The organism is Metaplanococcus flavidus (assembly GCF_042675885.1).
In the GTDB taxonomy this organism is placed as follows: Bacteria; Bacillota; Bacilli; order Bacillales_A; family Planococcaceae; genus Planococcus; species Planococcus flavidus.
Window position 1 is genome coordinate 115343 of record NZ_JBHTKI010000014.1, and the last position, 57671, is coordinate 173013.

Genomic DNA, 57671 nt, shown 5'->3' on the forward strand with positions numbered 1-57671 from the left:
ATCAGTTTTAAATCGGTAAATCAATCAAGTTCCTTCTATATAATATAAAAGTGCTAAAAATCTACTGTATTTCAGGGGTGAAATTACATATTTTCTGAAATTCAGATCCAATTCAATAGGGTGTCCGATCAGTTTCAAATATAAATGGTCTAGAGCAAGAGGCCCATATTGTGGCACGCGCTTTCCACATGTGAGACAATGTGATATATTGTTAAAATAATAATGGGTATGCTAAAGGAAGATTTAGATAATGAAAATTGGTATCGTAGGAAACTATGGAAATAATAATAATGGCGATGAAGCGATTTTAGCTGGAATTATAAAGCAGCTTCTGGAATTCTATAATATTCCAAAAGAGAATATTGTTGTCTTCTCTAACAATCCACCCCAGACCTCCAATCGGTTCGGCGTTGATTCATCTCCTCTATACTACAAAAGGTCATCAGCGACACTGACGTTTATCGAGACCATCAAAATGAACTCTCCATTGATACGGGAACTCGACTTCCTCATAATCGGCGGCGGAGGTATTTTAATGGACTTTTATAATAGGGAAGCCCAGCTCTATGGCTCTTATGGAATTATGGCCAAATGGGCGAAGATACCATACATAATTTACAGTTGCGGGGCTGGTCCGTTGAACTCGACTATCGGCAAATGGTTCATCAGACAATTGGCAGGCAATGCCAGAAGCGTATCTGTACGGGATCCGATTTCCCGCAAATTATTGAAGTCGATTGGTGTGAAACGCAGTATTGAAGTGGTCGGCGATCCGTCCTTCGCTCTGCTGCCGGTAAAAACCAAAGAGCCGACTTCATCTATAAAGAAAGTCGGCGTCACTGTGGTTCCATATTACAATTTGGCTTATTGGCCGGAAGCGGATGACATCAAATATGATAATTATGTGCAAAGCATGGCCACCAACCTTGATGCTTTAGTAGAAGATCATGGGGTGGAACTGACTTTCTTCTCGACAAAATATCCGCATGATGTGGACGTAACCGTGGATGTTTACAAACGCATGGAGCACAAGACGAAAGTAACGATAAACCGCGACAACCTTACACCTCAGGAATTGATTGAAATAAGTGCGGAGCAGGACCTGGTGATCGGCACACGTCTGCATTCCGTTTATCTGGCAGTGAATGCACAAACACCTGTCGTGGCAATCGCTTATCATCACAAAGTCCGGGATTTCATGAACATGGTGGAGCTCAGCGATAATTGTGTGAGAATTGAAGATCTGATCAAAGACGACGCAATCCTGTCGCAGAAGATTAATGCGATTAAACCGGTTTGGCGGGAAACCAACGTCCGCTCTGTAGAATTGGCCACCCAAATGAAAGAAAAAACGAAATTGGGCTTTGAACAATTCATTCCGAATTTAAAGGAGAAACTATGAAACAGATTCTTGTTGCGAGTAACATGTTTCCCTCTGCACAGCACCCCACTTATGGGATTTTCGTAAAGAACCAGGTGGAATTGCTCCGGAAAAATGGAGTGGATGTGGCGGTTATCGCCAATTCCAATCCGAATAAAGGCAAGTTGAACCTGCTGCGGAAATATGGCAGCTGGTTCCTGAAATACATTCAGCACACAGCAGTGAACCGCAAAGGTATTTCGGCGGTTCATGCCCACTATATTTTTCCCACAGGAATTCTGGCGTTGCTGTCGAAAAAAATCTGGAACATCCCCTACGCTGTAACGGCTCATGGCGGTGATTTGGATCAGATGCCGAACAAGAGCCCTTTAATCCGCAAACTGACTGCTTTGATTCTCAAAAATGCAGATGAGGTCATCGTGGTCGGTGAAGGGTTGAAGGAAAACGTGCAGGCGTTGCAGGAAGTGCCTGAAAACAGGCTTCATGTCATCAGCATGGGTGTTGATACCGATACTTTTAAGCCGTTGGCAAAAGAGGGTTTGGCAGTGACGATTTCTGCAACTGAAAATCCGGCTGTTTTATATGTAGGGAATATCATACGTGCGAAAGGGCTGCTTGAACTGGTGGAAGCCTTCAAGCTCGTCCAGGATCAATTTCCAACGGCTTCACTCAATCTGATCGGTTCCCGCAAAGATGCAAACTTCACGGAACAATTGAAAAATAAAATCAGTGATTTGCAATTGGAATCGGTCCACTTCATCGACCCCCAGCCTCAGGAACAGATTAATCAGTGGATGAACGCTTCCGACATATTGGTGCTGCCTTCTCATATCGAAGGTTTCGGGCTTGTTGCGTTGGAAGGCATGGCTGCCGGTATCCCTGTCGTTGGATCGGAAGTGGGGGGACTGAAATATCTTCTCGCTGAAAAACGCGGAGTGTTATTTGAAAAAGGCAATCACGACATGCTGGCGGACAGCATCAAAGCCGTTCTGGTTAATAAGGAAGAATTAATAGATGAAGAAAAAATCCGGAATACTGTAGAAGAGCATTCGTTCAACACAATCGTTGCCAAACTTCTGCGGATCTATAAAGGGATGGGTTCTTCAAATGACTAAGATAAATATTTTAAAAGCGATTGGGACTGTAACGGTTATCAACATTTTGGCCAGGTTACTCGGTTTTATGCGCGAATTGGCGATAGGATACCAATTCGGCACGAGTGACGTGGCTGATTTGATAATTACCGTTTATACAGTACCCAATTTTTTGTATATTGTCGTAGGCGGAGCAGTTACTACCGCATTCATCTCCATCTATATGTCCGTCACAGAAGACAAGGAGCTGTTTCTCGGAAATTCATTGAAATTCATCGGCACTGTGGCTTTCATCCTGACGACGGGTGCCTTTGCTGTCCTTTGGATTTTCCGCGGTTACCTTTTCAGTGGTTACATAGAAGAACACGGTACACTTTTGAACGGTTTGCTGCTGTGGATGATTCCGTCAACTTTCTTCCTCATCATTTCCACCTGGATGAACGGTTTGCTCAACAGCAGACAGAAATTCGGCATCTCCACATTCTCTTCATTAATCTATAACTTTATCTTTTTGGCCGCTGCCGTGGGGCTGAGTTTCGTAATCGGGCCAGTTGCCTATGGCATTGGTGCTTTTGCCGCTTCTGTTGTGATGATCTGGTACCTCAGCCGCTATGTGAAACTGAAAGAGATCCTGTCACCACTGAAAGGGCTGAAAATGACGCCGGAAATAAAACGGATGGCCTGGCTGGCTTTGCCGATTATTCTCGGGGGAGCAACCATTCAGTTCTATTTTTTGATCCACCGCTATTTTTCACTGCAACTGACAGACGGCTATGTTGCAGCAGTTAACTATGCTTCGAAATTGACTCAATTTCCTCAGGCGCTGCTGATGACCATTGTGACTACCGTTCTTTACCCGATGATTGCAAAAGGGGTAAAGAGGGGCGATCAGCTTTTTGTTTCTTCTGTTTACTTTCAGGGATTGCGCATGCTTGGTTTACTGCTCGTACCAGCAGCGATATTTTTATGGTTTTTTGGCACCGAATTGGTCGAAGTCATTTATGAGCATGGAAATTTTACAGCTCAGGCGACAGAAATGACAGCACCACTGTTGAAGATTTTCGGATTATCATTGTTCTTCATCTCAGCGAATATGTTCATTACACGTTTCTTTTATGCGAATGAAATATCCTTGACCCCCGTAATCATCAGTATTTCTTCCGTATTCGGTGTCAATGTACTCATCATCCTGGCATTCATCGGCCAATATGGAGCGTCGGCAATCGCCTGGGCAACGGTGATCAGCAGCATCTTCCAATTTTTACTTCTGCTGTTTTTCTCCATAAGGCTGCTGGGTTTGACTTCAGCGGAGAAGGCATGGCTCCTGAAAGATCTTGTTTTATTTGCCGGCATTCTTGCGGCAACGCTATTGTTCAGCATTTTTAATTCCTTGGAATCAGCTCTTCTGACGGTCTCGGGAGGCATTTTAATCCTGATCGTGACGTTTTTGTTAGGAATCCGCTTACTAAAAATTCGAATTAGGGAAATTCTTAACAAATAATTTACGCAGAATCGTCAGAATATATGATAAAATGAAAACGAATGGCTGTTATCCCGGTTTATACATATGTAATTTGACTCAAAGACTTTTACCCATTGGATTGTGTGGATAAGCGAGGGAGCTGCAGTTGCTCAAAAAAATTTAAGGATGGTGTCTAATGAAAGGGAAAATGTTCAAATCAGCTGTTGTTGCTGCGTTGGCAGTCAGTGCGGTCGGTATCCAGTCTCCATTAGCTGCAAATGCAGCAGAAGGGGATTTCAACCTGACAATCATGCACACGAATGACACGCATGCAAATCTGGACAATATCGCTAAGCGAGTGACTTTAGTGAACCAAATCCGTTCGGAAAACCCGAACAACCTTTTGCTTGATGCGGGTGATGTTTTTTCAGGAACACTTTACTTTAATGCTTTTGAAGGAGCTGCAGATCTCGAATTCATGAATTATATGCAATATGATGCCATGACGTTCGGCAACCATGAATTTGATCTGGGAGCCAATGAAGATGGACATACAGCTTTGGCTGAATTTGTCGGCGGAGCGGATTTCCCGTTCGTGGCGGCGAATGTGGACTTTTCAAACGATGCATTGTTTGATGGGTTGCAGAATGATACTTATGAGGAAGATTTCAATGATGGTGAAATTTACAACGGCATTATTAAAGAAATTGATGGCGAAAGAGTCGGGATTTTTGGTTTGACTACTGAGGAGACTGCAGTTATCTCGAGTCCTGGCAGCGTTACATTCTTGGATTATATTGCTGCCGCAAATGAAGCGGTTGCTTCTTTCGAAGCAGCGGGCGTAAACAAAATCGTCGCATTGACACATATCGGCTACGATGATTCGGCTGAATATGATAACGATTTGCTTCTTGCTGAAGGCGTGGAAGGCATTGACATCATCGTCGGTGGCCATACGCATGTCACATTGGACGAACCATACGTTTACACGGGCAACACAGACCCGACGATAATCGTTCAGGCAAACGAATACAATAAATTCCTTGGTCAATTGGACGTGACTTTCGATGAAAATGGCGTTGTCACTGCCAATTCCGGCCAATTGCACGAAGTAAGTGCAGCAGAAGCAAACACGGAAGCGGCTGCATTGCTTAAACCTTATGCAGATGAAATCGCAGTATTGAAAAACACATCAACTGGTGCAGAAGCATTGGTGCCGTTAAATGGCACAAGAGGACTTGGAGGTATTCGAACTTCCGAAACCAATCTGGGCAATCTGATTGCTGACGGTATGCTTGCAACAGCTCAGCAAATCGATTCTGAAACAGTAATTGCAGTTACAAATGGCGGTGGCATTCGAGCTTCCATCGATGCAGGTGATATTACGATGGGGGAAGTATTGACAGTGATGCCATACGGCAACGCGTTGGCAATCATGAACCTGACTGGCGCAGAGCTCCTTGAAGCCCTTGAGCATGCTGTAAGAAACTATCCTGCTGAAAATGGAGGCTTCCTTCATGTAGCGGGTATGTCTTTCAATTTTGATCCAGCAAAAGCTGCAGGTTCAAGAGTGGGAGAAGTTAATGTGGAAACAGCAGACGGTCCTGTAGCATTAGATCCTGCAGCAAACTATAAAGTAGCGACAAACACATTTACCGCTAAAGGCGGGGATGATTTCGATTCATTCGGAGCGGCGTACAAAGATGGCCGCGTAAGTGAGCCTGGCAATATCGATTACGAAATGTTCGTGGATTATATCACTTCCCTTGATGAAGTAAATCCTCAAACCGAGAATCGTATTAACCCGACCTCTTCACCATTTACAGATATTTACAGTGTCTGGTCAAAAGAATACGTTGATGATCTATATTTCCGTGGCATCATCAAAGGAACGACTGACACAACATTCTCCCCACACCGCCATTTAACCCGTACGCAGGCAGCCTCCATTATTGTCCGTGCGTTGGACTTGGATACGGAGAATGCTGAAGAATCACCATTCACGGATATCTCAAGAATTGCTGAAGCAACTCAAAAAGAAATTGACGCGGCTTATGAAGCAGGTCTTGTGAATGGCATCGAGAACGAATTTATGCCATATAAAAATGTAACGCGTGCTCAATTCGCGCTCATGCTGAACCGTGCATTGGAATATGTTGGTTATGATTACGAAATGGCTGAATTGGCGCCTTTCAATGATATTCAAGAATTTGCTCCAGAAACGAAAGAAGCCATCACTATGCTTTATGATTATGAAATTGCAATAGGTATTGGAGACAATTTCCTTCCGAAAAACTCAACAACTCGCGGCCAGGCTGCAAAAATGCTTTCGGTTTTCATTGAGAATTTCGAAGAGTAGAGGTTGAGAATTTAAATGAAACCGCCGGAAAACTCATTCCTTAATGAGCTTTTCCGGCGGTTTTTACTATTATATAAGTTGAACTAATAATTTTTAATAATCGATATTCCGCAAAACAACTTCGCTTGCCAAAACCCGTGCTCCTGTCTCTGCATCGCTTCGCTAGCTTCGAGACATGAAAAACCGTTGCATCGCTGCGCTAGCTTCGTCGCAAAGACTCGGCCGAACTCCCTTCGGCCAACTCTTGGCTCGCGCTGAGCTAACTCGGTCTCGTTTCACTTCGCCCGAGTGGATCTCAGCACTTCGCTTGGACCCCTGGGCGTCTTCGCTGTTTTGCTCCATATCTAAGTAATTCTTTCAGCTCCGGGAGCCAAGAAGCGCTTTAGCGCCTCCTTGGCAACAAGTTTGAGCAGGAGCATAATTAGCACTGTCCATAGCTTCGAAGCAATATACAATTGCCAATTCTTTAATTCAACTTATATAGCTATTTTTTTTGCAAATTACCGGTAGCCATTTATGAGTATAAGAAAAGCCCGCTCATCCGAAATGAGAGGGCTTTTCTTAATGCTTTATTTTATTACACATTCCGACTTGCTTTACTGCCTGTTTCATCTTCTTCAAACCCGTCGTCATTTTCTTCACGCTCTGCGAGAACTGCCAGGAGGGCAATTCCGATAACCAGATATATACTGACGCCAGGGGCAAATATAACATGCCCGGCTATGAAGGAAATACCAAGTATCAACACAATAGACAGCAGTATCGAATACATGAAGCTATTTTCTTTTCGCGCAATTATACGATTCCAGATAGCTTGTGCTATTGTGACCGCTGGCTTAAATAATACAACGATCGTCAGCAATAAACCTATTATGCCAAAGGAAAAGAAGTAATCGAAGAAATCCATCTCCGTAATCTTTGGCTCATCTTCATAATTAGCTGCATAGCCCAGTCCGAAGGCCATTCGTGCAGGTGCAGATTCCACGTATGCTTCGTAATGCTGAATGACAAACAGATCTCTGGATGACACAATACTTGTAATCACCGGGTGGCTGATTTCTTTTAATCTTTCAAACTCTTCCATTTGCTGCACTTGTTCAGTATCGTACATAGTTTCCCGATTTTCAAATCTAACTTCCCTTGCTTCAACATCTTCCCGGACGTTTTCAATATTTTGAACCGCAGGGGCTTGGCTGATGGTAACAAGCAATAAGACTAACGGGAGAAAAACGACAAAAAATGGAGCGTTCAATCTGAATCGGTTCTTAGTCAAAATATAAGCAGAAAAGATGAGAAGAACAACGATAATGGAACCAAGCGACACTTTGGTGCCTATCAAGTATGCCGCGCATACCGCAGCTAGCACAGTAACGATTCCCAACCAGCCTGTCTTCTTTTTATACATGCCCCAAATAGCTATTGGCACAAGAAAAGCGACTATTGCTCCAATTTCATTGGCAGCGTTGAACCAGCCAATTGTTCCTTCGTAGAATTCATTGTAACTTTCGAAAGAAATATTAAAGGCAGTAGGGATTATGATGAAAGCTGACACAGCCAATAGATTAATTGTCAGCAACTGAACGATCTTATCTCTGGTTAACCAATTGTTTTTTATAAGTATGTAAAAAACAAAGAATAATTGAATGGGATAAGCGGTCTTGGCGAGAAATTCGGCTTCCGCCATAAAACTGAAATTGTTTTTCCAGATAAAGTTCACAATGAAATTAAGTGCAAGAAAGACGTACACAGCAATATTCAACAGCAGCAACTTTTTTTCTTTATGTTGAATAAAGTAATTTATTGCGAAAAATAAGGCTATTGCCAGGAAAACCATCCGAACAACTACACCGATCGTAATTGGAAAATCGAAATTTTTTAATATGAAATTAGTAGCTACATCCAAAAATGGCTGCAGCAGAATAAAGTAAATCCAAATATTTCTTTTCAAAAACTCACCTCTATTTTTCTCACCTTATTTTATATCCTTTCTATACTTATTTCAATTGTTAATAATATTTTTCTGCAATAATCTCAGAAAATATTATTTAACGGATAAAATAATTTAAATTAACTTGCTTTCCAGAACAGGACTGCTTTTTTGGGGAGTTTTCCAAACAGGTAACTGGAGTAAGCCATAAAACGATGGAATCCCCATATAGTAAAATAGCAAATGACGATCACTAAAACGTAATGCAGTATAAACATTGCGTGCCAGGAAAGCCCAGAGTCCTGTAGCGGCAAATACATATTGATTCGGGTAATGATAAAGGGATGAACCAGATAGAATCCGAACGAATAATATGCAATTCTTTTTACTTTTTCTACATTCGAGTTCTTGAAATTCTTTACAAGCTGTTCGGATAGGAAGAAGAAGAAAATTCCGCCAACCATAAGGAAAGCCAGATTCAACAACTTTTGCATTTCGGGGGAGATGATATTTACGCCATGGAAAATACTTTCATAACGGATAAGGACATCTAAAATCCCTGTCAATAAAAACAGGAAACCGAATAAGGCGCTATTGAATTTTGTAGCCTGCTCAGCAACCTTTTCATAATGAAGACCAATCCAGGCACCCAACAAAAATGGACTTAAAATCGTAAGAAACAAAGGTCCACTTGTGAAGCCGTATTTTAAATTTAACAGATAATAGCCAAACTCTGCCAATACTCCAAAAATCCACAGATATTTTCTTAAAAGAGCAGACTTTTGAATAATGAGTAGAAAAATCGGGAACAGCAGATAGAATTGTACTATCAGCGAGATAAAATGAAGGTGATACATGCTTTTCCCTGTCAGTATATTGCTTATAATGGTAGGTATATCAAATTCGCGTGTATTAAAATAGAGTGCATCCACTTCATATATTAAAGACCAAAGTATGTAAGGTATTAAAATATAAACAACCCGACTCCTGAAATACTTGAGCAATTCTGACCCTGTCATGTCGCGTTTTCGGTAATTGTAAAAAAAGACAATCCCAACAAGCATGATGAAAAGGCCGGCTTCAATCCTGATAATCCTGTTTAAAAAATGGTAAGCTTCGTGTTATATCGTATCCACTGCAAACAATTGATTGAATGGAGAGGTAATATGGACAAGTACAACCATCATCATTGCAAATACTCTAATAAAATAGATGGATTTTATTTCTGCCTTCAAATAATCCCCCCTTTATCTGCAGGAAAACAGTAACTATGTATTTTTTATTTTAAATATCCAAAAAACATCTTATCATATTTTGCGAAAAAGAGGGTTTAAATCAAAAACAAAAGCTTTGAATTCCATTTCTATTTATCAATAAAATGATAATAACATCAAATTGTAATCTATTGAAATGTTTTTGAAACTATACATACACCCTATACGTCTATATAATAAGCAATGAATCAGAAAAGAGAGTTGATGAGATGAACAGCAGAATAAGTATGAAAAAGAAAGCTCCCAACAAGGCCTTTTTGATCCTTGTTTCGATATTATTTTTGGCAGTGCTTGGCATTACCCTGGCTGTATATTTCCCGGGAAATGATGAGGTTGCGGAATCCGCCACGGAATCTCTGGAACAAACATCTTTTGAAGGCAGAGGTTACGACAGTCCATTCAAAATAGATGCAGAGAAAACCCTGGTTCCTGAAGACAACCAGGAGTCGGAAGGCAGCGTTGACGATCTGAGAGATGAAGACGATCAGCCCGAAACCTTGCCGGATGAAGAAGTAACTGAAAGTGGCGAGGCTTCAGAAAGCGCTGCGGAAGAAGAGGAGAAAGAGCAGCCGGTAAACCTTGAAACCCTGATTGCTAATTCAATATCCTCGGTTTACACCATATATACAGATCTGGAACAAGGCTCCGGGTTTCTCTTCAATGAGCAAGGCGATATTGTCACAAATGCACACGTGGTAAAAGATGCCTCCTATGTAACTGTTATGGGCAGTGACGGAGAATTTTATGACGGACAAGTTGTCGGTGTTTCCAAAACAACGGATATCGCATTGATCCGGGTGATTGGCCTCGAAGGAAAGAAACCTTTGGCGATGGAAGAATCAGAGGCTACTGTAAACACGCCGGTTTTCACACTTGGAAGTCCGGGGAATGTAAACAACACATCCACTATCGGTGAAATTACGGCAGTCGGAAAAGATTTCACAGATGTTTATCAATACGATGGCCTCTATGAAATGACAGCGGAGATCAAGCAAGGTTCAAGCGGCGGCCCGTTGATTTCTGCCCAGACAGGTAAAATTATCGGCATCAATTCAATCGTTCTGACAGACGATCCGAAAATCGGCTATGCAATTCCATTGCATACAGTGATGCCGCAATTGGAAGAATGGGCGGCAAAAGATCTGCCCGTTGAAGAAGAAGCGGAAGTTGTAATGCCGAATATTGAAGATGCTTATCTCAGTGAAGAATTGCTGCGAAACTTCATGACTGATTTTTATGATCTGATCGCGCCTTCACTCGAATACCAGGAAGGGCATTATTACAGATACTTCCTGCTTGAAGGCAGCCAGGCTGAAACAGCTGCGGTGGAAATGGTCGAAGGGATGAAATCCGAGAACCGGACATTCCAATCTGTAGAGACTTCAATTTCTGATGTTGAAATCCATGATGACCGGGCAGAAGTCTTTATTTCTGCAAACTTCACATTTATTGACCCGGCAGATGATAAATTGGTATCCATCAGCCATAGCTATGTCTACGAAGTGGTAATTGACGAATTTGGGGATTACCAGATTCAATCGATGCGCAATCAAAACTAGAACAAGCGACGGGGGCATCATGCCAGCCGTCGTTTTTCTATGGATAGTTTCACTGGATGGAGCCAAGGGAATAAGTCAGTACAGGTTTCAGCCCATTACAAAAATTCATCTTTAAAGGAGCCCCTATGGCAAAACGACACGATTATATGGACTGGCTGAGGGTGATTTCAATCTTCGTCGTAGTCGGCGTCCATGTTGTATCCAAAATTATTAACACCGGCCATACCGATCAATGGGAATGGCAATTCGCCAACGCCGTCGATTCAGCAATACGTTGGTGTGTCCCGGTATTTTTCATGCTGAGCGGCGCATTGCTGCTGAACATGAAAAGGGAAGACCCGATTGGGGAATTCCTTAAGAGGCGGCTGACGAAAGTCATCATTCCGCTGGTTTTCTGGAGCGGTGTCTATATTGCGTATAATATTTTTGAGCAAGGTGATTCCTACACATTCGGTGAAATGCTCATCCTGATTTTCACTGACGACGTATATTACCATCTCTGGTTTATGTACGTCATAATCGGCCTATACATAATGGCGCCATTCCTGAAAATACTGGTTAACAATATGAATCAGAAAATCTTCTTATATTTTCTGGCCATCTGGTTCCTGTTCAATGGCCTCGTGCCTTTCACCCAGAAGCTATGGGGCTTTGAACCGGCACTCGATCCGGGTTTGTTCCAGCCTTATATCGGCTATTTTCTGCTCGGTGCTTACCTGGTAATCTATCCGCTGCCGAAAAAGGCTTTGTGGCCGCTGTTCGGATTATCCGTTGCCTCCTATCTGGCAACCGTTTATGGCACACATTACCTGACAGACCAGAAGGGGGAACTCGATGAATTTTACTACGAGCATTACCGCCCGACCCACATGGCCATCTCGGTGTTCCTGTTCACGCTGTTTCAGCAGCTGGAGCCGCGCATCAAACCGAATCCCCTCATTACGCAACTCAGCCTGGCGACGCTCGGCATCTATGTGATTCATCCGCTGGTGCAGTTTTATCTGAATAAATTTTTCAATATCAATGAAACGACTGTCAATGCATTAGTGGGTGTCCCTCTTGTGTGGGTACTGATTTTCGCCATTTCATTTTTCATCATCTGGTTTTTGAAAAAGGTGCCGGGAGCGAAACATATTTTGCCGTAGTCCAAAATTTACTATTTCCAGCAGTTCCCATATGTTCCCTGTGTCAGGCACATTTATGACTACTTACTATTTAGGATATAAATACCAAAACCGTATCTATTAACCTTTGGGGTTAGTGGATACGGTATTTTTTGTATTCAATTGCAGTGAATATACTGAATCGTCTCTGACACAGGGGCGTTATTTTAAACAGTAAAATATAAACATTTTATACATTCTATCCAATTTAATGCTATCATTAAAAAGTCGTACAATTCTGATTTGTATGAACAAAAAATCGCAAAGGGGAAATGGGAATTGTCAAAAACCAATTTTACAAAATACTTAAGCGCCATTTTTGCTTTAGTCCTGGCATTCTCTCTGTTGTCGCCGTTTTCGGTATCAGCTGAGCAGAATCTTTCTTTCAAAGACAGCCAGCAGACGCAAAGCGAAATGGAAGCCAAAGCAGCAATTGCTGACCAGCTGCGTGTAATCGACGGCAAGCCGCGTCTGCACGACACGCTGCAAAACCAGTCAGGCGAGGAAGAAGTGGATGTCATCATCCATTTATCCGAAAAGCCGGTGGGACTTGAGCGGGCAATTGTTAAATCAAAAGGCAAGGCATTCTCGAATGCTAATAAAACAAAAGTGAAAAAGAATGTCAACGCCCAGCAGGCAACTGCTAAAAAAGAAATGCGCGCATTAAAGCTATTAGTGAAAGAAGGATATTCGTATGACACGGTGCTGAACGGTTTTGCAGCGACAGTCAAAGCGAAAGATCTGGAGAAGCTTTTGAACATAAAAGGCGTTACCCTGGTTGAGCCGGATGCGGAAGTCCATGCAATGGAAGCTCCTCCCAGCTCAGACGAAGGAAATGTTGAAGCAGCGATGGATAACAGTATTTCCTTCCTTGGCATAGAACCGCTATGGGCAGAAGGATTTGAAGGGCAGGGCGTAAAAGTTGCCGTGCTTGATACGGGAATCGACGCGGACCACCCGGAATTTGAAGGGATCTATAAAGGCGGGAAGAACTTCGTCCTGGACTCATCTACATATGCGAAACCTCGCGCTGATGATGACGCTTCGGAAACACTGCCATCTGAACGGCCGGCAGGAACGCCGGAATTCAACGCAAACGGCAGTTCTTTCTATACGTCACACGGCACGCACGTAGCAGGAACGATTGCTGCGATCGGCGCCAATGAATTCGGCATCAAAGGAATCGCGCCGAAAGTCGACCTGTACGCTTACCGAGTACTCGGTGCTTACGGAAGCGGCTCGACATCCGGAATTGTCGCGGCAATTGAAGAATCGGTGATCCAGGAAATGGACATCATCAATTTATCACTTGGCGGAGGAGCCAATTCGGAAACGGATGCCGGTTCATTCGCGATCAATAACGCAATGCTGTCAGGCACAATCGGTGTCCTGGCAACTGGTAACTCTGGACCGAACCGCGGCACGATGGGCACACCGGCAACGGCACGCCTGGGAATTGCGGTAGGGAACACGACCAATCCTGAATCAATGCATGAGGGAGCAGTCAATATTTCAGCTGGAGACTATCAATTATCGAAAACAATCGATTTGATGGCGACAACTTTCGGCGAAAACCTTTCAGAGCAGCTCGCTGGAGAATATGAAGTCATTGCTGTGCCGGGAGTCGGAACACCGGCTGATTTTGAAGGGCTGGAATTGACAGGCAAAGTGGCATTGATCTCACGCGGCGAAATCGCGTTTGTCGATAAGATTGCCGCAGCGAAAGAAGCGGGAGCGGTGGCGACCATCATCCACAACTTTGCTGGAGGATCCAACGCACCGGAAGCTTCCGGAATATTCCTTGGGGATGCTTTTGAATTCCTTCCAACATTTGATATGTCACAGACAGACGGTGAAGCACTGCGTGCGGCACTGGCTGAAAATGCTGGGACCATTTCTTTTGACGGATTTAACAGCGAATTGACCAGCGGCGATGAAGTGAACGATTCCAGTTCACGCGGGCCGTCAACACCGAACTTTGATATCAAACCGGACGTAAGTGCGCCGGGTACGAATATCATGTCCACAATCCCGATGTACAAAACGGATTTCCCGGATGCCACATACGATGAGGCTTATACACGGAAAACCGGAACATCAATGGCAACACCGCATATTGCAGGAATCGCGGCATTAATTCTGCAGGCTAATCCGGATTGGAATGCATTTGATGTAAAAGTCGCATTGTCCAATACGGCTGAAATTCTGGACACTGAAAAATACGATGTCTTTGCGCAGGGTGCAGGACGCGTCAACGCTTATGCGGCAGTCCATCCGCAAGCTCTCGCATATGCTAAAGATGAAGCAATTGTGGACGAGGCTGGCACGGTAGCAGATAACATTAAAGGAACTGTCACTTTCGGTCCACAGGACATTTCAGAAAGCGACGTTTCAGTGAATAAAAAAGTGTTAGTCAAAGACGTTGCCGGCAATGGCGGCAACTATGACGTTACTGTCGAAGTGACGAAAGGATTTACCGGTGCGAATGTATCGGTCGACCAGGATTCATTTGATTTGAACGGCGAACAATTATTGAATGTTAACCTGACTGCAGAACAAAATGCAGAAACGAAACCGGGCGATGAAATTCTCGGTTATATTCACATCACAAATGGTGATTATGAAATTTCACTTCCGTTCGCGGCTGATTTTGGCGGAGCAGCAGCAACGATTGAAAACATGAGCATTACAGAAACGGACCTGTCATTCGATGGTGACGGAGTACAGGATTCTGCTCTATTGTCATTTACCTTGACGGGTGATGTGACTACAAACTATATCGAATTATGGGATTTCATGAACCCGACAGGAGGAACACGGGGTGACGGCTATATCGGCAATCTCCATGCAAGCGCGGCTCTTGGTGCAGGATCCTACACATTACCTGTAGCCGGAGAGTATCAGCCATGGGACGGATCTGCCGCAACAACAATTCCGGATGGCCTTTACACAATCGATTTCAGCGGACAAGCGCCTGCTGGTGTCATAAGTGATTATGTCGGTCCGGTTGTTGTCAAAAAAACAGCACCTGAAATTGCGGGCACTGTTGAAGACGGTCAGGCAACTGGCCAGGTTGCAGATAAATACATCGAGTACAATGTCGAATTGGCTCTCTATGGCTTGGACTATGACCTGAATGAAAAACTGGATGCAACGTACATCACAACTGAAAATGGTGAAACTTCCGAGCCGGTCCAATTCGACCTGGCACAGGATGGTTCATTCACATTCCCTGTAACAGATGCGACAACTTCAGTAACAGTCGTTGTAACTGATGCAGCAGGAAATGTCGGGGAAGCATTGATCTATGAAAGAGAAGAAGCTGAACCTGTCGTCACAATGTTAGCAGATCCAGCTGAACTTGAACTGGTAATCGGAGACAGTGAGAAAGTAACAGTTACGCAAACAACAACACCTGAATTCGGAGATCCTGTTACGGAAGACGTATCAGCGGACGCTACCTACACTGTAGCTGATGAATCTGTCGTTTCAGTTGAAGACGGACTGGTTACGGCGAACGGCGAAGGTTCAACAACCATCGCAATCACTTACGGTGATAACGAAACAACTGTAAATGTGTCGGTGACAGCTCCTGAACCTGAACCGGAAGACAACACAACATTGAGTGTCAACAAAGAAAAGTTGACGATCAATGGCAAAAAAGGCAAAGTGACCGTTTGGCAGGAAACTGTCCAACCGAATGGCAAAACGAAAAAATCAAATGTCACAAAAGATGCTGTGTACACAGTAGCTGATGACTCGATCCTTTCCGTTTCAAACGGCCTGGTAACTGCCAAGAAATCAGGTTCAACAACCATTACGATTTCTTATGAAGGTGACGAAGTTACAGTAGATGTAACTGTTCGTTAACAGATATCTCGCAACACAAAAAGGGCATCCATTAATTTGGATGCCCTTTTTCATGTGGTCGAGAAAGCGATATCTTTTACAATCATTTCGCTCCAGGCGGACGCTTTCTGTGGGGAGCGACCTCGTCTATTTCTTTATAAAAAGTAAGCTGAGATATGGAGCAAAACAGCGAAGACGCCCAGGGGTCCAAGCGAAGTGCTGAGATCCACTCGGGCGAAGTGAAACGAGACCGAGTTAGCTCAGTGCAAGCCCCCAGGCAAGCGAGCTGTTTTGCGGAATATCGGTTTAAACAAAAAAGGACACCCAATTGAATGGATGCCCCCGCCTTACTGTTGGTGCTTATCGTCTGAAGCTGTGGAATTTCGGGCCCCAGTAAGAATTGTCTAGGCTGACAACTTCCGCTTTCGATCCGCCTGAGTGGACGAACTGGTTATCGCCGATGTAGATTCCCACGTGCGAGATGCCTGCACGGTAAGTGTTGGCGAAGAATACAAGGTCGCCAACTTGTGGAGTTGAAACCGCTGAAGTTTCAGCAAACTGTGTCAACGTTGTGCGTGAAAGGCTTTTGCCGTTTTGCTGGAAAGCATATTGCGTGAATCCGCTGCAGTCAAAACCGGCTGTAGACGTGCCGCCGAAAACATAAGGCGTGCCGCGCAATGCCATTGCAGTAGAAACAACTCCTGAGTTAGATGCAGTAGCTGTTGCAGAAACTTTCGAAGTTGCCGGTGACAGCAATGTGCTCAAGATCCAGCCGGATGTGCCGTTGACATTGATTTTGTACCAAGTCTGGCTGCCGTATTTCTTCTGGTGAGTCGCTGTTACTTTCGTGCCTTTGTCAGCCACTAAAAGGCTCTTATTTACAATGCCCGCATCCGCGCGGACGTTAGAATTATATTGTAAGACAAATGTGCCGGATTTGGCACTTGCCTGGTTGCTTGATACTTGCTGAACCGACTCTGTTGCCGGTGAAGTTGTTGGTGTCGGAGCTTCTGCCCCTGCCGCTGAAATAGTCCCTGAAAACATCATCGTACTTGCGAATAAAGTGAAAACTAATTTTCTCATTATTTTTCCCCAATCATATGTTTGATATCCGTGTCCAGTCATAGTAAATTTTTGTTCTGATTTCACTATAAAGACTGAAGCTTTGTAATACAAGGTCAGACCTATTTCAATAAGGTTACAATTGTATATCAGAATAACTCGTAAAATTCAGTCTATTTAGTGCCGTTACCGAAAAACGGCTATATACCGGGATTTAACAGCAATCCTTATAAACCGGAAGTTAGATAAATTAAAAACGGGCAGTCCATCCGCATGATACCATTATTATAGAAAAACATAGTCATACAGCGAGTATACCTTCAGTTCTATGCACGAATTATATTATAAACATGAAAAGGGGGACCTGTGCCCAATAAAAAAGAGAACCCCGCAAAAGGGTTCTCTTCAAAACTATATGACTCTATTATTTCACTTCATCGCCCTCCACCACGACCTCAGCCTCAACACTGTCAAGCAGGCCGGCTACATGCTCATATATACGCCGGCAATTGTTCTGGTCCTGATATTTGATGATGCCAGTGATGTCCACATCAAAATTTGCAAAGTCCTGAACAATTCGGTCTTCGATAATGCTGACCAGTTCCTCCTCATGGCCTGCAATCCCGCCGATGAACGTTTCATCAATCGGCCGCAGGATGCCGCGCCGGAAAAAGCGGTCCACATCGAAATGATAATAAACAACCGGTTTTTCGAGCAGCGTAAAGTCGAAACTGACACTGCTGTAATCCGTCACCAGAAGCGCATGGCGGATCAGCAATTGCTGTACCGTCACCGAGCCGAGCTGGATAAATTTGATCCGTTCATGCATATCCCGCTGGCTGTGCTGAAAATAGTTCTGCGCCCGGTAATGTGGATAGAAATACAAATTGATTTCGTATTGATCCAGCAAGCCGAGCAATTTCTTGTTCTGGATCAGGTTCGTATACGCCAGGTAATACTCACTCGCCAAAAATTGCTCGTCGGTATTGATCCAGTCCCGCCACGTCGGCATCAGCAAAATATCCCGCGGCGGCTCCTTCTGCACGAGCCGGTCAAAACGCGCAAGCCCGGTGACAATCACTTCCGCGTCCGAATACCCCATCTCTTCCATGACCACTGTTTCTTTCTCCGGCTCGGAACTGACGACAAACTGATGGAACGGCAGCTCGTAATTGCGTTTATGGTACTCGACATTCTTCCGTCCAAGAACACCGTGCTGCAGGAAAATCCGCTTGGTATTCTCGTAGCCGAAGGAGCCGCGTGCCGGTTTATACGGCAGGATATTCTCGATGTCATGCGTACACAGCAGCACGCCCGCGCGGAAAGCGACATCGAAATGCTCCGGCGAACCGAACACCAGCACATTTTTCATTTCCTGAATCGGCTCGTAATCGAGGCTGTCTTCCTCGATGACATAATAAGCCTCAACATTCGTATTCTCAAGCAGCCACTGAAACAGCACAATGCCGTTATCCTGTGCCGTATTGCTGCGTTCGCCAACAAGCCACACATTCGGATCTTTCACATTTATATCTTCCGGTATCCGGATATCCGCCGGAATGGTGAAGGTCTCGATCTTCAAATTATCAAATGGGGTCGTCGTGATCATGAAGTGATGATCGTTTCCCTCATCATCCTGCAGCACCTTATAACTGTAATAATTATCTTTCTTATAAACGGCTTTCCGGTATTTGATCTTTTCCTTGCGGATCACGCGGCCGTCAGCCGTCTCTATGACCACAAATAAGTCGAAAATGGTTTTTTCTCTGCTCTTCAGGGCGATCAGATCCCAATCCGCCAGGCCGACGGTGAAGTTACCAGTGATCGGCACCGATCTGGATTCCAGCGACAGCCGGTCTTCAAGCAGCAGGTAGGCCGTCGAATCGATGAACTCGTCCGTCGAACCGATGACCCCTTCCAGCCGGAATCCGTCGATATCGCTGATCGCCTTGCGCAGTTTCGGGCGTGACAGCTTCAGCCCGAGCGATTTGTCTTTTCTCTTATAGAAACGCAATTTCACATATTGGGAATCGGCGATCACTTTAAACCGCACATCGGTCTGCCGCAGCTGGCCACCCAGCCGGAACTGAGACACTTTCGGTTCCTCACTTTGCTGGATGAGGAAGAAGCGCTTCGCGAATGGAGTCGTGAAAAAGTCTTCCAGGGGAATGTTGGTGTGCAAAGAGCCGTCGCGTTTGATAAGAGGATAAGTTCTGGTCCGTCCGCTTTTCGGATCGTCCATCAATAACGCGTACTCTGCCTCTGCCGCTTGAGCGTCAGGTGACAGAGAGAGGGCAAGATGGAAGGAGCCGTCGTTGAGGTTCTCGATTTTCACTCCATCCGGGCGAACGGCATTCGGCCGGACCCCCAGGTAAAAAGAATTCGCGCGTCTGATGGGGCGGATCTGGTGGCGGAGGGAAGAGAACCCTTCAGCTTCACTCAAATCCAACCGGAGCGGATGCAGCGTTCCATCCAGCAGGACGAACAAGCGCCAGATGCCGATACTGAGCTTGGAAAAATCCCGGACAATCAAGCGTCCCGATGTTTCGTCCGGTTCGCCGTGCAGAATGACGAACTGCCGATTCTTAAAGCCATAAATTTCAGTCGCATTACCGGCTACCGCCACAGGAATGTCCAGGTCCAGTTCGAGGCAGTCATAACCAAGCTTTTCAATTTCGCTGTAAACTTCCTGTCCCGAAAAGCGGAACTCGGAGAACCGGTGGCTGATCTGCAGGTTCCTTTTCACCCGCGTCGTCAAATAGCGCTCATTGACCAGCAGGCTTTCATTGAAATCACCTGCTTTATAAGAAGGGTGCTCCGTCAGCCAGGCCGCTTTATTATTGATGAAAACTTTCACTTTGGCGCCGGTTTCAATGGTTTCCAGAAGCACGAAGGGGATATAAATCCTGATATTATCGTTATCCATCAATTCAGTGGCAACCTCGACGATTTCTTCATCGTTCCAGAACTCTGCGTGAATCTCTTTGAAAAACAGGAAATTTGTCAGGGAGATTTCAAATACCAGGTGTTCATCCGTCAGGTAATGACGCTCGACCTGTGCTTTCTTGACCAAATAATTTCTCATTCGTTTCAATGTCCTCGAACCGATCATTGCCTCATCCCCCTCGTACGCAAATCATTCCTGTCATAAATTAAATAATTATTCAAAAATCTTATTATTAATGAGTATAATGCAACAAGTAGTCAATATTCAATCAAAAAATCAATTATTTATGATTATAATATGCTAAAAAGACTAGTAAAATAGGCTGCTGACGGTTATACTTATTTTGATAAATAGAATAAGGACTTAAAATATAGTCAAAAGGAACTAGAAACGGAGATGAGGAATGTGCACCCTTATCAGCAGTATATAGATAAATTGGAGATAGAACACAATCGAAGCGTGCAGGATATAATTTTCGATTATTATATCACGCAGGATGAAGGGCCATCGGTCACGGCAAGAGAGCTGGGAATTCCCCGAAAAGCAGTCCTGCATTTCATCCATGAGTACAATATGCGCCCGATCAAACATCAAAACATAAAAAAAAAGTAGCGAACTAGGGCAGTAGTCAGCCTGCCGGATCGCTATCGAACCACTTCGAAGCCGGGAAAGAGGGTTTTGGGGTGGTTTTTGGTATGGGGAGAGAAGAACTATCCGAGACAAGACATAAATGGATGCTTTTCGCAGGCGATAAGCGAAAAGAGAGGTAGGGCTTGGGTGTTTGGGATGTTAGGGTGAAGAAGAGGCAAATTCAAGTAAACGAATTACCACTGTACTCATAAACCTTCTACATATGAACTAGCCTATTCTCGCGCCCCTGTGTAATTCACAATTTGAGGAACAATTGTGGCTTTGCCGAGTATCCCCATAACCCCAAATACCCCCCAAAAAAAGAGGGATGCAGCATTAGCGCTGCACCCCTCAAAAATATCTTTTTCTGTTTTGGATTCTCTAAGATATGGAGCAAAACAGCGAAGACGCCCAGGGGACCAAGCGAAGTGCTGAGATCCACTCGGGCGAAGTGAAACGAGACCGAGTTAGCTCAGCGCAAGCCCCCAGGCAAGCGAAGCTGTTTTGCGGAATATCGATTCGATTGAAATTAACTACATATTCAAATGCCCCTTCAAAGTCGTCTGAATCGCATTCAACTCATTAGGATCCATCATATAATACCAGATACCATCAATCGTCTCCCCATAACCATCTTCCACAATAATCTGATCGACCTGCCCGACAGCACCACTGTAATTCTTCTGAACATCGCGCATCTCGCTGAACTCCATATTCGTCCGCACATTACTGCCCAGTGCATCAAAAATATCCCCGTAATTCACAAGGCTGTTAAGCGATGCGCCTTCACGCATAATTCCCTGGATAACCTGCTTCTGTCGATCCTGGCGGCCGAAATCTCCACGTGGATCTTCTTTCCGCATGCGCACATAATCAAGTGCTTCGTCGCCATCCAAATGGATTTCCCCGGCTTCAAAACCGTCAAAAGCCATCGGGCTGTTTACTGTCACGCCATCAACCGCATCCACAATATCCTTAAAACCTTCCATATTAACCTGTACAACATAATCAATCGGAATATCGAGCAGATTCTCCACCGTTGCCATCGACATCTCAATGCCGCCGAAAGCATACGCATGGTTAATCTTGTCCATCATGCCTTGTCCGATAATTTCCGTATACGTATCACGCGGAATCGACAGCATCTTTGTTGTCTCTTCCTCAGGGTTGACCGTCAGCACGACCATCGTATCGGAACGGCCTCGATCACCTTCGCGTTCGTCGACTCCGAGAAGCAGGACAGAAAAAGGATCTCTCTCTTCCAGTTTCACTTCTTCAATGCGCATATCCGAAATTGGACGGTCAAGCGGTTCGTACATTTCGTCCAATGTGCTCGTGAAGCTGGAATAGATACTGAACAGGTAAACGCCGACTCCGATTGCGATAAGTCCTAAAATCCCGACAATCCACGGCCATTTTTTCTTCTTGGCCTTTTGCTGGCTTCTTCTCATTTTGTTTCCTCCGTTAGCTGCCTGTGAAATAGGCGATTAGGGCATTTGCCCACGTTTCGGCACCCATGTTATTGGGGTTGCTTTCTTCTGTCAAATAAGTCTTGAGTGTCAAATCTTCGGTGGAGGGCCATTGTTCCCAATGGTTAATATACACATAATTCTGAACGGCTGCAAATTCTTCCAATGCGGTGACTTGTGTGCGGTAAAACTGTGCACCATAGATTGGTTGAGGCGGATGCAATACCAGCACGGCATCGTTTGTGGCCGTCAAAATTTCGCCGAACACGTTCTGGATATGCAGGTGCTCCGTTTCAATTTCAACCCGGCCGTTATTCTTCAGTGTAAAAGGCTCCATCAATACGACGTCATAGCCGTCAGAAAGTTGCAGACCGGTCATTATGAATTCTTCGGACGTCCCTTCAAAGCTCATGACTTCCGTTTCAACAAATCCGCCGTAGGCCATGTCGATGGCCTCAGTGAATAATTCGCTGTAGCCGGGATTTCCTGCTTCCATCGCTTCAGATCCCACCACCAGCAATTGAACCCTTTCGCCTTGTTCTTTCCTATTGAAAAACAGCTCCTGTACCTTGGGATCCATTTTGGCAGTCAGGCTGTCCAAATCGATTTCTGTCACTTCTTCGGAAATCGCAGATGCTTTCCACCGCTGTTTCTTCAGCAGGGGCGGCGACTGCCTGCTCGGCAGGTTTGCCCGCAGCGGCAAGTTTCTCTTTCCAGCTCACGTAGCTGAAAAAAGAATCGTATCGGATAATATAATCGATCTAATAAAGCCGAACTTTCTCAACACTATAAAAAATTTTTTCTTGTAAACAATTTATAAACATAAAGATAGCATAAACATGTCTATTAACCTAGGAGAATTTATACATATTAGAAGTCGTAATATTCACACTTTATGCTATACTAGCATAAAATGATTAAAAAAACTTTTAAGGGAGACGTCTTAATATGGAAGAAACTATCAGTTTACAGGATCTTTTCAAGACGATTCGCAAGCGCCTCGGACTTATTGTCCTGCTCACCATCCTTGCAATAACGATTGCAAGTGTCATCTCATTCCTTGTTCTGACGCCAGTCTACCAGACATCGACTGAAATCCTCGTCAACCAGAGCCCGACAGAATCGGGGCAATTGACGAACCAGAATATCCAGACGGACCTGCAATTGATTAATACATATTCCGGCATCATCAAAAGTCCGGTCATTTTGGGGCCTGTTGTGGAAGAGCTGAATTTAGATTTGTCCACAGAAGAGTTGTATAGCAAAATTACCGTCAGCAACGCCGATCAATCGCAGATTGTTAATATTGCGGTGCAGGATGAAAATCCGGCAGTTGCGGTGGACATTGCCAATACGACGGCGACGATTTTCGAAAGCAATATCCAGGAATTGATGAATGTCGATAACGTCACCATCCTGTCACCAGCTGTATTAAAAGAAAATCCGTCCCCGGTCGCGCCGAACCCGTTGCTGAATATGGCAATCGCTGGAGTGGTCGGCCTGATGCTGGGCGTCGGCATCGCATTCCTTCTGGAATATCTCGATACGACGATGAAAGACCAGCAGGATATTGAAGAACTTCTCGGTATTCCCCTTCTCGGTTTTGTTTCACCGATTATTGAAAAAGCGGAACTTGGACAGGAAAATGAAACTGAATCCAGAAGAAGGGCGGGGTAAAGAATGGCCAGAAAGAAAAAGGTTCTCCAGCAGACGGCGCGGAAACTCATCGCTTATACAACGCCCCGTTCATTTGTAGCTGAACAATTCCGTACGCTGCGTACCAACATCACATTTTCTTCGCCCGATGCGGATATCCGCACGATGGTCGTAACGTCAGCAGCCTCGTCAGAAGGAAAGTCAACTACGTCGGCCAACCTGGCAGTAGTATTTGCGCAGGAAGGCAAAAAAGTTCTGCTGGTAGATGGCGATATGCGGAAACCGACGACCCATTACACGTTCCATACAGGGAATACGACGGGCTTATCCAGTGTACTGACGAGACAGACGACCGCGGAAGAGGCGATTCGGCCAACAGCGGTTGAGAATCTTGACCTGTTGACTTGCGGACCGATTCCACCGAATCCGGCGGAATTGCTGAGCTCCAAATCGATGGATACACTGATCAGCCAATTGATGGACAACTATGATCTGGTGATTTTCGATGCTCCACCGATCCTGGCGGTAACGGACGGCCAGATTCTGGCGAATAAATGCGAAGGCGCAATCCTCGTCATCAACTCAGGTACCACTGAGAAAGAAATGGCGTTAAAAGCGAAAGAAGCAATTGAATCTTCGAACAGCCGCATCATTGGAGCTGTTCTGAATAATTTCGAACTTCCGAAAAACAGCAGCTATTATCAATACTACGGCGCAACGGAGTAAAAAGAGGAAACTCTTTTTACTTTTTCTTTTGTGCGGAACAGTAAATAATAGGGATTAATATTTTGAGTAAATAAACTGACTCTCTCTATATATAGAAGAAATTCATTTTCAAATTCCCTGTTTTACAGTTGGATAAGGAGGAACACCGAGTGATAGATACACACGCACATATACTTGCAGGTCTGGATGACGGCGCGCAGAACATGGAAGAATCGAGGAAATTGCTTGAAGAGGCGGTAAAAGAACAACTTACCGCCATCATAGCTACACCACACGCTTTTCATCCGAACTTCCAGACTGACATGGATGCCTTGAACGCACAGTTGGAAATGACAAGGAATTACATCAAGGAACAAAATATCCCGATCAAACTATACAGCGGGCAGGAATGCCGGCTGAGTGATAAGCTGCCGAATCGGCTGGATGAAGGGAAAGCGCTGACGTTGGCGGAGTCCCGCTATGTCCTGCTTGAATTGCCTTCATCGGGGGTGCCTGTGTACACGGTGCCGGTGATCCAGCAATTGATTACGCGCCATTATGTGCCGATCATTGCACATGTGGAACGCAACCAAGGCATCATTGAAAAACCGGAACGGCTGAACCGTCTGCTGTTGCACGGCGCATTGGCGCAAGTGACAGCGGGATCCGTATCGGGGCATTTCGGCAAAGCGATCCAAAAGACGGCGTTTGATCTGATGGAAGCGAATCTGATCCATGTGTATGGGTCGGATGTGCACAGCCTCGATAAACGACCGTTCCTGTTTAATGCGGGACTCGATCTGATGGAGAAGAAGAAGCTTCATGAGTTTGTCGATATTTTCCTTGAGAATAACGAGCGTATCCTATTGAATCAAAACCTGCATGTGCTGGAGCCTCAAACGGTGCAAAAAGGGAAATGGTGGAACATCTTTTCCTGATAGTGAATTTAAAGTGAAAATGTTTTACTCCTAAAAATCGCGTCCATGCGTCAAAGACGATCCGGTGTATTTACACGAAAATTGCATCCAAAAGAAGCTGGCTTCAGAAACCCCAAAACGATTTTCTGAAGCAGCTTCTCTATATTTATCCAGCAATGTAAGGAGTCATAATTGTTCCAGACACAGGAAAGAAATAGGAATTTTATAGAAGTCGGGAAAAGAGGCTAAGCATTTTCATTGAGCCATTCCTTTGCTTCCTCGATGGTAGTTACAGGCACTACGATAATATCCTTGTTTTTTTTCATGAAAAGGGCCAGTTCATTATAATTTTCCTGTGGCACCATAAAAATATCAGTGTCGTTTTTAACTGCGGCAATTCCTTTTATGTGAATATCACCTACGGGTCGAACTATACCTTCAGCATCCATTGCACCGGTTATCACAATCTTGAGATCGGATTTTACCCAGTGAGCGTCCGTATAGCTGCCGAATAAACATAAGGCTAATCCAAGCCCATCAGAATCACCAAGGCTTTCAGGGATTTTTGAAATTCTCAAAACCTCCTCCCCAGGATAATGGACATTGAAATAGTCGGGCAAATTCTGGTATTTATCACGTTTCGCTTTCAAGTACTGTGTTGTATTTTGGCTTGCCTCGATAACCATGGTATTGAAATTATCATATTCCACATAAGAATAGCTGCCTGGCCAGATTTTGTTTTTCCACAAAAATTTTATAAAATCAGCTCTCTTCTCAACTGGAAAACTGTAAACGGAAACTTTGTTCAAGTTCACTTCTTCACCGATTTCTTCGGCGTATGTAATAACGGGGCCTGGGAGGGTGACCACTGCATTTTCTGGAAGAGACGAGTAGATATATAAAGGCAGTGAAATGATGACAACTAGCAAAAAAGCCTGGCACAGGTGGTAAAGTTTATCTTCCTTAATTTTTTTAATCATATTCTCTCTCCTGTATAAAAATATAAGCCTATTATATCTTAAATAATGATAAAATAGATTCATAAAATGTTGAGGGGAGTGAACATTATGATGTTTATCTTATTATTGATAATTGGTTCATATGTAATGGGATTACTATCTTTTATCTTCGTTCGTTTGAAAAAGAACAGAGAAATAAAGAAGGTTTTCCTTGATCCGTATGATGAAATCACGAAACAATTTGTCCGTATAGAAAATCACGCTACAAACCAAACTTCATTTAAAGGGAAGTCAAAGAAAAACTCCGGTGGCTATATGAGTGATTCCAAAGGGACCGACCAGGATGATATGGATTTTGCGCTGCGTGATGGAGTTTACAGCGATAGCATGTCGTACGATTCCAATGACACCTATTAACAAAAATATAAATATTAAGTCATGTAAAGGAGAATAATATGCTGCTGATATTCTTTACTTTAATTGCTAAAGGCATTCTGAAACTGAGTACAGACGAAACATTTTTTTACTTCCTGTTGATTTCGTTTATTTTAATGGTTATTACTTCAAGTCTTGTTCACTTGGGGAAAAATAGCATTTCTAGAAATACAGCTGTCATCCTTTCTGTTTGGTTCCCGGGAATGGGGCAATTTTACTTGAAGCAAAGGTTGACTGGGCTTCTTTTTTATCTTTTATTTCTTGCAACATGCTATATGGGGACCCAAATAGACATAGCAGTATCAACAGCATTTCTGGTGCTGAGCATCTTTACGTTCGCTTCGGCGTTGCCAGCTTATTTGACAGTGTTGACTGAGGGCGGAAAATCTCACTTGGGCGCTCAAAGAGAGGCCGTTTTAAAATATAAAAAATTGGCGCCGTTTCTTGAAAAAGGTGTTATTCCTGCTCCGGATACGAATATGCTGATGCATGATGGGTTATTGATCACTGCGATATTAAGGGATTCCAATGCTCCGTTGATGATAAGCAGTGTGGTAATAGATGAATTGGACAACTTAAAAACCAATCGAGATGTAATAAGAAGAAAACGAGCGCAATTTGCTTTTGATCTGATTGAAATGTTCCAGGCAAGTGGTCGCGTTAAAATCGCTAAAATGCCAAACCATGTGACACGTGAAAAATTGAATTTTGCACATACCAATGACGATAAAATCGCTGCCTCATATATGAATGAATTTCAAAAAAATAAAGTGCCTGTTGTTTTTTTGACGAACGATAAAGGGGCTCGAATTATTGCGCGAAATGCGGGACTGCCTTTGCTGGAGATAGACCGGGAACAAACAAACGATCCAAATCTACTGAGCATCAAAGCTAAAGAGGGATTTTCGACTGGTTTAGCGGCAGAAAATTCAGCAGGAAGAAAATTTACCTCATATTTACCGAGAATCGAGGTTCCAGGACTGGGTGGCTTTCTTCGTATCGCTGTTTTAATGTTTCTTGCTTTCGGCATTTACGTGCTATTTGATAAATCGGAAAATGCCAGTGAAGCAAAAGGGGGAGAACTGGCTGCAGCAGAAGCAGCGACCAATACCGTTTGGGAAAAACCCGATTTTCCAATAGCTGAATTGGAAGTAACTGAAGTAACAATTGAAGAAGGTGTCGAGGAATTTTCAATCTCTTACGAAATCATTAACCACAGTGAAAATACATATGTCTTTGGATTTACCGAGAGTGATTCTGGATCGGAACGCGAGTCTTTCCCTGTAAAGCATGCAGACGGTATACAACTCACTTTTCATGATGGTTCTGTGAAAAATCACATCGGTGGACATACTTTACAACCTAAAGAAAAAGGCAAAGTCTTCTTTATGGCTAATGAATCGATAGATAACCTGAAATCTGTTTCGATGCTGATACATAAACAGGAAACAGGTGAAACAATTGAATGGACAAAGGGGGGCGAGGAGTAATTCACGCCCCGGGGAAAGAAAAAAATCTAAAAAATTCTGCCAATACACTACAATTACATACGAAAGAAGCTACAGTCCTATGAACACCAATTTCTAAGGATTAGCGGTTTGATTTTTATGTAGAAACAGGAATTGGCATGAATTGCGCCGTGCCCCGGGAAAGAGTTTTGAAGAGAGTACTCATGAAAGTTTAAGCCTGGAATTGAAAAAAGATGATGATTACTCGATCATGTACGTTCCATGTCCTGGGAGCGGTAAACATAAAAAAATCGCGCCCCCGCGTCAAAGAAGATTCAGTATATTCACGAAAATTGCATGCAAAAGAAGCTGTCTGCAGAAACCCCAACGGTTTTCGGAGACAGCTTCTCTATATTTATCCAGAAATGTAAATAGTCATAATTGGTTCCAACACAGTGGTTAACCACTGGCGTTGCATAGCTCCCATGGAACGGCACTATTGTAAAAACTATCCAAAAATAAGCAGGTTAATATAAAAAAGAAAGCCCCCGACGTAGAATGAGACTGACGACTAAATCAGTTTTAAATCCTACAGAAAGGAGCTTCCTTATGAAAAGTGTAGACGAAAAGAAAGTCTTTCGTCAATATTTAAAACTCCTGCCAATCAACGCATTAGCTTGCCCGCTGTTGAACTATGACGCGAAAAAGTTAACTGATTTTGCGCTGGTCAAACTCATGATCATGGCGAATATCAGCAAGTGGGAATCCCATCGGGTCATCGCCTTGAACGTGGGTCCTGAACCGTCACTCCAACAGGAATTGAACCTGAAGTCGATTAGTCATTCACAACTTAGTCGTCGATTGATCGATTTGAATACGGCTCACCTGGCCGAGCTGTTGGGACATTTAGCTCGCCATTACTGGATTCTGCAGCGACACGCAGAAGGCATCAATCCCCATGTGGGGATTCTTTGACTCATCGATGCGACTTACATCAAGTTACCGGATAGCGCATCGAACTGGACTGCTGTTTCGAAAGTGTCCAGCGGAATCAAGTTGCACATACGCCTGGTCGTTGTCTCGGCTAAGAGCGTCTTCCCGGAAAAGATGATTCCTTCTACTGGAAATATCGCAGACGTGGATGCGGTGAATCACATTATCGATGTCGATAGTGCCCTGTATATCATGGACCGCGGATACGGACACAAAACAAAGATGGGCGGATGGATGGAACAGAATATCGATTTTCTGGTACGTGTTCGCCATGATTGCAAAACAGAAACACTACGGGCTTACACACCGGATCTGCCAAATGTCGTAAAAGACGAGCTGGTGTCCATGCGGACACATGAGAAGAAATTACGCTACATCGAATTTGTCGATGAGAAGGGCAACCATTACCATTTGATCACGACTCGCCTTGATCTCAGTGAAAAGGAAATTCTCGATGCATACAAGAATCGCTGGTACATCGAACTGTTTTTCAAATGGATCAAGCAACACCTGAAAGTAAACCATCTGTTCAGCGAATCCCCAGCGGGCATCTGGAATCAGATGTTTTTGACATTGATCGCCTTTGCGCTCTCAGAAATTCTGCGGCTTATCCATTTGCCTAACACGACGGCGTGGAATTTTCTAAAGGCGATGCGGGCTTATATTTATCAGCCCTTCAGTGAATTGATTGCTTATATGAATCGTCCGCTGAAAAAAAGCAAAGGCCGGCAGAAAGTACCAATACCTGAGATGAAAGAACTCCGTTTCGGAGAGGATTATGCCATTGTCAGACCGATTTCAAAACAGCATTATATCAACAAGCAACGAAAAAGTTAAAAAAAGGAAATCTCTTTTTGGATAGCTCTTCTTCTCTTTTTGTCTTTACGTGGGTTAACTTTACTTTTCTTACTAATAATAGATTCTATGCAACGCTAGTGGGGACAATCTGGGAACTGCTGGAAAAAAGAGTGCGGGAGCAAACGGACTGCTGGATTGACAGGATGCTGAGCAGCGTTTGTTGTTCCTCCGCGCGCATCCTTGTGCTACATTGAACCTACAGACTTATGCGAAGGCGGTGGTTCTGTATGGTGGGCCGCAACGATCCTTGCCCTTGCGGCAGCGGCAAGAAATACAAGAAATGCCACGGCAACGAACAAACAGCGAATTTACAGGAAATGGTGGAGACAGAACTGGCGTTGATCCGCCGGCGATTCATCGATGAAGGCATGCGAAATCGGCATGTGGTGGAAATGATGCGCCGGGATAGAGAGTGGTTTTCGGCACTGGAAGGGATGTTTCCGCCCGATTTGATCATCGATTTGTCCTTCGAGAGTTATGCGTATGTCGAGAACCGCAAGTTGTGGACCGCATTTGTGAAGCAGGAGCTCAAAAAGAGCCATCGCCCGCAAGTAACAGAAGTGCTCGAGGCGTGGCTTCATCCATTTTGGATTCTGGCGAAAGTGGAGGACCAGGCCGCGGAGTTGCTGACGGTCAAAAATGAACGGAGCGGAGAAATCTACACGATTGAAGCGCCGGAAAAACAGGTGGAAGGGGAGTGGCTGTTCGGAATCGTCTTCCAAAATCCAAAGGCAAAAGAAAACCGCTTGCAGCTAACGAGCGGATTAATGTTTATTCCACCACGACACAAAGAGATAATGGAACGGATCTCTTCGAAGCTGGAGAATTTTGACGAGGATTCGCTCGGGCTTTACCAGTCGTTTGGGCGAGCACCTGAATAAGGTTGTGAAAAGACGGGAACTCGTACCGATAGAAATTTTTAGGGAGTAGTTAAAGTAGAAAAGCCGTATCCACTATAAAAAATAGCGGATGCGGCGCTGATGAATTTTTAGGGTACACTAATTGATTTAGGTTTTATTCTAAGTAGCGAGTGCAAAAGTCATGCGGATGTATACGTTGGATTTTCCTGATTTTTGATGGGAAACGGCGATGGTTAGCGGTCATTATATAATCACAATCCCTTTGGATTGCTGTAACCCATACATGAAAATCAGCCTGATTAAATTTGTTTAAAGGTTCTGCCATCTCTTGTGATGCAATAATTTCTCTTGCGGTGTCAAGGCTGCACTCACTTAGTTCTACTAAAACTTCTCCAATTGGAAGGTTTTCTCGCATAATCGTTTCAACGCTATATCTGCCAACCTTACTATTAACAGGTAAATCATTATAGTGTTGAAAGATAGGCAACAAGAATTCATGAAGAAACCCTTCGATTTCATCATGAGTATATTCGACACGGCTACTTCCTTGTCCGAGTCCCTTTGCAGCATTTCGTACAAATTCGAATAAGCACACCTTGGAAACCACAGGCACATAGAGGTGTGGAAAGCGGGCGGCCTTTAGAATTTTTCGATTGATCCCATCTTGACGCAACGCTCCACAAAGCACAGTAGTATCTATAAATACCTTTGGTGGATAAGAGGCATTATAACTTGAATTCATCTACAGGCCCCGCAGCTCGATTTTTAGCATCAATTTTTTCGAGAATCTGATTTGCGCGTTCATCTTGTTCGGCTGTCGTTATGAAGGCGGCTTTCGGAATTCTCCAGTGTCCCCCTTCAGTTTGTCGGGCTTCAGAAAACTTTCCTTTTTCACACATCCGCCTGATCGTCTGATCACTCAAGCCCAATTTTCTGGCAGCTTCAGTAGTAGAATAAAAAAGGCTTTCCGTGTCGGTATTTTTACGTGGCTTTGGTGAATGCCTCGCTGTCAAATGAGCAGCTCTTCTCGGGCTTCTTTTAGCTAGAACGGAAGAAATCATTTTCCTTTTAACGTGTTCAGGATTTTCCCCTGTTGCTTGGCTTAAGAGATCAATATAATCCAATAAAAACTCATATGCCTGTTCTCTTTTTCTATCGTTTAAGGCTCTTCTAATATTTCTGTCAAGCTGTTTCATTTTAAGTAAGGTCTCGTGGTCAGGCAAAGATAAGGGGATCGCTGATATTGTTGGAGTAAAGCTATCAATCTCTCTAAGTGAACGTTCAACGGCCAGTTTAAATACGATGGTTGCTTGTTCCTCATCAATGTTTGCCAAAGTCTCAATGCTTTCCCACAATTTCTCATGTTCGCGATCAATTACGTTTCCCATTATAATCGCCTCCTGTTTAAATTATATCCAAAAAACTCAACAAAATCAACAAACCAAACAATAAAATCGCGCCCCTGTGTCAAAAACGATTCAGTATATTCACGACAATTGCATGCAAAAGAAGCGATGCCCAGGAACCGCAAGGGTTGTGGGCATTGGCGGGTGTATAATAATCTGGATTTTCAAATAGTCACAAAAGTTTGCAACACAGTGGTCGACCCCCTCATAATGGACAAATGACATGTTATGATTGTTGATAAATAAGGGTTTGTGGGGGATTCCAGTGAATAATTATGCAAAAAAGCCAAGAAAAGCCTATAAACGGCTCTCACAGGACGAGAAGCTGGAGGCCGTGTTAGAGGTTCTTGAAAATGGTCGAAAGCGGAAAGAAGTAGCTGAAGAAAAGGATATTTCCTTGAATTCGATTGCCATTTGGATCAGAAATTACAAGATGTATGGAAAAGAAGGATTGAGCTTTGATAAAAGAGCCGCATTCGTTCCGCAGGAAGAAACGCAAAAAGAGTTGAAGCGGCTAAAGAAAATTGAAAAGCGATACAATGAACAGCTAGAGGAAATCGAAATCCTAAAAAAGTTCCAGGCCTTTCTCAGGGAGAACGAATGAGCAAACGGTATGAAGCCGTATCGTTATTGAGGAAGGACCACCCTGTCGAGCTTTTATGTAAGGCGATAGGTGTTTCGAAAAGTGGTTACTACAGCTATATAAACCGCCCCGCCAAGACGGTTTCCGAACGAGATCAGAAAGACATCAAAGCGATCCAGCAACTGTACGACAAAAGTAAAAAAACATATGGAGCCAAACATATTGCCGGTGAATTAAAAGCGAAAGGACATGTCATTAACCACAAGCGTGTAAGCAGATTGATGAGAGAAATGAACATTAAATCCGTCATCCGGGCCGTCAGGCCATCCACGATTCATAAGGAAACCAGTGGAGGGTACATACACCCCAACCTGTTGAACCGCGATTTTAATGCCGTTCTGCCGAACCGCAAGTGGGTGACCGATCTGTCTGAGTTGACGGTCAAAGATGTGAAATTTTTTATTTCCGCGATAGTAGATCTCCACAACCGGGAAGTCATCGGTTTCGCCATCAGTGTGCACCCGAACGCAGACCTGGTTGAAAAAACCGTTCGAATGGCGATGGACCGGAGAGGACTAACGGATTTGAAGCAAGTGGTTCTCCATTCGGACCGGGGAAGCGTGTATTCTTCTACGCGGCACCATCGGTTGGAAAACGAACTTGGCTTCAGCCCCAGCATGTCCAGGAAAGCGAACTGTTGGGATAACGCGGTCATCGAGAGTTTTTTCTCACACTTGAAAACGAAATTTCCTCACTTCTTCTCAATCGATTCAGCCGAACAGGTGATGGCAGATTTGCCGAAATTCGTCGCTTATTATAACGGAGAACGCAGTCAAAAAAGGCTGGGTTATTTGACGCCCGCTGCCTACTTAGAATTAGAAAAACTTGCGAGTTAATACATAGTTATTCACTGTCCGAAAAATAGGGGCTAGACTACCTGGGAACAAAATGTGACAGAATAACAAAGAAATTCCCTTCCAGTGAACACGAGGTTCACTGGAAGGGAGTTGTTATTTTATACAGAACGCGGAATTGCCAAATAAAGAAGCAGGGCAGTGGAAAATATATGCGTTCAGTACGTGACGTTGATGTCATTTTCCTTGAATTTGGCAGTCTGTTTTTAGGTTCAATATAAGCCGCATTCAAAGTCTTTTTCCGACTTTGGATGCGGCTTTTGAATTGGCTATGAAATCCGGGGAGTAACTAATTTAAAACTTAGTGTTGGTTAAGATTTTTGTTTTGTAAAATATTTCATTTTATAATCTGTGATTTTACTGAAATTACCTTTACTTAAATATTAACTCTATTATAATAGGTAAAAAGATGCTAAAAATAATTAGATAATGCATCTTTTTAAACGGGTATTTAGACTTATCTATTTACCAAAAAAATTTAGGGGGAAACACGATGAAATGCTCGAATTGTCAACATGAACAGGCTTCTGGGAAGTTCTGTGGAAAATGCGGTACTGTGCTGACGGCGCATACTGGAGAGGCTGCAGGAAATACGGTACCGCCGAACCAGGAACCAACGCCTCAATTTACTGCCGATGCATCTGCTCCGGTTTATCAGGCTCCGACAGAACCGAATCAGCACGTGGAAAAAGTGAAAGCCACATCCAAGCAATACTGGAATTACTTTTTGCAGTACGTAAAGAACCCGGGTTCAATTGTTGAGCAGCAAGCCGGTCAAATGGTAAACGCTTTAATCACACTTGGTATTTTTGCACTTATATTTTCTTTGGCTATCTATAAAAATTTAAGCACGGCTTTGCAGCCATTCAATGAAATGGGTGGTTTCTTTGGAACTTCAGAAAGCATCATGCCTTCTTATTTCTCTGTTCTGTTCACGACAGTTTTCAGTCTTGGGGTAATTTTTGCATTGGCGGCAGCCTGCGTTTACTTAGTGAATAAATTTGCAGGTCCCGATGCATCCTTCGCAAGTGTGGTCACGATGTTTGGGACGCTCACGGTTCCATCCGTAGTGCTGGTTGTGGCAGCGTATCTGCTGTTGCTGATCGAGTCTCTGGTATTCGGCAATATTCTTTTACTGATCAGTTTAAGTCTGACCGTATCGATGATGCCAATGTACCTCATCACCGTTTTATTGAAAAAGTCGTCGAAAGCAATCGATTCCTTCTATGCCTACCTGTCTTATATCGTATTATTCAGTGTAAGTTTTACGATTGTGGCAACCGTATTCTTTGATTCGACAATTGGACGCTATATTGAAGACTTACAGGATTTATTTTACTTCTAATAAATGAAGGTATGGTGAAAACATGAAGAAATTTTGTACGAATTGCGGACACGCCAATGATCAGGATAACCGGATATGCGTCGAATGTGGTGCGTCCCTGACCGAAGAAAAACAGAGTTCAGAGAAACCGGCCCAAACGGAACCTTCTGTAAAGACTAAAAAACCGTTAAGTTTAAAGACCAAAATTTTGGCGGCAGTCGCCCTTTTGTTTGCCGCATCCCTGATCGGCGTCTATTCGTGGGGCAGCGAAACTGCCTCGGCGGATACGGTCGTGACGAAATTCCTGGAAGCGCTGGAAAATGAGGATGCCGGAGCTTTGGTAAAACAGGTGCAGCTTTCCAATGGGGAAGCGATGACGGTGAAAGAGGCGGGTGCCTTTATCGAGCTTTACGGGAACATTACACCTTATGAGCTGGAAGATGTCGCCAGCATTGAAAAAAATGGAAAAGTCATTGGCATTTTTGATGCCCACCGCGTTGTCATTCCCACTCAAAAGCTGTCATTCAGCTTTCCGCATGATGGCCTGGCTTTGAGCTTGAACGGGGAACTGGTGACTTCTGCAGATAATAGCGACGGAGACTATGTTTTCTCTGGAATAAGCCCGGGACTTCATGAAGCAGAATTTCTTTATGAAGGGGAATTGGCGGAGTTTCAATATCCGTTTCAACTCGAAGCTTATATGTATGCGGATTCTTCAGTGATCGATCCAATCTATGTGGATTTACCGGTCAGTTCAGTCATGTTCGGGCTGGAACTATTTAATGCGGAAGATCCCGGCGCCAATAAAGTGATCATCGGTAAAAAAGAAGTATCGGTAAATGAATACGGTGAAACGGATGACATCGGACCGCTTCTGTTGGACGGCAGCACTACCGCACGGGCGGAAGTCATCTTTCCATGGGGTCCTCAATTATCCGATCCTGTTGATATCACCTCCGATTACCATATGCTTGAATTTTCAGGTCTGGGAGAGGAACAGCATGCAGCATTGATTGACCAGTTAAAACTCTTTGCGGAAGAATATGTGCAGGCATTCGGCACAAGAGATTCAAACGTCTTTACAACGGTCACGAAAGATCAGCTAACTGAGTTTAAAGAAGGATACGAGTCGATGGAATACTATGAGAATCTCTTCATGGGTTCGTTGACCGAAATCATTGTGGATGAAGAAGCGATCACGATTCTGTCGGACGGAAAAACGGTGACGGCAAACGTCGAACTCCAAATAGACGGCGATTATTACTACGCCTCTGAAACTCCGGAACCAGAAGAGATGGAAGTGACAGCTTCCATCGATTTCGTCTTTGATAAAGAAAGTGGAAAGTGGCTTGTCAGCTACTATAATGAAGGTGCTTATGTACAGGATTTCACGCCAACTGACACTTATGAGGGCAGCGGAAAAGTTTTTGAGAAAGCCATGACTTCAGTGGAAGTGGAAGAAACGGATGAAGAAGATCGGTTTGCTGTTGACGAAAGATCCGTCGAATGGCTTATGAGTGATTATAACGATGCCAGTGTAGCAGCCATCAACGCAGGTGATTTCTCTCTTGTATCCGGTTTGATTTATGGAAGCGGGCCACGAGCTGAAGAACAATCCGATTTCATTGACTATATGTATTCAGAAGGAATTACGGAAGAACATCTGAGTACACAGATGGAAAAACTGGAGAAGTTGGATGACGATTATTATGAAGTCACGACCATCGAGAAATTCATCATTCATAATGAAGATGGAAGTAATGAAAAAACATATCGAACGGTGACGAAGTTAAGAGTGGATACAGATGGAACTTATATTTATGAATTAATTTCCACAACTGAAATTTAGGAGGAAGAAGATGAACCGGTTTTGCAGTGAATGCGGTCAGAAAATCGAATCGGAACAGCTTTTTTGTCCGGAATGCGGAGCACCGCAGCAAACTATAAAGAAAGAAACAACCCAGCCACAGCCGGTCAATCCGCCATCCGCACGTAAGCCCTTGTCATTTAAAAAGAAACTGAGCTTTACGCTTATCGCGGTTCTTATGGTTGGATTGGTGGGCGGCCATCAGCTGATCAAAGCAAATACGTCGCCCGAGCAGAAAGTCGATGCGTTTCTGCAGGCCCTGTATGCCGGCGATACGGATGCAGCAATGGCTGAAATCACAATTCCGGACAATGTCAGGAAAGATGAAGAGGCGTATCAGGAATTTCTGGTTGAGCAGGACCCGGACGGCTTCAAAAATCGCATGTACGAAGCTGCCCACGGAGTCGTCGATGACGGTATTACACGGATCGTTTCCCATGAGGATGGGCTGGAGCTGTTCCGCATAAAAGAAGGCAAGTTTATCGGCATGTACCCGGTCATCCAAATTGAAGCGATGCCGGTGGACGTGCAGTTCGCAACGGACGTTGAAGGTGCTCAGTTTGAACTGGCCGATACTGTCACGGAAACCCGCACTGGCGATACAGAAGAGCTGGGCGCATTTTTACCGGGTACTTACGATTGCCGCGTTTCGATGGAAAACGGAATAGTGGAAAAAGCGCTGGATCTGGAATGCGAAATTTCGGGCAGCAATGAAATGGTTCTTGAGGTCAGCATTCTGGACTTGATGGTGGAAATTTGGACTAACCATGAAAATGCCATCATCTATGTCAATGGTGAATCGACTGAAAAAACCGTTAAGGAAAATAATCTTCTCGGACTCATTGGAGAAGGGCAGACAGTCGATTTGTTTGTGGAAAGAACCAACGAAAACGGGGAACTTGAAACATCCGAAGTGATTACTGCCGATTCAGGCAGTTATGTTGAATTGCCGATTTATTCCGCAGATCCGAACGAGGAAGAAGATTCTTCAATAGCAGATGACGAAGAAAAAACTTCGGCAGCAGTCAATGAAGACACGCTTGCGGCGTTCATTGCGGATTTCCGCGCAGCTTATGAAAACGCATTGAACCAAAAAGACTTCTCTTATGTCGCCGGCTTCCTGGAAGAGGGCAGTATTGCACGCGATGAACTGGTCGACTTTATCGATGAAATCGGCAACGACTATTACCTCTATGAATTCCTGGTGGATGAAGCAGTCGACATCGAAATTCTCGATGAAAAAGCTTACGTAACAACCTATGAAGAGTTTAATTTCACGAATCACCTGGATGCTGTGACAACTTACAACCGCAGTAAAAGATACGAAATCCAGTTGAGCAGCGATGGCACACCACAAATATCCCGTATTGATATTATGGACACGGTTCGTGATTAAATACGTCTCCCAGGGAAAGAAACAATTCTACAGAATTCTGACAATTCACTACAATTACATGAGAAAAAACTGCAGTCCAGTGAACATAAGGTTTTATGAACACGAGGTTTGATATTTATACTGTAAATCGCGCCCCTGTGTCAAAGACGATTCAATCTATTCACGACAATTACATGCAAAAAAGTGATACCCAGTACCCACAAGGGTTCTGGGTATTAACGCCTGTATAATTATCTAAATTTTCAAATAGTCATAAAAGTGTGCGACACAGGGACAATCTGGGAACTGCTGGATAAAAGTAAAATACAGTAAGTTGAATATCCCGATAGCTATACTTGGCACTCCCCACTTCTTCATTTTACTATTTACATTTCTCACTGAATTAACTTAAAGTGAAGAGAGAACAATTGATGAACTTTGAAAGAGGTGACGGCAATGGCTCTATGCCAACGATGCGGAAACGACAATTCATATATCCATTTAACTTCGGAAGCCAAAACGGAAAGCCTTTGCCTAAGGTGCTACAATGGGCTGATGACAGCCGAATTCGGCGTGGAAGCTGACAGCTACCCGGAGGGAATGACCATCCGCGACGGCAAGGGGACAGCTCACTATTTTGAGATTCGAAAGCGGCTGGACCCACTCCACATCTTCATGGAAGCGGTGGAGATGAAACAAGGCGGTTATGACTTTAAGGTGATGGGTGATTTATATACCGATCAAGGGGAACTGCTCCTGCAGTTAATTGCCAAAGCCGAAAAGGGGATGGCAGAGTCCTATGTAGCAGAGGGAACTTTTCCAAACGGTCAACGCTATCATTCCATACGGAGCGGCCGGTTGGCGGGTCGGGTAGAATCGGATTTAAGCGATGAGCGGATGCCGTTGCTTGCAGTAGACGGCAAGTCCTTTACTTGGGATGAATTCGGTAAGATGCTGATGAGTTATGAAGGATTTCAGGTGAAACTGCAGTTGGTGGATCCATATGATGAAATTGAATGGGAAGACTGTGAACAGAAAAAAGAGCAGGAACAGTAATTTCACTGTTCCTGCTCTTTGATTGTTTGGAAGAAATTCACTCTACTTTTCGTATTGTTTTTTATACTCTCTTTCAAACATCAGAAGGATTTTTGTCTCGTCTTCAGAACGGGGACGCTGACGACCCGGTTTTAAATCAGAAATAACTTCTTCTGTCCCCTCTTCTAAAGTTTTCAGGAAATCATCCGGCAGCGTCGACTTGGAATTGCGACGCTCTTTCATGGCTATGCTGGCTATTTCCAGTATACGTTTTGAACCCATTGTCGATCACCTCTTTCTTCTATAATAGCATAATTTTGCTGTAATCAATATAATTGTGGTTTTGGTTCAAAGTGCGCCCCTATGTCGATTATGCCGGACAAAGAGTCCAACTGCACATGACAATCTGGGAACCGCTGTACATCATTGCCGCCACCTGCAACCTGAACTCCAGCCGAAACTGCTACCAGCAACACCTTTCAAAAAACCCTACATCACCGGCGGCTCCATATCCTCCTCGTGTTTATCTTCTTCCGCATTCTGCGCATACGTCAGGCAGTACATGCAATACGCCGCGTTGTTCTTCTCAAACGGCTCCGGCAGCAATTCCCGCAACAGCTCCCGGTCCAGAAACGCCGGAGCGGGGAGCGTGTCGTCCCAATACAGCGGAAACGAACTGTAAGGATAGTGCTCCAACCGTTCGACCATCGGCTTCTTTGTCTGGATCGGGTTGCGGTGGATATAGCTGCTGACGGTGAGCAGGCCGAGCCGGGAATCGACTTCCTTGGCAAAATAGCGTTTCTGGTAGATGCGGCCGATATGGCTGTGGCGTTTTGCATACGACGAACTGTAGCGCCGGTTGACCAGGCTCATGATTTTGTGGAGCGGGTCCCGCAGCGGCTTGATCAGGATATGGTAATGGTTCGTCATGAAACACCACGCCAGAATCGTGAAGGGGTAATTGGCATGCACTTCCGTAAATACCCGCTTCAGCTCACGCATATCCTCTTTCGTCCCGAAAACCGGCTGCCGGTTATTGCCCCGCAGTATGACGTGGTAATAGGAATTCGGATTGAATTCGCGCCGTCTCGTCATCGGACTTCACCGCATCAAGGAACTGTGGGCACGCGAAGCGGAAATTTTCCACTCCAGCGCTTCCTCCACTGCCGCATCCGACACGCCATCCTCATCCAGAACATCCGCAATCGTCCTTGCCAGCCGCAGGATTTTCATTGTCGAGCGGCTGCTCAGATTTTCCTCGAAACTGGTGGTGGCTACACGTTCGGCCTGCGCCGAACTGAACGTGACTTTCTCTTCGAACAGCTTGACCGGCACAATGGCATTCGTATAATTCGCGCCGTAACGTAAACGTTGCCGTTCGCGTGCTATCGCAACCGTCTCCCGCAATACCTCTGAAGTGGCCGACGACAACTGTTCAAGTACGCTCTGGCTCCGCAACGCCAGCACAAAATCAATCCGGTCGATGATAGGACCGGTGATTTTCTGCATGTATTTCAACCGGACTTTATCGCTGCAGACGCAGTATTTCTCGCGCGATCCGTAATAGCCGCAAGGGCACGGATTGGTCGCGGCGATCAAATTGATGCTCGCCGGAAACTGGTCGGATCCTTCGACCCGGTTGACCACCGCAAAGCCCGATTCGAGCGGCTGCCGCAATGTATCGATGACGCGCCTCGGAAAATGTCCCAGCTCATCCAGGAACAGGACACCCCGGTGTGCCAGTGACAATTCACCCGGTTTTGGAAAGCGGCCGCCGCCGATAATCGCACCTTCCGACGAAGAATGGTGCGGTGCCCTAAACGGAGGACGCTCCGACAGACTGCGCGCCTGCTTCGCCAGCTGGTAGATGCTGTAGACTTCAAGAATTTCATCATGTGCAAGATCCGGCAGAATCGTGTGGAACGCATTCGCCAGCAGACTCTTGCCACAACCCGGAGGCCCGCTCATCAGCACATGATGGCCGCCCGCTGCCGCCAGAACAAGGGCGCGTTTGGCATCCGCGTGCCCACGGATTGCCGAAAAACAGATGTGGGGGATTTTCTCGGTTTCTTCATAAACGGGTTCAGGTGCCAAAAGGGTGATTTCATCATCAAACAGGGAAGGCTGACCCCTGAGGTGGGCCAGCATTGAGGTCACGTCCGGCATACGGATCAACTCGATATCCGCTGCTTTCGCAAAAAGGGAGATTTCAATGGGTGGAATGTAAATCCGTTTAAAGTCTAGTTGAATTGCCTGATGGATCGTCGGAATCATGTTATGGAAAGTCGTCAGGTGGCCGTCCAGGGTCAGGGCTGCAATAAAACACGTCTTCTCCGGAATCTTGACGGGGTATTTCTCCATCGCCTGCAGCACCGCCAAAAGCATCGCGGCGTCATACGAAGTACCTTGTTTCCGGACATCTGCCGGCGACAAGTGAATCGTAATCTTCTTCATATCAATATCTTTGCCAAGCGCGTGCAGACAATTGAGTATCCGCTCCCGCGACTCCTTGATCGACACATCCGGCAAGCCGATGATGACGCACGACTCCTTATCCTCCCGCACCGTCGCCTCGACCTGAATAATCTGCCCGGCAAGCCCGGACATGCCGACACTGTAAATGTAATTGCTTATGAGAATCCCTCTTTTCTAATGAGTAGTGGGTTGCCTTCTTATTATAATAGAAGGAAGTTGTGTTGTCTAAATAATCTGTTAAATTAAAACTTGCAATTCATTAAATAGCAGCAAAAAAAAGTTTCAGTTCTTTTTGGAGCAAAGTCTGCTATGATAAATTCAGAATCTTATGCAGATACCAACGATTGCCTCTAAACTGTTATGTCCTTCCCTTTTGGGAGAAGATGTACCGGCTTAGAGGCAGTCGTTTTTTATTGCATCAATTTGAAAAAAGAAGGGAGAAATGAGGATGGGGTTGGACATGTTTTTGTATAGTTACGAGGATAGCGAAAAGAGGGATTACAAAGACCGGGTGCATTGGATCGAGTGGAGAAAAGCGAATGCCATACACTGGTGGTTCGTCTCGAGAATTCAGGGAGGCCTCGATGAGGGGGACGAGTATCCCGTGCCGCGTGAAAAGTTAGTGGAACTGCTGGAGTTGTGCGTTGCAGCCCATAACGCCGATTGGGTGGAATCTTCGAAACTCATGCCGACGATGCCAGGGCCGTTTTTCGGTTCGACCGCATATGACGATCATTATTACTGGGAGCTCGGCAATACGATTTCCAAATTGGAATGGTTGCTAAGTTCACCCAAATCTAAGAGGGTCCATTTCTATTATCATGCTTGGTGGTGAGGGGTTAGAGAACTGAAGGATAGAGTGATGCTGGAATGCTTGCAGGCGACGGCAAATCCTTTACATTAACTAAACGCCCCTGTGTCAGCCGGAAAAATTTGATATGTCCTTTAATTTGAAAACCATTTTTCTAAATAGCCTATCGAAGTAGTGCTGGTGTATTGTTATTATCACTACAATCTATTATAATTTAGTTAATAGAAGGAGGAGGCAATTGACTTGTTGACCAAATCAAAAAAAGCAACTATCCAAGTGCGTATTGATGAAGATGTTAAAAGTCAGGCGGTTGAAGTTTTAAATGATTTGGGAATGGATGCGAGCACAGCAATCAATGTATTTCTGCGACAGGTAATTGCAGAAAACGGCTTGCCTTTCCAACCTGCAAAACCCCGTCTTAATGATGTGACTTTGAAGGCTATAAAAGAAGCGGATGAAGTTGTAGAGAGTGGAGAATTAGATCGTAAAAAGTCAGTGGATGATCTCTTCAGCGAAGTTTTTGAGGAAGTTTAGGAATGTTAGCGGTAGAAAGGACGACTCAGTTCAAGAAAGATCTGAAACGTCTAATGAAACGCAACTAAGACCTCGAAGAATTAAAAGCAGCAATGAAGTTGATCGAAGAAGAGGAAGAGCTGCCGGAAGAAATCTGCCGAGCTCATAAACTGGGGCCTACGAAGGACTACTATGACTGTTGGGAATGCCATATCGGCGGCCGAAACAGTGATTGGCTTTTAGTATACAAATTTTATCCCAGTGAAGAGTTGGTCGTGTTCATTCGAACAGGAACACATGCTGATATATTCTAATCGTATTATTTTTAAGTTGCATGCGTGCAAAAAACTTAATTCATACCATATGCAAAATGGTATCCAGGAGAAGCTGCCTCAGAAACCGCAAAGGTTTTCTGAGACAGCTTCTTTTTAGTGTGGTGCCCAAAGTGAAAGGACCCTGTGTCAAATACAATTCATTACAATTGAAGGCAAGAGAGGCTGATTTCAGAAACTCCGAAGGTTTATGGATTGCATTGATCGATAATGATTTCTGATTCCATAAAAATTTGATACAATTTACATAAATCATTGCAACATTACTCTCCACCTCCGACTTATTGATTCAACACCACTTACCGCAAAGGGATTTTGGAAAACTGGCAAGCCTTTTTTGTACCTTCGCACAGGTCAGCGTTGTCTGCTTTTTCACTTCATTACTCTGTACTTTTACTTTTCTTTAAGATTCATTTCTTGATGCTTTTCAAGGTTCATTTCCATAATGCGGAATGAAGGTGATAACGTTGAAAAAATTGCTGATTGTGCTGGTGGTCATGATAATCGGTGCGGCTGTTTATATTTTAGGTGATGATAGTAAAAGGGATCAGCATTCTTCTTTACTGGACGAAGATGCCTTTGTTTTGATTGCTCATCGGGGGGCAAGCGCAATTGCACCTGAGCATACTTTGGCATCTTATGGGATGGCGATGAATAGGGATGCAGATTTTATTGAAATTGATTTACAGATGACAAAAGATGGCGTTCTGGTTGCCTTCCATGATGATAGGGTTGATCGCACGACCGATGGCAGTGGAAAAGTAGCGGAAATGGATTTGGCGGATCTTAAAGGACTGGATGCGGGTTCCTGGTTCAATGCCGAAAATCCGGACAGAGCGCAAGATGAGTACGTAGGCATTGGAGTTCCGACCCTTGAGGAAATCTTTACGGCTTTCGGTGACACAACCAATTATTACATTGAAACCAAGCAGCCGGATAAAAACGATGGAATGGAAGAGAACCTGCTGGAATTGCTCGATCAATATGGATTGTTGGAAGAGTCTCACCCGAAAGGTAAAGTAATTATCCAGTCGTTTAGCGCAGACAGTTTAAAAACGATTCATGAATTGGACGACGATATACCACTCATACAATTGATAGGCAACATGGAGCAGGAAATCCCTTCCCCTGAAACTTTTGAGTTATATAGGGAATATGCCGTCGGTATTGGAGTTAGTTCCAGGATTGCGGACGAGGCATATGTTGCTGCTGCAAGAGAAGCCGGCTTATTGGTCCACCTCTTTGTTGTCGACGAACTGGCAGAAGGGGAGAAGCTGAAATCCTGGGGAGCAAACGGTATCTTTACGAATGATATTGAAGCTGTCAGCAGTTTAAAATGAGGAATTCTGTGATTAAAAATCGCGCCCATGTATCAAAGACGATTCAATCTATTCACGACAATTGCATGCAAAAGAAGCTGTCTTTAGAAACCCCAAGGTGGTGCACCCCAAAAGTTAGAGTTCAAATCTAACTTTTGGGGTGTTTTTTATATGGCGAAATACAGCGAAGGATTTAAATTGAGGATTGTGAAAGAGTATTTGGGTGGCGCTTTAGGTTATAAGTTGTTGGCTGAAAAATATGGCATTTCGAGTAAATCGCAGATTGAGCGCTGGGTCCATTAAAAACGCGCCCCTGTGTCAAAGACTATTCAGCTTATTCACGACCATTCCACCGATTGCTTCTTGCGCCCACTCTGTTTGCTGGCAGAGTCCTCGGCCAGCCTCCGATAGTAGTTGGAGCGCTGGCGGCACATCTGATGCGGAAAAAAGAAAGCCTGTAACAAAATTATCTAAAAAATATGAATTATTAATAAATTTATGGACTAAGAGGGTCCAATAGCCTATAATGATATGAAATGCTCACTTTGAATTCACTAGTTAAGAAATTTAGGCGTGCATAAAGAATCAGGGTTATTCATTAAGAAACTTCACGAGAAGGAGACACTGAATTTAAAGAAAGATATTTCAGCATTTTTTTGTCGTTTCCATAGGTATTTCAGTGAAGGTGTTATAATTACAGCCCCCTATTTCAAACTCTGCTCAATTACTTATGAAACTACTTTCATCACAAACGTTTTAAGAAGTGAAAGACTATTAATGCAGAAGACTGGATACCTTGTTTCTTAAAAATTACCCCAAGCTCTTGTGAAAACCAACTGATCAATTCATTGAATGAAAAGAGGTTAAAAAATGTTGGATTTGTATTTTGAAGAAAAATATGGCTTATTATACGAAAAGATTGAAGAAGGCAAATGTGAAATATTTGAATATCACAGTGATTTGGGGATAGTAAGACACTTATTCATAAAGAAACCGGCATCTGTGAATTTTAAAGGTGAAGTCTATTATGAACTGGTAACTCCATATGGGTATGGCGGTCCTGTGATTTTGAAATGTGACAATAAAAATAAAAAGGAATTGGTTAATGAGTTTGAAGAAGCTTTTATGGGTTATTGCAGGAAAAATCATATTGTAAGTGAATTCGTAAGGTTTCATCCGGTGTTACTGAATGCTCAGGATTTCAGCGGATGCTACGACTTAACTCTAAGAAGGAAAACCACCGGGACGAATCTAAGGGATTTTGAAGATCCAATAAAAAATGAGTTTTCAAAATCAAAGCAAAAAAGTATCCGGAAGTCGCTGGAGGCGGGTGTGGTCTATAGAGTAACGGTAAACCCCGATAACTTGGAAAACTTCCAGAAAATTTATCATTCTACGATGAATCGTAAGCATGCAGATCAAGTCTACTTTTTTGACTCGGAATATTTCAAAAAATTACTGCATTATCTAGGGGAGCACGTGCTATTAGTAGAGGTGGAATATGAAGGAAAAGTAATCGGAATGGGATTAAACTTCATTTATGGAAAGATGATTCATATTCATTTATCAGGTACTGATGAAAATTTCCACCACTTAGCGCCAAGTGTAATGCTGCGTTATGCGTTAGTGGAATGGGGGAAAGGCCGCGGGATTGATCTGATACATGAGGGCGGAGGGAAAAGTAGCAGCATGGACGATCCTTTATATGTTTTCAAAAAACAATTCGGTAAAAATACTGATTTCGACTATTTCGTCGGTTATAGAATATGGGATGAAAAACAGTATAAGCTGTTGTATCATTCCGACCATGCTGAAATTGAAAAGTTGAATTCCCCCGCCTATCGTTAATCAATTTAAACATCATACTGGTTTTATCAATAATTATATAAATTGAACTAATGATTTTTAATAACCGATATTCCGCAAAACAGCTTCGCTTGCCTGGGGGCTTGCACTGAGCTAACTCGGGCTCGTTGCACTTCGCCCGAGTGGATCTCAGCACTTCGCTTGGTCCCCTGGGCGTCTTCGCTGTTTTGCTCCATATCTCTGGAGATATCTCTTAGCATAGAGAATCGGTAAATAAAACTCTATTTCTTTAGTTCAACTTATATAGGTACTGGAATAAGAAGCTTTTAAACTTTAAAGAGGGGGAATCATTTTGGTGACTATATTTCCAGACATTTATTTCTTGCCTGAATGGGGAAAGTTTTTCGAGTCGAAAGAAGAAGAAGGCAAGTCGACTATCTTTGAATTGAAAAATGATGTAGGACACATTTTTTATCAATTTATCTTGAGGGAAATTCCAATCAGCTATGGGAAGACGACGTATTATGACATCATTACTCCATATGGTTTCAGCGGACCAGTTATCATTGACTGTCCAGCTGATCGCAAAGAGGAATTAATAAAATTATTCGATGAAGAGTTTCAATTATATTGCGAAAAAAATCATATAGTAACAGAATATGTCCGATTTAATCCCTGGATCCAAAATTTGAATGACTTTAAGGACTTGTATCAAATGAGGGACAATGGGCATACCTTTTATATCGACTTAACTGTACCTGATTTTTTTATGGATGAATTTTCAGCTAAAGCCAGAACGCAGACGCGGAAAGCAAAGAAAAAAAATGTAGAAATTGAATTTGATTACAGCGGATCCACTACGAAGGAATTTCACCGCTTATATCATTTAATGGCCAAGAAAAATAATTTGGATAATGAGTATTATTTATTCTCAGAAGAGTTTTTACGAAATTCCTTTGGAGCTTTCAAAGGCAAACAATTTTTTATAAATGCGATTTTTGAAGGGAAATATATATCGTCTTCCCTGGTGATTCATCATGGAGATTATATCCACTATCATTTGACTGGCAATGATCCGGAATACTATCACTTGGCAGCAAATAGTTTGATACTCTATGAATTGTGCCGTTGGGGAATGGAAAATGGCAAGAAAGAAGTACATTTGGGAGGCGGAAACAGCGTAGTCATCAGATTTAAAAAGGGCTTCACAAAAACTCAACCCTTGAAGCTATTGATGGGAAAGAAAGTTAGAAATCAAAAGATTTACGAGGAACTGGTAGCTATCAGAGAAAATGCAGGTGAATCTCTGGACAGGGAGTTCTTTCCCATGTATAGAGGGTGAACTGCTGTTACCACCATTCGTATTCGACTCCCTGTGAACAAAATGAAATTCCGGACAACCAAAAAGTATGACGGCAATTGTTTAGCCGTCATACTTTTGGGTTGTTTCAGTTTAAGATTCATTTTCGTTATCCATCAGTTTTTTTAACGGCTTTGTGGCAGGCCCTTCCACTACCTCTCCACCATAGGAAAAGCGGGATCCGTGGCACGGGCAATCCCATGTGCGTTCTGCGTTATTCCAATGAGTCTCACATCCCATATGTGTACAAGCCGTATCGACAACATGGAGATTGCCTTGCTGATCGCGATATGCACCAGCGCGCTGTCCATCATACTTTATGACTTTCCCTTCATCTGTTTGTAAGTCGCCGACCTGGCCCTCCGGAGTTTCCGCTTTGCCTTCTGCTAACATTTTCCCAACGTGGAAACTCTCTTCCGTAAGCTTTTTTATATCCGGCTCCTTCATCGGCCGTAAAGGAGAAAACATTTCCTCGTAATTTGAAGCTGTTCCACTGATTAAGTCTGTCAGCAACTGGCCAGCTAAAACACCGGAACTCATGCCCCATTTCCGGTAACCGGTTGCGACAAATACGTTTTCTGTTTCCGTTGAATACTTGCCGATATAGGGAATGTGATCGAGGGTATCCGGATCTTGAGCCGACCAGCGATATGGAACTTGTTCGACTCCAAAAACCTGGTCCACGAACTGATATAACTGGTTATAGTTTTCTTCAGTATTTTGTTTATGCCCCACGGGATGGCCATAGCCACCTGCCAGAACCAGTTTCTTCCCATCTGCCTGGATGGAACGGAGGGAACGGGCAGGTTGGCCGGCGTTCACGTACATGCCACCCGGGTAGTCCTTACCTGTTTCTGCCGCGATGCTGTATGATCGACTCGGACTCAAGCGTGCATAGTAATAACCTTCTTTATCGTAAAAAGGATAATGTGAGCAGACGACCAAGTGATTTCCTTCCACTCTTCGCTCTTCATTTGTTACGGCAACCGGCCGCTTACTCGACTCGATATCGCTTATCCTCGTATTCTCAAAAATCATGCCGCCTTTTGCAGTGATTTCATCAATCAGCGGTTTGAGAAACTTGACGGGATTGAATTGCGCCTGCTGATTCATGACGACTGCCCCCAAATTAGGGATATCAAGCGGGATGTCTTCTGTAAATCCACCGTCAATGCCGAGTTCCCGATAAGCATCCGCTTCTTTTTTAACTTTGTTTTTCTGTTCTTCATCTTCTGCAAAAACATATGCCGGCTCTTCAGAAAAGTCGCAGTCTATCCCTTTTTCGCTGATAAGCTTTTTGACATATTCGATAGCCGCAGCATTCGCTTCATAATAAAATTTAGCGGTGTCTTTACCTTCACCGCTGATCAGTTGGTCGTAAATCAGACCATGCTGGGCAGTTAACTTTGCCGTTGTATAACCCGTGGTGCCATTCAGCAGCCTTCCAGCTTCAACTAAAGCGATGCGATAGCCTTTCTTAGTTAACAGATAAGCAGTCATAATTCCGGAAATTCCTCCACCGATGATGACGACATCCGCTTCATGATTCTCCTGTAATGAAGGAAAAGCCGGCAGTTCCGTGGAATCGAGCCAGTAAGATTCCGAAACATTGGGCATGTTTGCAGCCTGATAGTTACTCATCAAAAACCCTCCTCGAATACGATTTTTTCCAAGTCTTCGTGTTGCCAGCTCTTATCTGCTTATCTTATATAGATTTGCGCACACCGATCATCAAAGCTGTGCAAAGCAGAGAGACTGACTAATGGTTACTGTGCTTTTTCCCTGCTCCCGATTACTCTAAACAGTATTTGCAAAACTCCACAAAATCTGCACCATCATTCACTAAAATCGCGACCCCAGTAATTTCGCGCCACTGTGTCTGACACAACTCGGTTTATTCACGACAAGTGAATTCAAAAGAAGCTGCATCCAGAAACCTCAACGATTTTAGGATGCAGCTTCTTTATATTTATTAAACTCATGTGACAGGGAAAAGGGAAGTTCTAGCCGATTCTGAACTTCAAACTTTCAAGCAAAACTTCAGGGGTAAAATAGATATACTTTACAGAAAACATCCTAACGAGCTATAAATATGATAATGTTATAAATATGTGTTGAATACTATCAAGGAGTTGTGAAGGTTATGGAATCGAAAAGACGTATTCGTCCTGAATTGGAAGGGTTACGCACAATCGCTGCGTTATTAGTGGCGATTTATCATATATGGTTTAATCGTGTTTCAGGTGGCGTAGATGTGTTCTTTGTGGTATCTGGCTTTTTGATCACTACCTCTTTGCTTTCGATGTATCGAAAAAACGGAGAAATATTGTACTTTTCATATATTGTTAAATTACTGAAGCGCCTTTTGCCGACTGCCTGGCTGATCGGGATTACTACTTTCGTTGCCAGCCTGTACATTCTGCCAGCATCTCTGAAGAATCAAAACCTTACAGAGTTTTTAGCATCTGTATTTTATTTTCAGAATTGGCGTCTGGCTGTGGATTCTGTAGATTATTTGGCGCAGAACAATACAGCTTCGCCGTTTCAGCATTTTTGGGCACTAAGCATCCAATTCCAGTTTTATCTGATCTGGTTGCTGTTATTCTTTGTGGCTATATCATTACTGCGATTAGTTTCAGGCAATCATATGAAGCGGATGCTGATCATCCTGATTTCGGTCATCGCGGCAGTGTCTTTTGCTTACTCAATATATCTGACCAGCGTTAATCAACCTTTCGCTTACTATCACACGTTTACGCGTGTATGGGAATTCGGAGTCGGGGGGATTTTGGCATTGACGATCCATAAATTGGTCATTTCTCCTCGTCTTGCCTGGCTGTTCGGTTGGACAGGTTTAATCGGATTGGTCAGCTGTGCCATCATCCTGCAAGTTTCTGCGCTGTTTCCGGGATATGCAGCACTATGGCCTGTTCTATCAGCTGTTCTTATTATTGTTGCCGGGAATTACTCCACAAACTTCAGCGCTTTCCGCTTGCTTAGCTGGAAGCCGCTAGTATCATTTGGCAGCATTTCTTATGCATTCTATTTGTGGCATTGGCCGCTTTTGATTTTCTATTACGCATTGTTTGATGCAGAAACGGTTTCTCTTTTCCATGGTTTACTGATTATTTTATTGGCATCGATTTTTGCTTATATAACAATCCATGGCTTCGAATCGCCAATTCGAAAAGTACAATTATCCGTCTGGAAAACAGCAGGCATTATCGGTGTTCTTTCAGGCGCAATCTGGTTTTCAGCTATTGCCTATCAAGAAAGCATAGACATTAACAACGTAAACACGGAGCTGCTGAATGAAGATTTTGAGACACATCCGGGCGCAGCCGGTTATTTGGAAGATGGAGTTTTAACCCCGGTGAACGAATTTGATGAACCGTTCCTTCCAAGTTTGGAGGTTGCGGTGCAGGACCTGTCGGAAATTTATAAAGATAAATGTATATTGACGGCAGACCGTACCGACGTTATGACCTGTGAATATGGCGTATTGGAGAATTATGAGCATACCATTGCCCTGGTTGGAGGATCTCATTCAGCCCACTGGCAACCGATGCTTGTTGAACTGGCGGAAGCCCATAATATCAGGATTGTTACCTACCTGAAATCCAATTGCCGATTCACAGAAAACAATATTATTAATCTTCCCTATTGTCCTGAGTGGTACTCAAATACAAAGGAAGCACTTGTTAAGGATAAGCCCGATCTTATTTTCACGGTAGGAGACATAGGGGATACATTGATTGATTTTGATGATCAGGCTGAAGGATTCATTGAAGCATGGGAGTATTTTGATGAGCAGGAGATACCATTATTTTTAGTTCGGGATACTCCGTGGTACAAAGAAGTCACTTCAACTTGTCTGAGCAATAATATTGATCAACCGGAAATGTGTAAAGCGGAGCAAGAAATTATTATTCAAGACTCAAATCTGATGGCATATGAAGAGTATATACCAGAAAGTGCCACTACAATTGACTTGACCGAGCATTTTTGCGACGGAGAGTATTGCCATTATGTAGTCGGCAATATCATCACTCATTTTGACAATAACCATTTAACTGCAACATTTTCCCGAAGCTTGGCCCCTGTATTTGAAGAGCCTATTCTCGAAGCTTTGGAAAAATAAAGAAAATCACGCCCCTGTGTCAAAGACGGTTTAATCTATTCACAACAATTGCATGCAAAAAACATCCGCTCCCCAGCATAAAGCTTTCTCGGGAGCGGATGTTTTTTTATCTTCTATTTGATGTCTTCATCTTCGCCTTCACTTTTCCGGCGTTCCGGGTCTTTGGCTTCTTCATCTTTCGGTTTGTAGTCTTCTTTGTAAAAAGCCTGTTTGGCACCTGAGGCAATTTGCTGAGCTGCGTTGACATCCATTTCGTCTCCGGTCAAATCTTCATCCAGCTTCTTCTTGTCGCTCATTCCGGCAGCTCCTTTCGCTTGAATAGTTTAGTATATTATTTCCCATTTAGAGCATTAAATAAACAGCCGAGAGCTTCGGCGCACAAATTCGCCTCACAGGAAAGAAGTGAGAATCCTATTTCTTGAATTGTTAAAATTTTTAAACTAAACTTTAACAGTGACACTAAACATATTCGAACCATCAGAGGAGAGATTTGTAAATGAACCATTACGAGATGACGTGGGATTTGGATGCCATTTTTAAAGGTGGCAGCAAGTCAGCAGAGCTGCAAACGTACATAAAAGAATTTGAAAAAAACTTGAACGTATTGGGGGAGCGGGTGGACGGTTTCCGTATTCCAACCAAGCCGGAAGAAGCGGATGGGCTCGCTTCAGTCCTGGAGATTTTGGAGACGTGCATGAAACAATTGCGGGAAATCGGGGCTTTTGCAAGCTGCCTGACCGCGCAGGATACGACGGACAATGAAGCCAAAATCCTGACTGGCAAACAAAGCGAATTGGGTGCTGCCTTCGCGTCGGTTGGAGTGAAACTGGATCAGAAATTCCTTCAAATCGAAGATGGGGTCTGGGAAGGGCTATTGGAACAGCCAGGTATAGAGAGGGTCGCGTTCGTGCTGGATGAGCGGCGTTCCAAAGCCAAGGAAAAGCTGCCTTTGGAGCAGGAAATCCTGATCAATGATTTATCGGTAAACGGTTATTCTTCCTGGGGCCAGATCTATAACAGCCTGGTCGGACGGATGAGCATCGAACATACCGAAGACGGGGAGACAAAGAAATTGTCGATGGGCCAGGCTGCGAATCGCTTGAGCACGCCTGACCGCGAAGTCAGAAAAGAAGTGTTTGCGAAGATCAGCAGCGCCTGGCAGGAGGAATCGGGTCTGTTCGGCGAAACCCTGAACAATCTGGCTGGCTTCCGCCTGCAGACATACAAGCACCGAGGCTGGGACAATCCGTTGAAAGAGCCGCTTGAAATCAACCGCATGAGTGAAAAAACGCTGGATGCCATGTGGGGAGCGATCACGGAACAAAAAGCGCCTTTCGTTTCTTATTTGCAGCGGAAAGCGGAACTGCTTGGCGTTGAAAAACTGGAATGGCATGATTTGGCTGCGCCGATTGCAAAATCTGCCGGGAAGGTAAGCTACGATGAAGCTGCAGATTTTATTCTTGAGAACTTCCGCCAATTCAGTCCGCAAATGGCCGATTTTTCGGAGCAGGCTTTTGACAAGCGCTGGATCGAAGCGGAAGACCGTGCCGGCAAACGCTCCGGCGGATTCTGCACGAGTTTTCCGGACAGTGAACAGACCCGCATTTTCATGACGTTTTCGGGTTCAGCTACGAATATCTCCACGCTTGCACATGAACTGGGCCATGCCTATCACCAGCATGTCATGAATGACACGGAAGCATTGAATCAGCGATATGCCATGAATGTGGCCGAAACCGCCTCCACATTCGCCGAAATGATCGTGTCGGATGCAGCGGTCAAGAACGCAGACAATAAAGAAGAAAAAATTGCCTTACTGGAAGACAAGATCAAGAGAAGCATCGCGTTCTTCATGAATATCCATTCACGCTTCCTGTTCGAAACCCGTTTTTACGAAGAGCGCAAAAACGGAGCGGTTTCCGTCGATCGGCTGAACGAGCTGGCAGTGGAAGCACAACGGGAAGCATACGGGGCAGAGCTGGCAAGCTATAATCCGACTTTCTGGGCCTCGACTTTGCATTTCCATATTACAGGCGTTCCGTTCTACAACTTCCCTTATACATTCGGCTATCTGTTCAGCCAGGGAGTCTATGCCAAAGCACTGGAAACCGAAGGCGGTTTTGAAGAATCCTATAATGCCTTGCTGCGGGATACGGGCCGCATGACCGTGGAGCAATTAGCGGAAAAGCATTTGGGTGTGGATATCGAACAGCCTAATTTCTGGGAAGATGCCATTGCCGTTTGTGTCAAAGATGTAGAAGAATTCTTAGAATTGACGAAAGTGACTGTGGCTTAAAACCGCGCCACTGTGTCCCACACATTTCGATTTATTCAACATACTTGCATGAAGAATCCGGAACATCCAGCAATGGACCGGCTTCTTCATGCATTTTCATGTTTTGGCGTAAACAGTCATAAATGGGCGGGACACAGCGGGAGAAATGGGGACTGCTGGAAGTTCTGCAATTCCCGTCAATGAAAAAATGCACGCAACATAGGAAGAAACTCAAGGGATTCTGGAAACTATTCTCAGAAGAAAAGGGATTTTGAGATAACATTTTATTTTTTTAAATAAATATGGGAAACTTAGGGTATAGAATTATTAAACCGTTATTTCTTTATGAAGATGAGAGACGATGCACTTTGATGGAACAGTGGGTTCCTTTAAAGAAAATTTGAATCTAATAGAAAGAGATTTTTTCTGACTGTGTTTCCCCCAGTACATCCTGGTCATAAGGGAACAGCTATTTCAGGAATTATACAGCTGGATTAACTTACGTTTTGTGCCCGGCTGTATTGCCAAGGAGGAATGTGCGTTATGAACCATACTCAAGAAGAACTCACCGCAAGATTAAGTGAAAATGTAACCTATTCAAAAAAAGGAAACTTGAACATCATTAATAAAGAAATCCCTTTTGAAGAAGGGGCTCACGGGTTAGACCCGAGAGTGAGAAGCTTTCTTGCAAACGAGACCGATCCGAATGCAAGACGTCCGCTCGCAATCGATGACCTGGAGATGACCCGAAATAGAGTGGAAGTGAACAACAAAGATTTAAGCAAAGGAATTCGTTCGGAAACAACGAAATTTTCTTACGCAGAACAAGAAGTGACTTTAGGAATTTATAATCGGACAGATGAAAAGAAGCCGGTTCTTATTTATCTGCATGGTGGAGGTTTTTTTGAGCGGGATGTGGACGTCATGGAAAATATATGCAAGCTCTTGGCGCAAGAGGCCAGTGCGGTCGTAGTGGGCGTAGATTATCGTCTTGCCCCGGAACACCCCTATCAGGAAGGATTGGACGACTGCCTGGAAGCCGTGCGATATATTTACGAAAACGCCGGGGAGTTTAATGTGGACGCTGAAAAAATCGGCCTGGTGGGTGACAGCGTTGGAGGGAATATCGCCCTTGGTGTGCATCATTTAAGCAAAGAGGAAAAATGGAAGATCAGCTATATAGGGCTGCTGTGTCCACTGGTGGATTTATCGGACGTTTCAAGGAATACATGGGACATCAACCACTACGACATGACGAAGGATTACGATTTAATTTACCAGGAACTTGTGACAATGAAAGACTCTCTCACTTTTATCCAGTCATTGTATCTGACTAATTTAGAAGATGTGCTGCTGCCGCTCGTTTCCCCTATACTGCGCAAAGTTAAAATGACCCTGCCTCCAGTCACGCTCGTGACGGCAGAGTTCGATTATCTGCGAATTCAGGGTGAAGAGTTCTCTGCGCAGCTGGTAACCGAAGGGGTACCGGTACGGCATTTTGAATACAAAGGAATGGATCATGCATTTGTCAGAAAGCTCGGCTACTATCCCCAAGCTGCTGATGCAATAAAAGAAATCTCGAGCGATTTTTTACAGGAGCTGCAAAAGTAAGTGCTTCTTTCGCGCCCCTGTGTCAAAGACGAGTCAGTGTATTCGCGATAACTGCATGCACGAGAAGCTGCCTCCAGAAATCCCGACGGTTTTTGGAGGCAGCTTCTTTATATTTATCCAGAAATGTAAGGAGTCATAATTGTTTCCGACAAAGTGGTTAAGCCCTTTTTTGAAAAAAACAACTAGGAAATAAGCGGTAACAACATGCAAAAAGAGTCGTATCCTGAAACCATGATGGTATTGGATGCGGCTTTTGTATATAAGTAAAAATTTCGGGCAGGAAGTAGGACATAAATAATTAAAATTTCTGAATATTTAGTGATAAGGGTATATTTTTCATATAAAATCATATATTATTGGGTACAATAGCTAATTGTTTTTGTAATCCTTTTACATAAATCTGCGCGTAGAGGAGATAGTATTGGGATTCAACACTACAAAAAGCACGAGGTATAGCCTTTGTTACAATCATCAACTCCTTTCCGTTTTTAGGCAGCATTATTGCTATACGTATGGCATATTGGGATTTTTGACGGGATATCTAACAGGCTATAAGGAATTTCACAAATTTATAAGCTTTTTTATGGATACAAATTTAAGTAATTAGCCAAAGCGCTTGATACTAGTTTTCCGTTCACTGCCCTAGATTTTTACAATAAAGAGTATTTACATTTACGGTTCTCCCCCTTTTCTTCAGAAGTTATAGATGAGATGAAGAATGATGGTTAAATAATGAAAACAGACAACCCATTACCTTGATAGATGATTAATATTGCCGAAACTTGCTCGCTTGTGGTTTGAGATGAAAATTTGCTGGAAACTATAATGCCGGTTTTTATGAAAACAGGACATATTAATTTCTACGAGGAGGAAGAGGCAGTTGAAGAATGTGTTGTTAGTAAGTGAATCTTATAACGGTGGAGTAAAAACATATATCGATACGATCATGTTTCATCAGGAAAAAGAGTCAGATATCACCATTCAAGCTCTTGTCAGTTCGAAGAGGTTGAAAGGAGGAGGCGGGGAAATCGAAGGAGATTACTTAATTGAAGATAATTTGTCATTCGGTATGTCCCCTCATAAACTGGTTATGGCCTTACATTCTCTTCATCGAATGGTAATGGACAAGAAAATTGATGTGGTCCATGCCAATAGCACATTTGCAGGAGTTTTGATGTGTGTATATGCTTTTTGGAACCGAAAAGTATTTTATATTTATACTCCGCATGGCTATTATTCACTAAAAAAAATGGGGATGACAAAGAAGGCTGCAGTCAGGTTTGTCGAGAAACGGATTAACAATTCTGCGGATCTGGTTATCCATGTATCACCGAGTGAAGAACGGGAAGCCATTATTAATGGGCTCACTGTAGCTGAAAAATGCATTGTGGTTTTAAATGGATCAAAAGATCCGGAAGCAAATTCAATTCGCAATTTAAATGATGTGTTCACGATTGTGAATTTGGCACGAGTTGACGATCAAAAAAAGCCATTTGAATTTATTGAGATCGCTCGGA

General features: G+C 43.8%; 45 protein-coding genes and 1 pseudogene (1 of these 46 cut by a window edge). 32 read left to right on the forward strand and 14 right to left on the reverse strand.

Annotation, left to right across the window (positions count from 1 at the left end):
* Positions 1 to 250: 250 nt before the first annotated feature.
* From ACFQ1X_RS10550 to ACFQ1X_RS10565, 4 genes are all read left to right on the forward strand, one after another.
* Positions 251 to 1402, forward strand: a complete 1152-nt coding sequence (locus tag ACFQ1X_RS10550; RefSeq protein ID WP_144840854.1) for a polysaccharide pyruvyl transferase family protein — start codon at positions 251 to 253, stop codon at positions 1400 to 1402.
* Entirely contained in the window at positions 1399 to 2496 is a 1098-nt protein-coding gene (locus ACFQ1X_RS10555) for a glycosyltransferase (protein WP_144840853.1), read from the forward strand. Before ACFQ1X_RS10550 ends, ACFQ1X_RS10555 begins: the two co-directional genes overlap by 4 nt.
* Positions 2489 to 3976 carry a murein biosynthesis integral membrane protein MurJ gene (murJ, locus tag ACFQ1X_RS10560; RefSeq protein ID WP_144840852.1) on the forward strand — a complete coding sequence of 496 codons (1488 nt, stop codon included), beginning with the start codon at positions 2489 to 2491 and terminating at the stop codon, positions 3974 to 3976. Before ACFQ1X_RS10555 ends, murJ begins: the two co-directional genes overlap by 8 nt.
* Before the next feature lie 157 nt (positions 3977 to 4133).
* Positions 4134 to 6296, forward strand: coding sequence for a 5'-nucleotidase C-terminal domain-containing protein (locus ACFQ1X_RS10565; protein ID WP_144840851.1), 2163 nt, complete (start codon positions 4134 to 4136; stop codon positions 6294 to 6296).
* A gap of 577 nt (positions 6297 to 6873) precedes the next feature.
* Here ACFQ1X_RS10565 and ACFQ1X_RS10570 read toward each other — a convergent pair.
* Entirely contained in the window at positions 6874 to 8244 is a 1371-nt protein-coding gene (locus tag ACFQ1X_RS10570; RefSeq protein ID WP_144840850.1) for an O-antigen ligase family protein, read from the reverse strand.
* A 119-nt stretch (positions 8245 to 8363) separates the two neighbouring features.
* Complete coding sequence (locus ACFQ1X_RS10575) at positions 8364 to 9317, reverse strand: acyltransferase (protein ID WP_379082515.1); 954 nt, start codon at positions 9315 to 9317, stop codon at positions 8364 to 8366.
* Between the two features lie 407 nt (positions 9318 to 9724).
* On the opposite strand from ACFQ1X_RS10575, the gene ACFQ1X_RS10580 reads away from it, so the two are divergent.
* The 3 genes from ACFQ1X_RS10580 to ACFQ1X_RS10590 all read left to right on the forward strand — a co-directional run bounded on the left by ACFQ1X_RS10580 (position 9725) and on the right by ACFQ1X_RS10590 (position 16089).
* Entirely contained in the window at positions 9725 to 11056 is a 1332-nt protein-coding gene (locus tag ACFQ1X_RS10580; protein WP_379082474.1) for a S1C family serine protease, read from the forward strand.
* Positions 11057 to 11181: 125 nt separating this feature from the next.
* Positions 11182 to 12201, forward strand: a complete 1020-nt coding sequence (locus ACFQ1X_RS10585) for an acyltransferase (RefSeq protein ID WP_144840847.1) — start codon at positions 11182 to 11184, stop codon at positions 12199 to 12201.
* A gap of 297 nt (positions 12202 to 12498) precedes the next feature.
* Positions 12499 to 16089 (forward strand): S8 family serine peptidase, encoded by a 3591-nt coding sequence (locus ACFQ1X_RS10590; protein WP_144840846.1) that lies wholly within the window; start codon positions 12499 to 12501, stop codon positions 16087 to 16089.
* 339 nt (positions 16090 to 16428) lie between these two features.
* Here the strand turns inward: ACFQ1X_RS10590 and ACFQ1X_RS10595 are convergent, their stop codons facing one another.
* From ACFQ1X_RS10595 to ACFQ1X_RS10610, 4 genes are all read right to left on the reverse strand, one after another.
* Positions 16429 to 17151 (reverse strand): C40 family peptidase, encoded by a 723-nt coding sequence (locus tag ACFQ1X_RS10595; RefSeq protein WP_144840845.1) that lies wholly within the window; start codon positions 17149 to 17151, stop codon positions 16429 to 16431.
* 403 nt (positions 17152 to 17554) lie between these two features.
* Positions 17555 to 20242: a CDP-glycerol glycerophosphotransferase family protein gene (locus tag ACFQ1X_RS10600; RefSeq protein ID WP_144840844.1), complete on the reverse strand. Its 2688-nt coding sequence runs from the start codon at positions 20240 to 20242 to the stop codon at positions 17555 to 17557.
* Positions 20243 to 21240: 998 nt separating this feature from the next.
* Positions 21241 to 22158, reverse strand: a complete 918-nt coding sequence (locus ACFQ1X_RS10605; protein ID WP_144840843.1) for an LCP family glycopolymer transferase — start codon at positions 22156 to 22158, stop codon at positions 21241 to 21243.
* Between the two features lie 13 nt (positions 22159 to 22171).
* Entirely contained in the window at positions 22172 to 22879 is a 708-nt protein-coding gene (locus ACFQ1X_RS10610) for an SGNH/GDSL hydrolase family protein (RefSeq protein ID WP_144840842.1), read from the reverse strand.
* 245 nt (positions 22880 to 23124) lie between these two features.
* Here ACFQ1X_RS10610 and ACFQ1X_RS10615 point away from each other — a divergent pair, with 245 nt between their 5' ends.
* The 3 genes from ACFQ1X_RS10615 (at position 23125) to ACFQ1X_RS10625 (ending at position 25475) form a co-directional block, all read left to right on the forward strand.
* Positions 23125 to 23853 (forward strand): YveK family protein, encoded by a 729-nt coding sequence (locus tag ACFQ1X_RS10615; RefSeq protein WP_144840841.1) that lies wholly within the window; start codon positions 23125 to 23127, stop codon positions 23851 to 23853.
* Positions 23854 to 23856: 3 nt separating this feature from the next.
* Complete coding sequence (locus ACFQ1X_RS10620) at positions 23857 to 24558, forward strand: CpsD/CapB family tyrosine-protein kinase (RefSeq protein ID WP_144840840.1); 702 nt, start codon at positions 23857 to 23859, stop codon at positions 24556 to 24558.
* Positions 24559 to 24707: 149 nt separating this feature from the next.
* Positions 24708 to 25475, forward strand: a complete 768-nt coding sequence (locus ACFQ1X_RS10625; protein WP_144840839.1) for a tyrosine-protein phosphatase — start codon at positions 24708 to 24710, stop codon at positions 25473 to 25475.
* A gap of 224 nt (positions 25476 to 25699) precedes the next feature.
* Here the strand turns inward: ACFQ1X_RS10625 and ACFQ1X_RS10630 are convergent, their stop codons facing one another.
* Positions 25700 to 26434, reverse strand: coding sequence for a S16 family serine protease (locus ACFQ1X_RS10630; RefSeq protein WP_379082481.1), 735 nt, complete (start codon positions 26432 to 26434; stop codon positions 25700 to 25702).
* An 87-nt stretch (positions 26435 to 26521) separates the two neighbouring features.
* On the opposite strand from ACFQ1X_RS10630, the gene ACFQ1X_RS10635 reads away from it, so the two are divergent.
* The 5 genes from ACFQ1X_RS10635 (at position 26522) to ACFQ1X_RS10655 (ending at position 31028) form a co-directional block, all read left to right on the forward strand.
* Entirely contained in the window at positions 26522 to 26830 is a 309-nt protein-coding gene (locus ACFQ1X_RS10635; protein WP_144840837.1) for a hypothetical protein, read from the forward strand.
* 38 nt (positions 26831 to 26868) lie between these two features.
* The gene (locus ACFQ1X_RS10640; RefSeq protein WP_144840836.1) at positions 26869 to 28338 is read left to right on the forward strand and encodes a PIN domain-containing protein; all 1470 of its coding nucleotides are present in this window, start codon (positions 26869 to 26871) and stop codon (positions 28336 to 28338) included.
* Positions 28339 to 28905: 567 nt separating this feature from the next.
* On the forward strand, positions 28906 to 29271 hold the full coding sequence (locus tag ACFQ1X_RS10645) for a hypothetical protein (protein WP_144840835.1): 366 nt from the start codon (positions 28906 to 28908) through the stop codon (positions 29269 to 29271).
* Positions 29272 to 29274: 3 nt separating this feature from the next.
* On the forward strand, positions 29275 to 30126 hold the full coding sequence (locus ACFQ1X_RS10650) for an IS4 family transposase (protein ID WP_144840834.1): 852 nt from the start codon (positions 29275 to 29277) through the stop codon (positions 30124 to 30126).
* Between the two features lie 248 nt (positions 30127 to 30374).
* Positions 30375 to 31028, forward strand: a complete 654-nt coding sequence (locus tag ACFQ1X_RS10655) for a YecA family protein (protein ID WP_379082485.1) — start codon at positions 30375 to 30377, stop codon at positions 31026 to 31028.
* A 133-nt stretch (positions 31029 to 31161) separates the two neighbouring features.
* Here ACFQ1X_RS10655 and ACFQ1X_RS10660 read toward each other — a convergent pair whose 3' ends face one another.
* A complete protein-coding gene (locus ACFQ1X_RS10660) occupies positions 31162 to 31749 on the reverse strand; it encodes a PIN domain-containing protein (protein ID WP_144840832.1) in 588 nt (195 codons plus the stop codon).
* Positions 31733 to 32395, reverse strand: a complete 663-nt coding sequence (locus ACFQ1X_RS10665) for a helix-turn-helix domain-containing protein (RefSeq protein WP_144840831.1) — start codon at positions 32393 to 32395, stop codon at positions 31733 to 31735. The genes ACFQ1X_RS10660 and ACFQ1X_RS10665 overlap by 17 nt, the downstream gene beginning before the upstream one ends.
* Before the next feature lie 283 nt (positions 32396 to 32678).
* Between ACFQ1X_RS10665 and ACFQ1X_RS10670 the strand changes: the two genes are divergently transcribed.
* From ACFQ1X_RS10670 to ACFQ1X_RS10695, 6 genes are all read left to right on the forward strand, one after another.
* Entirely contained in the window at positions 32679 to 33017 is a 339-nt protein-coding gene (locus tag ACFQ1X_RS10670; RefSeq protein WP_379082489.1) for a transposase, read from the forward strand.
* The gene (locus ACFQ1X_RS10675; RefSeq protein ID WP_144840829.1) at positions 33014 to 33892 is read left to right on the forward strand and encodes an IS3 family transposase; all 879 of its coding nucleotides are present in this window, start codon (positions 33014 to 33016) and stop codon (positions 33890 to 33892) included. Before ACFQ1X_RS10670 ends, ACFQ1X_RS10675 begins: the two co-directional genes overlap by 4 nt.
* A gap of 511 nt (positions 33893 to 34403) precedes the next feature.
* Positions 34404 to 35255 (forward strand): zinc ribbon domain-containing protein, encoded by an 852-nt coding sequence (locus tag ACFQ1X_RS10680; RefSeq protein ID WP_144840828.1) that lies wholly within the window; start codon positions 34404 to 34406, stop codon positions 35253 to 35255.
* Between the two features lie 22 nt (positions 35256 to 35277).
* A complete protein-coding gene (locus tag ACFQ1X_RS10685; protein WP_144840827.1) occupies positions 35278 to 37083 on the forward strand; it encodes a TcaA NTF2-like domain-containing protein in 1806 nt (601 codons plus the stop codon).
* A 10-nt stretch (positions 37084 to 37093) separates the two neighbouring features.
* Complete coding sequence (locus tag ACFQ1X_RS10690) at positions 37094 to 38497, forward strand: TcaA NTF2-like domain-containing protein (RefSeq protein WP_144840826.1); 1404 nt, start codon at positions 37094 to 37096, stop codon at positions 38495 to 38497.
* A 435-nt stretch (positions 38498 to 38932) separates the two neighbouring features.
* Complete coding sequence (locus ACFQ1X_RS10695) at positions 38933 to 39532, forward strand: DUF7713 domain-containing protein (RefSeq protein ID WP_144840825.1); 600 nt, start codon at positions 38933 to 38935, stop codon at positions 39530 to 39532.
* A 42-nt stretch (positions 39533 to 39574) separates the two neighbouring features.
* On the opposite strand, the gene ACFQ1X_RS10700 is transcribed toward ACFQ1X_RS10695, so the two are convergent.
* The 3 genes from ACFQ1X_RS10700 to ACFQ1X_RS10710 form a co-directional block, all read right to left on the reverse strand.
* Positions 39575 to 39793, reverse strand: a complete 219-nt coding sequence (locus ACFQ1X_RS10700; protein ID WP_144840824.1) for a hypothetical protein — start codon at positions 39791 to 39793, stop codon at positions 39575 to 39577.
* A gap of 207 nt (positions 39794 to 40000) precedes the next feature.
* Positions 40001 to 40606, reverse strand: a complete 606-nt coding sequence (locus ACFQ1X_RS10705) for a transposase (RefSeq protein ID WP_144840823.1) — start codon at positions 40604 to 40606, stop codon at positions 40001 to 40003.
* A gap of 6 nt (positions 40607 to 40612) precedes the next feature.
* Complete coding sequence (locus tag ACFQ1X_RS10710) at positions 40613 to 42151, reverse strand: YifB family Mg chelatase-like AAA ATPase (protein ID WP_379082518.1); 1539 nt, start codon at positions 42149 to 42151, stop codon at positions 40613 to 40615.
* A 283-nt stretch (positions 42152 to 42434) separates the two neighbouring features.
* Here ACFQ1X_RS10710 and ACFQ1X_RS10715 point away from each other — a divergent pair, with 283 nt between their 5' ends.
* From ACFQ1X_RS10715 to ACFQ1X_RS10745, 7 genes and pseudogenes are all read left to right on the forward strand, one after another.
* Positions 42435 to 42821 carry a hypothetical protein gene (locus ACFQ1X_RS10715; protein WP_144840821.1) on the forward strand — a complete coding sequence of 129 codons (387 nt, stop codon included), beginning with the start codon at positions 42435 to 42437 and terminating at the stop codon, positions 42819 to 42821.
* Between the two features lie 219 nt (positions 42822 to 43040).
* The gene (locus tag ACFQ1X_RS10720; protein WP_379082496.1) at positions 43041 to 43331 is read left to right on the forward strand and encodes a type II toxin-antitoxin system RelB/DinJ family antitoxin; all 291 of its coding nucleotides are present in this window, start codon (positions 43041 to 43043) and stop codon (positions 43329 to 43331) included.
* An 80-nt stretch (positions 43332 to 43411) separates the two neighbouring features.
* Positions 43412 to 43624: pseudogene (locus ACFQ1X_RS10725) on the forward strand (type II toxin-antitoxin system mRNA interferase toxin, RelE/StbE family); the annotation flags it as partial.
* Between the two features lie 476 nt (positions 43625 to 44100).
* The gene (locus ACFQ1X_RS10730) at positions 44101 to 44982 is read left to right on the forward strand and encodes a glycerophosphodiester phosphodiesterase (protein ID WP_379082499.1); all 882 of its coding nucleotides are present in this window, start codon (positions 44101 to 44103) and stop codon (positions 44980 to 44982) included.
* 150 nt (positions 44983 to 45132) lie between these two features.
* Positions 45133 to 45264 carry a helix-turn-helix domain-containing protein gene (locus tag ACFQ1X_RS10735; protein WP_144840817.1) on the forward strand — a complete coding sequence of 44 codons (132 nt, stop codon included), beginning with the start codon at positions 45133 to 45135 and terminating at the stop codon, positions 45262 to 45264.
* Between the two features lie 567 nt (positions 45265 to 45831).
* On the forward strand, positions 45832 to 46809 hold the full coding sequence (locus ACFQ1X_RS10740) for a GNAT family N-acetyltransferase (RefSeq protein ID WP_144840816.1): 978 nt from the start codon (positions 45832 to 45834) through the stop codon (positions 46807 to 46809).
* A 313-nt stretch (positions 46810 to 47122) separates the two neighbouring features.
* Positions 47123 to 48109 (forward strand): GNAT family N-acetyltransferase, encoded by a 987-nt coding sequence (locus ACFQ1X_RS10745; protein WP_379082521.1) that lies wholly within the window; start codon positions 47123 to 47125, stop codon positions 48107 to 48109.
* Positions 48110 to 48220: 111 nt separating this feature from the next.
* Here the strand turns inward: ACFQ1X_RS10745 and ACFQ1X_RS10750 are convergent, their stop codons facing one another.
* A complete protein-coding gene (locus ACFQ1X_RS10750; RefSeq protein WP_144840814.1) occupies positions 48221 to 49768 on the reverse strand; it encodes an FAD-dependent oxidoreductase in 1548 nt (515 codons plus the stop codon).
* 502 nt (positions 49769 to 50270) lie between these two features.
* On the opposite strand from ACFQ1X_RS10750, the gene ACFQ1X_RS10755 reads away from it, so the two are divergent.
* Positions 50271 to 52268 (forward strand): acyltransferase family protein, encoded by a 1998-nt coding sequence (locus tag ACFQ1X_RS10755; protein WP_144840813.1) that lies wholly within the window; start codon positions 50271 to 50273, stop codon positions 52266 to 52268.
* A gap of 113 nt (positions 52269 to 52381) precedes the next feature.
* On the opposite strand, the gene ACFQ1X_RS10760 is transcribed toward ACFQ1X_RS10755, so the two are convergent.
* Positions 52382 to 52564, reverse strand: a complete 183-nt coding sequence (locus ACFQ1X_RS10760; RefSeq protein ID WP_144840812.1) for a hypothetical protein — start codon at positions 52562 to 52564, stop codon at positions 52382 to 52384.
* Positions 52565 to 52764: 200 nt separating this feature from the next.
* On the opposite strand from ACFQ1X_RS10760, the gene ACFQ1X_RS10765 reads away from it, so the two are divergent.
* From ACFQ1X_RS10765 to ACFQ1X_RS10775, 3 genes are all read left to right on the forward strand, one after another.
* Positions 52765 to 54564: a M3 family oligoendopeptidase gene (locus ACFQ1X_RS10765; protein WP_144840811.1), complete on the forward strand. Its 1800-nt coding sequence runs from the start codon at positions 52765 to 52767 to the stop codon at positions 54562 to 54564.
* Between the two features lie 522 nt (positions 54565 to 55086).
* Positions 55087 to 56154, forward strand: coding sequence for an alpha/beta hydrolase (locus ACFQ1X_RS10770; protein ID WP_379082505.1), 1068 nt, complete (start codon positions 55087 to 55089; stop codon positions 56152 to 56154).
* 889 nt (positions 56155 to 57043) lie between these two features.
* A protein-coding gene (locus tag ACFQ1X_RS10775) for a glycosyltransferase (RefSeq protein WP_379082524.1) crosses the window boundary here: on the forward strand, positions 57044 to 57671 show its 5' portion. Its footprint extends 554 nt past the window's final position; only the first 628 of its 1182 coding nucleotides appear in the window; the start codon lies at positions 57044 to 57046; its stop codon lies off the right edge, out of view.

Excerpts from the sequence above, each read along its gene's own strand:
- ACFQ1X_RS10690 (WP_144840826.1), top strand. The coding sequence starts at position 37,094 with ATGAACCGGTTTTGCAGTGAATGCGGTCAGAAAATCGAATCGGAACAG.
- ACFQ1X_RS10685 (WP_144840827.1), top strand. The coding sequence starts at position 35,278 with ATGAAGAAATTTTGTACGAATTGCGGACACGCCAATGATCAGGATAAC.
- ACFQ1X_RS10585 (WP_144840847.1), top strand. The coding sequence starts at position 11,182 with ATGGCAAAACGACACGATTATATGGACTGGCTGAGGGTGATTTCAATC.
- ACFQ1X_RS10765 (WP_144840811.1), top strand. The coding sequence starts at position 52,765 with ATGAACCATTACGAGATGACGTGGGATTTGGATGCCATTTTTAAAGGT.
- ACFQ1X_RS10605 (WP_144840843.1), bottom strand. The coding sequence starts at position 22,158 with ATGAGAAGAAGCCAGCAAAAGGCCAAGAAGAAAAAATGGCCGTGGATT.
- ACFQ1X_RS10695 (WP_144840825.1), top strand. The coding sequence starts at position 38,933 with ATGGCTCTATGCCAACGATGCGGAAACGACAATTCATATATCCATTTA.
- ACFQ1X_RS10675 (WP_144840829.1), top strand. The coding sequence starts at position 33,014 with ATGAGCAAACGGTATGAAGCCGTATCGTTATTGAGGAAGGACCACCCT.
- ACFQ1X_RS10615 (WP_144840841.1), top strand. The coding sequence starts at position 23,125 with ATGGAAGAAACTATCAGTTTACAGGATCTTTTCAAGACGATTCGCAAG.
- ACFQ1X_RS10700 (WP_144840824.1), bottom strand. The coding sequence starts at position 39,793 with ATGGGTTCAAAACGTATACTGGAAATAGCCAGCATAGCCATGAAAGAG.
- ACFQ1X_RS10645 (WP_144840835.1), top strand. The coding sequence starts at position 28,906 with ATGAAAAGTGTAGACGAAAAGAAAGTCTTTCGTCAATATTTAAAACTC.
- ACFQ1X_RS10760 (WP_144840812.1), bottom strand. The coding sequence starts at position 52,564 with ATGAGCGACAAGAAGAAGCTGGATGAAGATTTGACCGGAGACGAAATG.
- ACFQ1X_RS10640 (WP_144840836.1), top strand. The coding sequence starts at position 26,869 with ATGCTGCTGATATTCTTTACTTTAATTGCTAAAGGCATTCTGAAACTG.
- ACFQ1X_RS10555 (WP_144840853.1), top strand. The coding sequence starts at position 1,399 with ATGAAACAGATTCTTGTTGCGAGTAACATGTTTCCCTCTGCACAGCAC.
- ACFQ1X_RS10630 (WP_379082481.1), bottom strand. The coding sequence starts at position 26,434 with ATGATTAAAAAAATTAAGGAAGATAAACTTTACCACCTGTGCCAGGCT.
- ACFQ1X_RS10660 (WP_144840832.1), bottom strand. The coding sequence starts at position 31,749 with ATGAATTCAAGTTATAATGCCTCTTATCCACCAAAGGTATTTATAGAT.
- ACFQ1X_RS10750 (WP_144840814.1), bottom strand. The coding sequence starts at position 49,768 with ATGAGTAACTATCAGGCTGCAAACATGCCCAATGTTTCGGAATCTTAC.
- ACFQ1X_RS10680 (WP_144840828.1), top strand. The coding sequence starts at position 34,404 with ATGAAATGCTCGAATTGTCAACATGAACAGGCTTCTGGGAAGTTCTGT.
- murJ (WP_144840852.1), top strand. The coding sequence starts at position 2,489 with ATGACTAAGATAAATATTTTAAAAGCGATTGGGACTGTAACGGTTATC.
- ACFQ1X_RS10770 (WP_379082505.1), top strand. The coding sequence starts at position 55,087 with ATGAACCATACTCAAGAAGAACTCACCGCAAGATTAAGTGAAAATGTA.
- ACFQ1X_RS10735 (WP_144840817.1), top strand. The coding sequence starts at position 45,133 with ATGGCGAAATACAGCGAAGGATTTAAATTGAGGATTGTGAAAGAGTAT.
- ACFQ1X_RS10655 (WP_379082485.1), top strand. The coding sequence starts at position 30,375 with ATGGTGGGCCGCAACGATCCTTGCCCTTGCGGCAGCGGCAAGAAATAC.
- ACFQ1X_RS10715 (WP_144840821.1), top strand. The coding sequence starts at position 42,435 with ATGGGGTTGGACATGTTTTTGTATAGTTACGAGGATAGCGAAAAGAGG.
- ACFQ1X_RS10600 (WP_144840844.1), bottom strand. The coding sequence starts at position 20,242 with ATGATCGGTTCGAGGACATTGAAACGAATGAGAAATTATTTGGTCAAG.
- ACFQ1X_RS10565 (WP_144840851.1), top strand. The coding sequence starts at position 4,134 with ATGAAAGGGAAAATGTTCAAATCAGCTGTTGTTGCTGCGTTGGCAGTC.
- ACFQ1X_RS10580 (WP_379082474.1), top strand. The coding sequence starts at position 9,725 with ATGAAAAAGAAAGCTCCCAACAAGGCCTTTTTGATCCTTGTTTCGATA.
- ACFQ1X_RS10620 (WP_144840840.1), top strand. The coding sequence starts at position 23,857 with ATGGCCAGAAAGAAAAAGGTTCTCCAGCAGACGGCGCGGAAACTCATC.
- ACFQ1X_RS10635 (WP_144840837.1), top strand. The coding sequence starts at position 26,522 with ATGATGTTTATCTTATTATTGATAATTGGTTCATATGTAATGGGATTA.
- ACFQ1X_RS10755 (WP_144840813.1), top strand. The coding sequence starts at position 50,271 with ATGGAATCGAAAAGACGTATTCGTCCTGAATTGGAAGGGTTACGCACA.
- ACFQ1X_RS10740 (WP_144840816.1), top strand. The coding sequence starts at position 45,832 with ATGTTGGATTTGTATTTTGAAGAAAAATATGGCTTATTATACGAAAAG.
- ACFQ1X_RS10665 (WP_144840831.1), bottom strand. The coding sequence starts at position 32,395 with ATGGGAAACGTAATTGATCGCGAACATGAGAAATTGTGGGAAAGCATT.
- ACFQ1X_RS10550 (WP_144840854.1), top strand. The coding sequence starts at position 251 with ATGAAAATTGGTATCGTAGGAAACTATGGAAATAATAATAATGGCGAT.
- ACFQ1X_RS10705 (WP_144840823.1), bottom strand. The coding sequence starts at position 40,606 with ATGACGAGACGGCGCGAATTCAATCCGAATTCCTATTACCACGTCATA.
- ACFQ1X_RS10595 (WP_144840845.1), bottom strand. The coding sequence starts at position 17,151 with ATGAGAAAATTAGTTTTCACTTTATTCGCAAGTACGATGATGTTTTCA.